The 57,671-nt window shown below is 41.8% G+C and carries 48 protein-coding genes, 1 pseudogene and 3 riboswitches (1 of these 52 running past the window's edge); of the genes and pseudogenes, 11 read left to right on the top strand and 38 right to left on the bottom strand.

The window, feature by feature from the left end; all coding sequences use genetic code 11:
* From D0469_RS10670 to D0469_RS10660, 3 genes are all read right to left on the bottom strand, one after another.
* Nucleotides 1-361 carry the 5' portion of an amino acid ABC transporter permease gene (locus D0469_RS10670; protein ID WP_117326822.1) on the bottom strand. Its footprint begins 299 nt before the window's first position, so only the first 361 of its 660 coding nucleotides appear in the window; its start codon is at nt 359-361; its stop codon lies beyond the left edge, outside the window.
* A gap of 834 nt (nt 362-1,195) precedes the next feature.
* Entirely contained in the window at nt 1,196-1,972 is a 777-nt protein-coding gene (locus tag D0469_RS10665; protein ID WP_117326732.1) for an amino acid ABC transporter substrate-binding protein, read from the bottom strand.
* A gap of 346 nt (nt 1,973-2,318) precedes the next feature.
* Entirely contained in the window at nt 2,319-2,474 is a 156-nt protein-coding gene (locus D0469_RS10660) for a DUF1540 domain-containing protein (RefSeq protein WP_117326731.1), read from the bottom strand.
* Nucleotides 2,475-2,738: 264 nt separating this feature from the next.
* Between D0469_RS10660 and D0469_RS10655 the strand changes: the two genes are divergently transcribed.
* From D0469_RS10655 to D0469_RS10635, 5 genes are all read left to right on the top strand, one after another.
* Nucleotides 2,739-4,181 carry an MFS transporter gene (locus tag D0469_RS10655; protein WP_117326821.1) on the top strand — a complete coding sequence of 481 codons (1,443 nt, stop codon included), beginning with the start codon at nt 2,739-2,741 and terminating at the stop codon, nt 4,179-4,181.
* A gap of 526 nt (nt 4,182-4,707) precedes the next feature.
* Entirely contained in the window at nt 4,708-5,424 is a 717-nt protein-coding gene (locus D0469_RS10650) for an SDR family oxidoreductase (protein ID WP_117326730.1), read from the top strand.
* Between the two features lie 245 nt (nt 5,425-5,669).
* Nucleotides 5,670-6,560 carry an aldo/keto reductase gene (locus tag D0469_RS10645; RefSeq protein ID WP_199478477.1) on the top strand — a complete coding sequence of 297 codons (891 nt, stop codon included), beginning with the start codon at nt 5,670-5,672 and terminating at the stop codon, nt 6,558-6,560.
* 255 nt (nt 6,561-6,815) lie between these two features.
* Complete coding sequence (locus D0469_RS10640) at nt 6,816-7,730, top strand: LysR family transcriptional regulator (protein ID WP_117326728.1); 915 nt, start codon at nt 6,816-6,818, stop codon at nt 7,728-7,730.
* A gap of 104 nt (nt 7,731-7,834) precedes the next feature.
* On the top strand, nt 7,835-9,238 hold the full coding sequence (locus D0469_RS10635) for an MFS transporter (protein WP_117326727.1): 1,404 nt from the start codon (nt 7,835-7,837) through the stop codon (nt 9,236-9,238).
* A 496-nt stretch (nt 9,239-9,734) separates the two neighbouring features.
* Here the strand turns inward: D0469_RS10635 and D0469_RS10630 are convergent, their stop codons facing one another.
* The 6 genes from D0469_RS10630 to rlmD form a co-directional block, all read right to left on the bottom strand.
* A complete protein-coding gene (locus D0469_RS10630) occupies nt 9,735-10,082 on the bottom strand; it encodes a helix-turn-helix domain-containing protein (RefSeq protein ID WP_117326726.1) in 348 nt (115 codons plus the stop codon).
* Between the two features lie 617 nt (nt 10,083-10,699).
* On the bottom strand, nt 10,700-12,046 hold the full coding sequence (locus D0469_RS10625; protein WP_117326725.1) for an amino acid permease: 1,347 nt from the start codon (nt 12,044-12,046) through the stop codon (nt 10,700-10,702).
* Between the two features lie 145 nt (nt 12,047-12,191).
* Nucleotides 12,192-12,271: riboswitch (glycine riboswitch) on the bottom strand.
* Nucleotides 12,272-12,689: 418 nt separating this feature from the next.
* Nucleotides 12,690-14,666 (bottom strand): methyl-accepting chemotaxis protein, encoded by a 1,977-nt coding sequence (locus tag D0469_RS10620; RefSeq protein WP_117326724.1) that lies wholly within the window; start codon nt 14,664-14,666, stop codon nt 12,690-12,692.
* Nucleotides 14,667-14,778: 112 nt separating this feature from the next.
* A riboswitch (cyclic di-GMP riboswitch) is annotated at nt 14,779-14,863 on the bottom strand.
* A 497-nt stretch (nt 14,864-15,360) separates the two neighbouring features.
* Nucleotides 15,361-16,188 carry a methyl-accepting chemotaxis protein gene (locus tag D0469_RS10615; protein WP_117326723.1) on the bottom strand — a complete coding sequence of 276 codons (828 nt, stop codon included), beginning with the start codon at nt 16,186-16,188 and terminating at the stop codon, nt 15,361-15,363.
* Between the two features lie 948 nt (nt 16,189-17,136).
* On the bottom strand, nt 17,137-18,111 hold the full coding sequence (locus tag D0469_RS10605) for a tRNA dihydrouridine synthase (RefSeq protein WP_117326722.1): 975 nt from the start codon (nt 18,109-18,111) through the stop codon (nt 17,137-17,139).
* 381 nt (nt 18,112-18,492) lie between these two features.
* Nucleotides 18,493-19,872, bottom strand: a complete 1,380-nt coding sequence (gene rlmD / locus D0469_RS10600) for a 23S rRNA (uracil(1939)-C(5))-methyltransferase RlmD (protein WP_117326721.1) — start codon at nt 19,870-19,872, stop codon at nt 18,493-18,495.
* 199 nt (nt 19,873-20,071) lie between these two features.
* Here rlmD and D0469_RS10595 point away from each other — a divergent pair, with 199 nt between their 5' ends.
* Nucleotides 20,072-20,287, top strand: a complete 216-nt coding sequence (locus D0469_RS10595; protein ID WP_117326720.1) for a methionine aminopeptidase — start codon at nt 20,072-20,074, stop codon at nt 20,285-20,287.
* A 298-nt stretch (nt 20,288-20,585) separates the two neighbouring features.
* Here the strand turns inward: D0469_RS10595 and D0469_RS10590 are convergent, their stop codons facing one another.
* The 4 genes from D0469_RS10590 to D0469_RS10575 all read right to left on the bottom strand — a co-directional run bounded on the left by D0469_RS10590 (nt 20,586) and on the right by D0469_RS10575 (nt 22,879).
* Nucleotides 20,586-20,846 (bottom strand): alpha/beta fold hydrolase, encoded by a 261-nt coding sequence (locus D0469_RS10590; RefSeq protein ID WP_117326719.1) that lies wholly within the window; start codon nt 20,844-20,846, stop codon nt 20,586-20,588.
* Nucleotides 20,843-21,301 carry an alpha/beta fold hydrolase gene (locus D0469_RS10585; RefSeq protein ID WP_158553419.1) on the bottom strand — a complete coding sequence of 153 codons (459 nt, stop codon included), beginning with the start codon at nt 21,299-21,301 and terminating at the stop codon, nt 20,843-20,845. The genes D0469_RS10590 and D0469_RS10585 overlap by 4 nt, the downstream gene beginning before the upstream one ends.
* Nucleotides 21,302-21,316: 15 nt before the next feature.
* Nucleotides 21,317-21,871: a GNAT family N-acetyltransferase gene (locus tag D0469_RS10580; RefSeq protein ID WP_158553417.1), complete on the bottom strand. Its 555-nt coding sequence runs from the start codon at nt 21,869-21,871 to the stop codon at nt 21,317-21,319.
* Nucleotides 21,872-21,952: 81 nt separating this feature from the next.
* The gene (locus tag D0469_RS10575) at nt 21,953-22,879 is read right to left on the bottom strand and encodes a diacylglycerol kinase (protein ID WP_117326716.1); all 927 of its coding nucleotides are present in this window, start codon (nt 22,877-22,879) and stop codon (nt 21,953-21,955) included.
* 401 nt (nt 22,880-23,280) lie between these two features.
* Between D0469_RS10575 and D0469_RS10570 the strand changes: the two genes are divergently transcribed.
* The 3 genes from D0469_RS10570 to D0469_RS10560 all read left to right on the top strand — a co-directional run bounded on the left by D0469_RS10570 (nt 23,281) and on the right by D0469_RS10560 (nt 26,717).
* Nucleotides 23,281-24,579 (top strand): ABC transporter substrate-binding protein, encoded by a 1,299-nt coding sequence (locus D0469_RS10570; protein ID WP_117326715.1) that lies wholly within the window; start codon nt 23,281-23,283, stop codon nt 24,577-24,579.
* Between the two features lie 255 nt (nt 24,580-24,834).
* On the top strand, nt 24,835-25,848 hold the full coding sequence (locus D0469_RS10565) for a carbohydrate ABC transporter permease (RefSeq protein WP_407675738.1): 1,014 nt from the start codon (nt 24,835-24,837) through the stop codon (nt 25,846-25,848).
* Nucleotides 25,845-26,717 carry a carbohydrate ABC transporter permease gene (locus D0469_RS10560; RefSeq protein ID WP_117326714.1) on the top strand — a complete coding sequence of 291 codons (873 nt, stop codon included), beginning with the start codon at nt 25,845-25,847 and terminating at the stop codon, nt 26,715-26,717. The genes D0469_RS10565 and D0469_RS10560 overlap by 4 nt, the downstream gene beginning before the upstream one ends.
* 117 nt (nt 26,718-26,834) lie before the next feature.
* Here the strand turns inward: D0469_RS10560 and gatB are convergent, their stop codons facing one another.
* The 11 genes from gatB to D0469_RS10500 form a co-directional block, all read right to left on the bottom strand.
* Nucleotides 26,835-28,265, bottom strand: coding sequence for an Asp-tRNA(Asn)/Glu-tRNA(Gln) amidotransferase subunit GatB (gene gatB, locus D0469_RS10555; protein ID WP_117326713.1), 1,431 nt, complete (start codon nt 28,263-28,265; stop codon nt 26,835-26,837).
* Between the two features lie 12 nt (nt 28,266-28,277).
* Complete coding sequence (gatA, locus tag D0469_RS10550; protein WP_117326712.1) at nt 28,278-29,729, bottom strand: Asp-tRNA(Asn)/Glu-tRNA(Gln) amidotransferase subunit GatA; 1,452 nt, start codon at nt 29,727-29,729, stop codon at nt 28,278-28,280.
* A 12-nt stretch (nt 29,730-29,741) separates the two neighbouring features.
* A complete protein-coding gene (gene gatC, locus D0469_RS10545) occupies nt 29,742-30,032 on the bottom strand; it encodes an Asp-tRNA(Asn)/Glu-tRNA(Gln) amidotransferase subunit GatC (RefSeq protein ID WP_117326711.1) in 291 nt (96 codons plus the stop codon).
* Nucleotides 30,033-30,872: 840 nt separating this feature from the next.
* Nucleotides 30,873-32,420, bottom strand: a complete 1,548-nt coding sequence (gene pruA / locus D0469_RS10535; protein ID WP_117326709.1) for an L-glutamate gamma-semialdehyde dehydrogenase — start codon at nt 32,418-32,420, stop codon at nt 30,873-30,875.
* Nucleotides 32,421-32,616: 196 nt separating this feature from the next.
* A complete protein-coding gene (locus D0469_RS10530) occupies nt 32,617-33,786 on the bottom strand; it encodes a CamS family sex pheromone protein (RefSeq protein WP_117326708.1) in 1,170 nt (389 codons plus the stop codon).
* A gap of 12 nt (nt 33,787-33,798) precedes the next feature.
* Nucleotides 33,799-35,805, bottom strand: a complete 2,007-nt coding sequence (gene ligA, locus D0469_RS10525; protein WP_117326707.1) for an NAD-dependent DNA ligase LigA — start codon at nt 35,803-35,805, stop codon at nt 33,799-33,801.
* Between the two features lie 25 nt (nt 35,806-35,830).
* Nucleotides 35,831-38,065 carry a DNA helicase PcrA gene (gene pcrA, locus D0469_RS10520; RefSeq protein WP_117326706.1) on the bottom strand — a complete coding sequence of 745 codons (2,235 nt, stop codon included), beginning with the start codon at nt 38,063-38,065 and terminating at the stop codon, nt 35,831-35,833.
* Between the two features lie 64 nt (nt 38,066-38,129).
* Nucleotides 38,130-38,813 (bottom strand): heptaprenylglyceryl phosphate synthase, encoded by a 684-nt coding sequence (pcrB, locus tag D0469_RS10515; protein ID WP_117326705.1) that lies wholly within the window; start codon nt 38,811-38,813, stop codon nt 38,130-38,132.
* Nucleotides 38,814-39,081: 268 nt separating this feature from the next.
* A complete protein-coding gene (locus tag D0469_RS10510) occupies nt 39,082-39,369 on the bottom strand; it encodes a YerC/YecD family TrpR-related protein (protein ID WP_117326704.1) in 288 nt (95 codons plus the stop codon).
* Nucleotides 39,370-39,398: 29 nt separating this feature from the next.
* Nucleotides 39,399-40,442: a DUF3048 domain-containing protein gene (locus tag D0469_RS10505; RefSeq protein WP_117326703.1), complete on the bottom strand. Its 1,044-nt coding sequence runs from the start codon at nt 40,440-40,442 to the stop codon at nt 39,399-39,401.
* A gap of 86 nt (nt 40,443-40,528) precedes the next feature.
* Nucleotides 40,529-42,271 carry an adenine deaminase C-terminal domain-containing protein gene (locus D0469_RS10500; protein ID WP_117326702.1) on the bottom strand — a complete coding sequence of 581 codons (1,743 nt, stop codon included), beginning with the start codon at nt 42,269-42,271 and terminating at the stop codon, nt 40,529-40,531.
* Nucleotides 42,272-42,433: 162 nt separating this feature from the next.
* Between D0469_RS10500 and D0469_RS10495 the strand changes: the two genes are divergently transcribed.
* Together D0469_RS10495 and D0469_RS21990 are read left to right on the top strand one after the other, a co-directional pair.
* The gene (locus tag D0469_RS10495; RefSeq protein ID WP_117326701.1) at nt 42,434-42,691 is read left to right on the top strand and encodes a YgaP family membrane protein; all 258 of its coding nucleotides are present in this window, start codon (nt 42,434-42,436) and stop codon (nt 42,689-42,691) included.
* A gap of 265 nt (nt 42,692-42,956) precedes the next feature.
* The gene (locus D0469_RS21990) at nt 42,957-43,070 is read left to right on the top strand and encodes an EYxxD motif small membrane protein (protein ID WP_325048946.1); all 114 of its coding nucleotides are present in this window, start codon (nt 42,957-42,959) and stop codon (nt 43,068-43,070) included.
* Here the strand turns inward: D0469_RS21990 and purD are convergent.
* The 14 genes and pseudogenes from purD to D0469_RS10425 form a co-directional block, all read right to left on the bottom strand.
* Entirely contained in the window at nt 43,039-44,319 is a 1,281-nt protein-coding gene (gene purD, locus D0469_RS10490; RefSeq protein WP_117326700.1) for a phosphoribosylamine--glycine ligase, read from the bottom strand. The genes D0469_RS21990 and purD overlap by 32 nt on opposite strands.
* A 178-nt stretch (nt 44,320-44,497) precedes the next feature.
* Nucleotides 44,498-46,033 carry a bifunctional phosphoribosylaminoimidazolecarboxamide formyltransferase/IMP cyclohydrolase gene (purH, locus tag D0469_RS10485; RefSeq protein ID WP_117326699.1) on the bottom strand — a complete coding sequence of 512 codons (1,536 nt, stop codon included), beginning with the start codon at nt 46,031-46,033 and terminating at the stop codon, nt 44,498-44,500.
* A 27-nt stretch (nt 46,034-46,060) separates the two neighbouring features.
* Nucleotides 46,061-46,630 (bottom strand): phosphoribosylglycinamide formyltransferase, encoded by a 570-nt coding sequence (gene purN, locus D0469_RS10480; protein ID WP_117326698.1) that lies wholly within the window; start codon nt 46,628-46,630, stop codon nt 46,061-46,063.
* A gap of 249 nt (nt 46,631-46,879) precedes the next feature.
* Nucleotides 46,880-47,908 (bottom strand): phosphoribosylformylglycinamidine cyclo-ligase, encoded by a 1,029-nt coding sequence (gene purM / locus D0469_RS10475; protein ID WP_117326697.1) that lies wholly within the window; start codon nt 47,906-47,908, stop codon nt 46,880-46,882.
* Nucleotides 47,909-48,057: 149 nt separating this feature from the next.
* A complete protein-coding gene (gene purF / locus D0469_RS10470; protein ID WP_117326696.1) occupies nt 48,058-49,470 on the bottom strand; it encodes an amidophosphoribosyltransferase in 1,413 nt (470 codons plus the stop codon).
* Entirely contained in the window at nt 49,455-51,674 is a 2,220-nt protein-coding gene (gene purL / locus D0469_RS10465) for a phosphoribosylformylglycinamidine synthase subunit PurL (protein WP_117326695.1), read from the bottom strand. The genes purF and purL overlap by 16 nt, the downstream gene beginning before the upstream one ends.
* Nucleotides 51,658-52,344 carry a phosphoribosylformylglycinamidine synthase subunit PurQ gene (gene purQ, locus D0469_RS10460; protein ID WP_117326694.1) on the bottom strand — a complete coding sequence of 229 codons (687 nt, stop codon included), beginning with the start codon at nt 52,342-52,344 and terminating at the stop codon, nt 51,658-51,660. Before purQ ends, purL begins: the two co-directional genes overlap by 17 nt.
* Nucleotides 52,341-52,595 carry a phosphoribosylformylglycinamidine synthase subunit PurS gene (purS, locus tag D0469_RS10455; RefSeq protein WP_117326693.1) on the bottom strand — a complete coding sequence of 85 codons (255 nt, stop codon included), beginning with the start codon at nt 52,593-52,595 and terminating at the stop codon, nt 52,341-52,343. The genes purQ and purS overlap by 4 nt, the downstream gene beginning before the upstream one ends.
* Nucleotides 52,588-53,307 carry a phosphoribosylaminoimidazolesuccinocarboxamide synthase gene (gene purC / locus D0469_RS10450; RefSeq protein ID WP_117326692.1) on the bottom strand — a complete coding sequence of 240 codons (720 nt, stop codon included), beginning with the start codon at nt 53,305-53,307 and terminating at the stop codon, nt 52,588-52,590. Before purC ends, purS begins: the two co-directional genes overlap by 8 nt.
* Nucleotides 53,308-53,389: 82 nt before the next feature.
* A complete protein-coding gene (gene purB, locus D0469_RS10445; RefSeq protein WP_117326691.1) occupies nt 53,390-54,682 on the bottom strand; it encodes an adenylosuccinate lyase in 1,293 nt (430 codons plus the stop codon).
* Entirely contained in the window at nt 54,679-55,836 is a 1,158-nt protein-coding gene (purK, locus tag D0469_RS10440) for a 5-(carboxyamino)imidazole ribonucleotide synthase (protein ID WP_117326690.1), read from the bottom strand. The genes purB and purK overlap by 4 nt, the downstream gene beginning before the upstream one ends.
* Nucleotides 55,820-56,308, bottom strand: coding sequence for a 5-(carboxyamino)imidazole ribonucleotide mutase (gene purE / locus D0469_RS10435; RefSeq protein WP_117326689.1), 489 nt, complete (start codon nt 56,306-56,308; stop codon nt 55,820-55,822). The genes purK and purE overlap by 17 nt, the downstream gene beginning before the upstream one ends.
* Before the next feature lie 125 nt (nt 56,309-56,433).
* A riboswitch (purine riboswitch) is annotated at nt 56,434-56,535 on the bottom strand.
* Nucleotides 56,536-56,614: 79 nt separating this feature from the next.
* Nucleotides 56,615-56,815 (bottom strand): NETI motif-containing protein, encoded by a 201-nt coding sequence (locus tag D0469_RS10430; RefSeq protein ID WP_117326688.1) that lies wholly within the window; start codon nt 56,813-56,815, stop codon nt 56,615-56,617.
* Between the two features lie 68 nt (nt 56,816-56,883).
* A pseudogene (locus D0469_RS10425) lies at nt 56,884-57,108 on the bottom strand (response regulator transcription factor); the annotation flags it as partial.
* Between the last annotated feature and the right edge of the window lie 563 nt (nt 57,109-57,671).

Raw genomic sequence — 57,671 nt, 5'->3', positions numbered from 1 at the left:
GTCCCTTATCAATGGCCAAAAGCCCCCCGCGGAAAATTTCTGCAAAGTATGCGGCATAGTTTAGCACAAAGCCCAAACAAGCTGCGACAAATCTATCTAATACTAAATATTCACCAACAACAGGAAGCATTGGCAGGCCGAAGCATATAAAAAGCAATTGCAGTAAAAGAGGAGTTCCCCTCATTACATAAATATAGCCCTGCGCAAGGAAGGATAATGGCTTAAAGCTGCTTTTAACAGCCAGCGTTAGAAGGAAACCCAGCGGTATCGCCGTAATAATAGCAATTAAAAACAAAAGGACTGTCATCTGAGCCCCTTCAAGCATCGGCCCAAGTATTGATGTAATATAATCCAAAGACAAAAAAACACCTCCAAAAACGAAAAGCGCAAGCACCCCGCCACGAGGAAGAACGGCTAAGGTCGCCACGTCCTGTGGCAACGCCGTTCTGACCCACCTCCTGTGGGCCTCCGACAAGCATAAGACAAGCGCTGACAGAAGGCGCTTTTTGCCTTCCGAAGCGATTGGTTTATGACCTCGAGGGGCCGGGTGCTGGAGCTAGACATCTGTACTTGTGAAAAAAGTTATTCTATTTTTTCTAGCTTAGCGTAAGCGCCTTGAACAGCCCATGAAGGAAATAGGAAAAGACCCGGAAGGCGCTTTTTGCCTTTCGAGGGCTTTTATCTTTTCCACAGTGGGCTAGGCGCTGGAGCTGGACATCAGTATACGTTTAAATAGTTATACTTTCTTAATCTTTTAAGAAAAACGCAAGCACCCCGCCACGAGGAAGAACGGCTAAGGTCGCCACGTCCTGTGGCAACGCCGTTCTGACCCACCTCCTGTGGGCCTCCGGCAAGCATAAGACAAGCGCTGACAGAAGGCGCTTTTTGCCTTCCGAAGCGATTGGCTTATGACCTCGAGGGGCCGGGTGCTGGAGCTAGACATCTGTACTTGTGAAAAAAGTTATTCTATTTTTTCTAGCTTAACGTAAGCGCCTTGAACAGCCCATGAAGGAAATAGGAAAAGACCCGGAAGGCGCTTGTTGCCTTTCGAGGGCTTTTATCTTTTCCACAGTGGGCTAGGCGCTGGAGCTTCACATAGCCCTGCTTAGTTATTCAGCTCGATAATTTAATAATTCCCTTCAGAAAAACAAAACAGGGTTCCCTTCGGAAAACCTGTTCTGCCTTAAATTCCATATTACTTTAATACTTTATCTTCACCAAACCACTTTTTAGAGATTTCAGCGGCTGTTCCGTCCTCATTCAATTCATCAAGTGCTTTTTGGAGCTTTTCAAGCAATTCATCGTTGCCTTTTTTCACACCGATACCATATTCTTCAGGAGCAAGAGATTCATCAAGCACCTTAAATGATTCTCCCTGTTTAGTCATGTAATAGTTAATAACAATCTCATCAATTACTACTGCATCGACACGGCCGCTCTTTAAGTCAGATAAGGCCTGAACATTGTCGGCAAACTCTGTAACCGTCTTAATTTTTGATTTAATCGGGGCAGCGTTCAAGGCATCTGAAGCAGATGATAGAGATTGCAAACCAACGATTTTACCTTCTAAGTCAGCCACTTTAGTAAGCTTTGAGTCCGCCTTTGTCACAACTACCTGTGCATTTTCTAAATAGGGTTTTGTGAAAAGAACTTTTTCTTTCCGTTCTTCCGTAATAGTGTAACCATTCCAGATAAGATCAATTCGTCCGGAGCTAAGCTCCGCTTCTTTTGTTTTCCAGTCTATTGGCTGAAACTTAACTTTTGTTCCCATTTTTTCTGCTGCAGCGTTAGCATAGTCAATATCAAAACCGACAATTTTATTATCCTCATCGCGGAATCCCATTGGAGCAAATTTATCATCAATACCAATGACAAGTGTATTGTCCTCTGCTTTTCCAGCAGATTTAGAGCATCCTGCAGCAATCACAAATACCGATGCCACAATAAGCAGCAGAGTTGCTAAACGTTTCATATCTATGTTGACCACCTTCTATTGAAATTAAACTCACTTTAACACACTACCATGTTAGTAGACTAATATATTATAACTCTATAATATTATAAAAATCAATATCCAGGGTAAGTAAATATTATGGTACTTTTGGGGCAGGATAATCAGTTCAGCGGAAAACTCGTGCGCGTGCGGTTATTCACAGATGAAAATAGGAAAAAGTGAAAAGGACTGTCTCAAAAGTCGGTATTAGACTTTTAGAGTACAGCCCTTTTTACAGATGTAAGAGTTAAAGAATTAATATCTCTTTTCATACCTTTCTACGCGTTTTTTTCTATCCAGTTTTTTTTATAAGGAATCCTCAAATTCATTTGCGGTGCTCAAAGGTTTTACAAGCTGTTTCCTCAACATCAGCAGCATCTCTGCCGTGCTCGCCAATCACATAAATAGAGTCGGCAATACACTTATCACCTTTTGCCCAGTATTTACAATTCTCCACATTGCATAATACCTCAGTTGTCATGCAGGGCCACCTCCTTTATAAGGTTTCTTCTTCAATACCCTTTTTTGAGATGAGCCAATCATTTTTTCTCCATTTAAACTAAAGTCTTTTTCACTAACCTTTAAGGAGCTTTTAATTGAAATAGAGTTTTTACACCATTGCAATTGAAAATTCTTATGATGATTTCCGTTTTTTTACATGTTTTAGCCGGTTACATAAGGGAAAAAACGTTTATGCACTAATTTTAAATACTAGAAAAAATAAGATAGGAGGAACAATGTGAATATGTCACTGGATAAATTAAAAGACAATATTTTAGTCGTGGATTCCAGCGTAGCGAAAAAGTCCATGATTGGGACATCTATCGGAAATGCCATGGAGTGGTTTGATTTTGGTATATATTCATTTTTAGCAGTAACAATGGGAAAGGTATTTTTCCCTGAAATAGATCCTTCATTTCAATTAATCTATGCTTTCGCGACTTTTGCGGTTGCATTTATTGCAAGGCCAATTGGAGGTATGTTTTTTGGAATGATAGGAGACCGCATGGGCCGAAAGAAGGTCCTCGCTTCTACAATGATTCTAATGGCTGCCGCCACATTAAGTATTGGACTTATTCCGAGTTTTGCCACTATAGGGATTGCCGCACAGATACTATTGCTCACAGCGAGGCTGGTACAGGGGTTTTCTACCGGCGGAGAATATGCTGGTGCCATGACATATATAGCAGAAACAACTCCCGATAAAAAACGCACTTTCATGGCGAGCGGTTTGGAGGTTGGAACTCTTGTAGGTTTTATTGCCGGAGCCGGTTTAGTAACATTACTGACCTACATACTTGGAACAGAAACAATGGTAGAATGGGGCTGGAGAATTCCATTCTTTATTGCAGCTCCCCTAGGCTTAATTGGTTTTTATTTCCGCAACCACTTGGGGGAAACCCCGGCATTTGAAGCGATGAGTGAAGCAATAGATGAAGGAAATCAACGCACGTCTTTCAAAGAGATCTTTGCCGAGCATTGGAGAGCGCTGTTAATATGCACAGCTGTTGTCATCTTTTATAACGTAATGAGCTATACAGTGCTGACGTATATGCCGTCATACTTGTCTGAAGAACTTGGTTATGGTGAACAAAAAGGACTGCTTTTGCTTGTAATTGTTATGATCGCTATGATTCCTTTAGTAATGGCCATGGGTTATTGGAGTGACTGTATTGGCAGAAACCGCATTTTAAAAGGAGCTTTAATCGGTGCTATAGTACTCAGCATTCCTGCATTTATGCTTGTTCGTTCAGGTAATGTCTATGGCGCATTTTTTGGCCTGCTGATACTTGGCGCTCTGCTCTCTGCTTTACAAGGATCCCTCCCAGCAACTCTGCCTTCATTATTTTTCACCCGAATTCGTTATGGTGCCCTTGCAATTACGTACAATACTGCAACCTCACTTTTTGGGGGTACCACACCTCTTATCGTAGCGTGGTTAGTCAGCATAACAGGAAACAAAATGCTGCCGGCCTATTATTTAATGGGAATGTGCCTCTTTGGGCTTGTTATTGTTACATTGTTCGTCAAAGAAACAGCCGGAAAATCACTGCGCGGATCAGCACCTGTTGTAGAAAATCAAAGTGAAATAAAAGAAGTGCTAAAACATCCGGATAAAGCCCTCTGGTGGTATGAAGAGGTACGACAGGGGAAACAAAAGAACATTGATAAAGTTATGACTGGATAATGGGAACCCATTCTAGAGACATTGCACATTTATAAATACTTTTTAAAAAAACAGCTGGCTCATAGGCTAATGTTAGCCATTTGAGTCAGCTTTCTGTTTTAAATGATTTTATACAGTAAAAGCAGGCTTTTTTATGTCGTTGTTTTTTCCGCTTAATCTGATACCTTATCCCAAATAGTGGTATAAAAAGAATCCAACAAATTTATAATCCCGTACATTTTTTCGGACTATAATTTTGTGAAAGAAAGATTGGAAACTTTCAAATGAGGATAAAATAACTTGTGGATCAAATATTAGCCACAACCAGTAAAGACCCGGTAGCAAATAGTATAATGATTGGAGCTTACTTTACGATTCTGCTCAAAGGTATTTGTTGAGCATTTTATGTGAGAAATGTAATCATATACAGTAAAATATTGAATACACAAAAAGCGCATGTAAAACATAAGTTTCTTTAGCTTGCATATTCTTTAATAAGAATCCGCAGGTTGGTTAAGCAATCATTTGAATAAAGGTGGTTATTACTTTGGTATTAAAAGGAAAAAGAGTAGTTGTTTTAGGCGGTACATCTGGAATTGGTTTAGCCGCTGCTAAGGCGTTTCTCGATGAAGCCGCTCAAGTCATTATCGCTAGCCGTTCTGCTTCAAATTTATCTGAAGCAAAAACAAAGCTTGGTGGTAACGTAGAAGGTTATGAAATTGACTTTCGCAGCGAGGAAAAGGTTGCTGACTTTTTCAAGAAGGTTGGTAATTTTGATCACCTCGTGGTTACTGCAGGGGAAGGTGCAATGGGTCACTTTAGCGAACTACCTGTTTCAACAGTAAGAGAAGCTTTTGACAGCAAATTCTGGGGGCAATACATTTCCGTTCATGCTGCTCTTCCATACTTAAATAATGAAAGTTCCATTACATTAACTTCAGGTGTATATGGTGTACGCCCTCCTAAAGGTGCATCGACTCTAGCTTCCATCAATTCAGCAATTGGCGGATTAGTACGGGGACTTTCAGTAGACCTGGCACCGATCAGAGTAAACGTGGTATCACCTGGAATCGTTGACACTCCTATTTACGGCGGAATGCCAGAAGAACAAAGGAAAGATATGTTTAATGGGATTGCAAAGCAATTACCTGTTGGACGTGTTGCTCAACCTGAAGATATAGCTGAAACCTATGTTTACCTGGCGAAAAACGGATTTACAACTGGTACATCCGTACTTATCGATGGTGGAGCTCATTTAATCTAATCCATTCATCTCAAAGTCAATTCATAATTTGTATACAAAAGAAGTGATGAGGATGACTCAAGTTGCCATAAACTTAGGGTCATCCTCATCTTTTTTATTACAGTGGAAACTTACATGGCCAGATATCATACAACAAAGAATATTTTTGCGGGCCGCGTAAATCCTAAATATGCGTACTTAATACGATCTGACGTTACATTCTGCTTCTATTATGCACAGATAGATAAAAGAAAGGGCTGAACCTAATGGATGATAAGAAAATAGAAGAAATTAAAAATACATTAGCCAAACGTGTTGTACCCCTGCCTGACGGCACTACTTTACCTTGTTTAGGACAAGGAACATGGTACATGGGGGAAAATCCTCAAGAGAGAAACAAGGAAATTAAAGCCTTACAGCTCGGCTTAAGTTTAGGAATGACACTTATTGACACTGCTGAAATGTACGGAAATGGCGATTCTGAACGTTTAGTAGGCGAAGCAATTAAAGGACGCAGAGATGAAGTCTTTATAGTCTCAAAAGTGTATCCCCATCATGCAGGTTTAGATATGATTTCAAACGCATGTGAAAACAGCTTAAAACGACTCGGAACAGACCGTTTAGACTTATATCTTCTTCACTGGAGAGGAAGTGTTCCTTTAGCGGAAACAATTGAAGGTATGGAGAAATTACGCGAAGCAGGGAAAATTTTGAGATGGGGCGTCTCCAATTTTGATACAGTTGATATGGAAGAGCTATGGAACACTACAAATGGAAAAAATAGTATGACAAATGAAGTACTATACCATTTAGGTTCAAGAGGAATCGACTTCGATCTTTTACCATGGCATCGTGAACATAACATGCCAATCATGGCCTACAGTCCTCTTGCTCAAGGAGGCTCTTTAAGAAGACAACTCTTAAGCGATCCAACTATTCAGGATATTGCTGACAAATACAATGCCCAGCCACTACAAATTGCTCTCGCCTGGACCATACGTTCAAATAGCGTCATTGCCATACCAAAAGCGGTTCAAGAAGAACATGTTTTTGCAAATGCTGAAGCAGCAATGATTGAATTGGTTGAAGAAGATCTCAAAAGACTTGATCAAGTATTTCCTAAACCTACTAGGAAAATGCCATTGGATATTATTTAATTAATTATTTTAAGGGTTTATTTTTAAAATCACCTTGGCAACCACAACATGGGTTGGATAGTGAACGTACATAAAAGATGCGAGGTGTTTACCTTCAGTTGCCCGGAAAATCAATTACAGATAATATGATAAATTCAATTTCCCCAATGATTAATACTTAATTTTAATGCAAACACGTAATGTTACCTCCATTTCCTTTTCTGTTTCCCTTTTGTTGTTTTCCATCTATACTAAAGAAAAAAAGGGGAAAGTAAAATGACATTGCAGCAGCTGAAATATGTTATTGAAATTGTACTTTGCGGCTCCATTAATGAAGCTGCACGGCGCCTTTATATATCGCAGCCAAGTTTATCAAAGGCGGTGAAAGAACTGGAAAAAGAACTTGGCTTTGACATTTTTCTCCGTACATCCAAGGGCATTACGCTTTCAACCGACGGGGCCGAATTTCTTGGATATGCCCGGCAGGTGGTGGAGCAAACGGAACTGATGGAGCGCCGTTATTTTAACGCAGCACCTTCCCGGCAGATGTTTTCTGTTTCCACCCAGCATTACGCGTTCGCAGTCAATGCGTTTGTCGAAATGATTAAGAAGCATGGTGCTCCTGAATATCAATTCACCTTAAGAGAAACAAGAACCTATGAAATTATCGAAGACGTGAAAAATCTGCGCAGTGAAATCGGCATTTTATATATTAGCTCGTTTAACGAAAAAGTCATGATGCAAATGATGAAGGACGAGGGATTGGACTTCCATCCACTATTTGAAGCGAAACCGCACATTTTTGTCAGTGCCCAAAACCCGCTTGCCTCTAAATCATCGGTCACGCTCGAAGATATAGAAAATTACCCGCGTCTTTCCTTTGAACAGGGTGAGTTTAATTCTTTTTATTACTCAGAAGAAATATTCAGCACCATCCCACGCAAAAAAAGCATTCATGTCAGCGACCGGGCAACCCTGTTTAATCTATTGATTGGGCTGAATGGCTATACGATTTCCACCGGTATTTTAAGTTCCGATTTAAACGGTTCTGACATTGTTTCCGTGCCGCTTGATGAAGACGAGACCATTTCAGTCGGCTGGATCGTCCACAAAAAAACAAGGATAAGCAAAATGGCCAATATTTATTTGGAGGAATTAAAGCAAATTATCGACTATTATGCCGCACTTTGATATAGCTTTTGGCTATATCTGATTATCCATATTAACAGTTACGCTATATCTTATTTCCCGTGCTATGATACATACACAATCTACATAGCAAGGGAGAGTAAACAATGACAACCAATGCAAAACCATCTGCATTTAAAGTGCGTAAAATTAATGCTTCTGAAGTAATGGCTGCCAGTAAGTTTGGCCGTTTTCATTTGTTGGTTTTTTTATGGTGTGTATACGCGATTGGATTCGACGGTTTTGATATTGCAATGTATGGGGTAGGATTGCCATTGATGATGGAGGAGTTCAGTTTAACTCTTGTTGAAGCAGGGGCCGTCGGCAGCTATACACTGGTAGGAATGATGGTCGGTGCGTTTGTATTTGGCCCGCTAGCCGATATGATAGGTCGCAAAAAAGTTTTGGCTATTTGCATGTTTTTGTTCAGTGTGTTTTCTTTGTTAGCCGGACTGGCATCAACAATAACGATTTTTACTGTTATGCGCTTTATAGCTGCCCTTGGGATGGGTGGCCTTATGCCAAACGTCATTTCTTTAATGACGGAATATTCCCCCAAAAAAAACCGGGCTCTCATTGTAGCGACCATGTACTGCGGCTATTCAGTGGGAACCATCCTAGCTTCACTGATTGGGATGTACATCATGGAAGACTTCGGATGGAGAGTTTTGTACTGGCTGGGAATTATTCCACTGTTTACATTGCCGGTCTTTCTTAAAAAATTTCCTGAATCTCTTTCCTATTACATTCTTCATAAACAGGGAGACAAACTGGCAAAAATATTAAATCAAGTAGACCCTAGTGGAAATTACAAAGAAACAGATGATTATGAATATACAAATGCCAAAGAAAGTGCGAAAGGCTTTCCAGTAAAGAAGTTGTTTGCGAATAACCGCGCCGTCAGTACATTCGCATTTTGGATCATGGTATTCAGCTGTCTGCTGATGATATATGGGTTAAATACATGGCTGCCAAAAATCATGCAGGAGTCCGGCTACGGATTAACTTCCAGTCTCTCATTCAGTCTCGTTTTGGCGATTGGACAGATAGTAGGATCCTTGCTCGGTGGTTATTTGGTTGACCGAATCGGCCATCGAAAAGTACTTGTTTCGATGTATTTGCTTGGTGCGATTTGCTTCATTGCACTCAGCATTACGACCAATTCACTGCTGCTGTATGTATTGATCGCCGTTGGCGGCGCCTGCACAGGTGGAACGCAAAATCTCGCGAATCCGTATATCTCTGAGTTTTATCCGAAAGAGACACGTGCAACAGGAGTTGGGGTAGCTGTTGGTGTTGGACGGATTGGGGCGATCCTTGCTCCAATTATCATCGGTTTGCTTCTCGCAGCCAACTTTGCGCCACAAAGCGCATTTATGGCCTTTGCCATTCCAAGCATCCTTGGGTGTATTGCACTTTTATTTGTTCAAGAAAAATACGGCAGTTTTGATCGACTGGATGTTTCTCAAAATGGAAAAATGGTGTTAATAAATGTGATGGAAAAACGCTGAAAGCATTAATTGACGCTAGATAGAGCTTTTCTCGTCTTGCACGCAACGGACGATCAACAATTTCCTCCGAAAGACCTTCATTTTACTGAAGGTCTCTTCACCGTTACGATTTCTCATAACCTCATATATTTATGCAAGTGACTTCTGTGATTCTACGTGACAAGCCGGTTCTGTTTTTTATATAGCTTGAAAGAAAGTGCTTATTTCTGCTTTTCAGCTAATACCTCTGTTAAATAATCGGCTACATTATTTATCTGTTCTTCCGGATTAGGACCACTGTGACCATCAGCACCTTCTCTTCCATGACATGCTAAACTATTTCCTTTACTAAACAGGTTTTCATGATCACCCAAGAAAGAATATAAAAAAGACTATAGATTTTTTTAATCTATGATCCATTCGCCTTTGGGATTTTGTTTGATTTACAATGTATTTAAATAAATAAACCAACACTTTTAAAAGGGCTTATTATCAAATTTTTTCTAAAATCAACGCATCAATCAACTTCTGTTTCTATCAATTCAGATAGGGTTTTAATTAATTTTTGATGCTTTTTACTTAATTTGTTATATCTTAGTTCTAATTTTTTAAATTTCCTATTTATATCAGATATTAATGTAGCTTGTTCCTCATCCTCTACACCATCGAAAAAAGTAGTTACAGGTACTTTGAAAACCGTGGACAGCTCTCGTAAACTTTCTAAGCTAGTATTCTGTCTCCCATTCTCGATATTAACCACAGAAGAACGGGAGAGATTAAGAAGTCTTGCCAATTCTTCTTGAGACATATTATGGTATTCCCTTAGTTTCTTCACATTTTGACCTACAATTAGTTTTATATCCATTGCCGCCACTCCTCTGAGCTGATATCCCTAATACTATTTTACTGTTTCCGGCATTTTTTTTAAAATATCTTGACTTATATCGGAATGTCAGTTGTTACTTTGAACTGTTTACGACTTCAATAGTAAATTTAATTAAATGTTGTTTTCCCTTTTCTTCGCTAAAAAATTTTTATAATATTTAGTACAAAATATTGCCTCAACAGTACATAAAACCTTTCCGGTCAATACTTCTTGATTATGATCCAGGAAAAGGTCACCTTCCCACAATTAAGTGAAGCGCAAGCGCTCTGGGCAGCCCCGATAACATAAGACAAACGCTGACAGAAGGCGCTTTTGCCTTCCGAAGCGATTGGATTATGAACTCGAGGGGCTGGGCGCTGGAGCTAGACATCTGGACTTGTTAAAAAGCTATACTTTCTCATCTTATAAAAAAGAAGCAGGTAACCCCTTAATATCGGGTTCCTGCTTCTTTGTTTGTATAAACTTCGCGACTGACTCTTCTAGTGCAGATGGATACTTTGATAAACCTAAAAAAATTTTGAATATTGAACCTGGCTCCATGCCCCTTTACTGTATTCCATACTGCCGTCTATATATAAGATTGCTTTAGGGAAATATTAATTACTATTTTTCCTCCTAAATAAATACAATACGAATAAAAGCGCAAACCATAAAGGTGTCATTAATACAGATAAACGAGTTGCTTCAGCGTATAACATAATAATTAAAATGAATACAAATAACGCTAATACTACATAATTCATAAAGGGCGTCAATGGCGCTTTAAAAGTTGATTTTTTTCGTAAATCCGGGCGTAATTTGGTATATCGGATATGAGAAATTAAGATTATACCCCAAACCCAAATAAAACAAATCGCGCTTATGGTCGTCACAATGCCAAAAGCTTGTTCAGGTATAAGTTTGCTTAAAAAAGCTCCAATTGAAACGACAACCGTTGATGTAAGCAAAGCGTTACTCGGCACATGATTTTTATTTAATTTAGCAAGTTTAGCCGGTCCCTGCTTATGACTGCCTAAATTAAATAAAATTCTGCTCGTTGAAAACAATCCACTATTACAGGCTGACGCAGCTGATGTTAAGACAACAAAATTGATAATCCCTGCTGCTACTGGAATACCCACTAAGCCAAACACCTGAACGAACGGACTGCTAGATGCATTTAATTGATTCCACGGATTAATACATAGAATGACGAAAAGGGCCCCCACATAGAAAAATAGAATTCTCATAGGAATTTTATTAATAGCAGATGGTATGTTTTTTTGTGGGTTGGCTGTTTCCGCTGCAGATACTCCTACTAATTCTACGCCGACATAGGCAAATACAACCATTTGAAATGAAAGTAAAAAGCCAGATGCCCCATTCGGAAATAGACCGCCATATTCCCATAGGTTTTGTACAGAAACAGCTCCCGTATCTGTTTGGAACCCAATGACTAGCAAAATCGTACCCAAAATGATTAAAGCAAGAATCGTAATTACCTTAATTAAGGCAAACCAAAACTCTAACTCTCCAAAAAGCTTAACTGTAAGTAAATTCAGCCCCAATAAAATGACTAAACAGATTAAAGCGGGTATCCATTGGGGGATATCAAACCAATATTGCACATAAACACCAACCGCTATTATATCGGCCATTGCCACCATTATCCAGCAAAACCAATAAGTCCAGCCTGTAACAAATCCTGCCCAAGGCCCAATATAATCTACAGCAAAGTCCGTAAACGATTGATAACCTGAATTGGATAGAAGGAGCTCTCCTAATGCCCTCATAACAAAAAACACTGCCATCCCTATTATTAAATAAGCCAGTATAATAGATGGACCTGCTAATTGTATAGCCTTACCTGAACCTAAAAACAAACCTGTGCCAATCGTTCCGCCAATGGCTATTAATTGTACGTGTCTATTTTTCAAATCCCGTCTTAACTCTTGCTGCGCCACGTAACATTCCCCCATGTTGAATTATTAAACTTTGCATATAATGCTTTTTTAAACACAAAAAAAGAGATTGGAGTGCTCCAATCTCTTAAAAGTCAAGAATAAAAAATAACGCTTTATTATCCTCATAGAATAACAAATCGCATTGTTGTTTACTCCTGTCCTTTTGCCTGAGATTGTGAACCCTTCGGCGTCGCAAAGATTTGCGATCTCTCCAGAAACTGCTCCTGCTAGAGTTTTACCCCTAACATTCATCGCGTGTTAGTTATTCAATTGTAATAGTATGAGCGAATATATTCACGTTGGTACCTTATTCTTTTTCACATTTTATTATATCATAATATTAATAAAAAGGATAAAGAAATATAAGTGGGTGCGTATTAAGTAGTGGATAAATGGCAGAAGACCATTTTAAACCAGTTGAAGGAACTTCAATAGAGAAGGAAGTTCGATAAGGTGGTTTATGCATGAAATTATTCAGCAAAGACACCGGAGCAGAAAGGAAATCTGTTCTACTCCTTGTCTTTTTGCCTACCGATTAACAAGCATTTTGTTCATGTTTGATTATCGCAGTATTAAATGATTCAGTCCGTTTCAGGTACTATTCACCACATTGTGCAATTCAATAGTGATTATCTTTTTTTACTTATATCTTGAATCGTTTCAATAAATCACTCAATTCTTCAGCGAATTGTGCAGTTTTTTCAATGGAAGATGTAATATCCTGTATAGAAAATAACTGCTCTTCTGCAGAAGATGCGACCTCACGAATATATGTAGTTGATTCTATAGATTTCTGTGAATTTTCATTGATTACTCGTTCCACATCTTCTACCTTAGAAAGCAGGTTCTCAATTTCTATAAATATCTTATCTACTTCATTCGAAGATTCTTTAGATGAATGATACACACCTTGTAAACTTCCGGTTACATCCTTTAATTTTGACATACCATTGCCAAATCGGCCTGTTCCAGATTCCATCTCCACAACCGCATTAGAAGTTTCCGCTTGTATCTCATCAATAAGCTCGGAAATTTGTTTAGCCGATTGAGCAGATTCCTCCGCTAACTTTTTCACTTCGTTCGCGACAACAGCAAATCCTTTTCCATGCTCGCCAGCTCTAGCTGCCTCAATAGAAGCATTTAATGAAAGTAAATTGGTTTGTTCTGAGATTTTAGTAATCATTTCAACGATATTGCCAATTTCAGATGAACGATTTCCTAATTTCCTTACAATCTCGGATGAATTTCGGACAGAGTCCTGTATTTGAGACATTTGAGTTAACAATGAAATAACTTCCTCGTTCGCTTTCTTAACTTCTTTGTAAGAATTCTTTGTTTTCTCGGAGACTAATAATGAATGATCTTTAATCTCTGCTACACTTTCCATAATCAGATTAATGGATTCTAAATTCTTTTTATTTCCATTTTCTTGTTCCGTAGATATTCCAGCTGCAACTTGAACATTCTTTGTAACCACACCAGATAATTGAACCATTTCCTCAGCATGTTCTGATAGGACTGAAGTGTTTTCTGTAACAACTTCTCCTTTATGAAGAATATCACCAATTAAATTCTGCAAACTATCCAGTAATGAATTAAAGCTTGCTGCTAATTTCCCAACTTCATCTTGTCTCTTAATATTTAATCTTTGAGTTAAATCGCCCTCGTTATTTGCTAATTCTTCTATTTTATCAGTAACTTCTTTTATTGGTTTTAACGATCTGAAATTAATAATATAACTGATAATTGCACTTACCAGAATAACCACAACTGTAATGATAACAAAGTAATTTAATAGGGAGTTTGCATCTGCAAAAGCTTCACTGGTTGGAACGGAAATCATAATGCCCCAATCCATTTCTTTTGCTTTACTAAAAAATATTAAACTGTCTTCGCCATTAAAATTTGTTTCGATTACGCCTGTTTTACCACTGATACTTTTTACAACCAATTGATCTAAATCACTATTTTTATAATCTGAAATTTTCTTATTAAGAGTATCCTCTTTATTTTGACCTGCAACAATCGTGCCATCGTTCGTAAAGACGGTGACATAGCCACTATCTCCTAATTTTATGTTAGTGATGATATTTATTAGACTTTCGATTGGGCTGCCACTTGATGCCACTCCGACAACTTTTCCGCTATCGCCATATACGGGCGATGAAGATAGTACGATTGGTGTTCCATTTAACCCCGGGGATGCCGAAGGAACGGGATTATATGTTTTAGTAAGTTTTTCCATACCGCCTTTATAGTGTTCATAATGACTAGCCGGAATTGTATTTCCGCCCAAATATAGAAATCCATCAGCACTCATAAAGCCGAAAGCATCCGGATTATCCATTCTTTTTGCTATTCTGGCATTTAAAGCGTCTGCTTTATTAAAATTGCTCATTTTTAATTCATCCGCTTCAGCTATGTATTCCATTGTTTCTTGTTTACCTTTTATCCATATATCTATATTCGCTTTTACTGATTCAAGTTCACTATATGCTTGATCTTGAAATCTTTCATATAGAAAGTCTTTTGCTTTCATATATCCAAATGCAGAAATACTTATCATGGATATTGTAATTAGTAAACTGATAACGATCGTGTTTTTAACAACTAACTTCATTACGCCACTCTCCAAATATGCTTGTATAGCTTCTTATTCAACCGTAAATAATTAAAAAAAGTTAAAAAAACCACCCCAAAAAGGTGGATTTATAAAAAATAAAGCCATCTTATTAGGTAACCCAGCTGCCATAACATTTCTGCCTTAGGCCTGTGGCTTTGCGTCCCCACCTTTCAATAGGTTTGCCATTTTCTTAAGAATAAATAAATTCAAATATATAAATTTATTAATTAAGCGTATATTCAAATGAGTAAAATATGTTCTTTAGAAATAAGGCCCCTCACCTTCAATTATTTTAATACTACCGCTACCCAGAGTATTCTTTGTAAAGTACATCTGGACAGTGTTTGCTCAACTTGGTCACATCGCCTTTTTACCTGTTACTTTATTACCATTAAATTTACATATTCAAAATTAATCGGGGCATAGTTACTTTGCAAAATTGAAAAAGAGTTCCTTCATTTTCTTATAGACTTTATTTTCGGATAAAAATATAACAGTTTTCCGTTGAAATACTTCCAATCTGATGCTTATATAGAACGTCCATACACTTATGTTAAATGCGTCAACCCCTAACATCTAAAATTTGCTGCTGCATTTGATCTTCAAGCCCAATAGTCTTCCGATTTCCTCTAGTACTATTTCAAATTTGTTAAAAAGGACAGCAAGGCTTATGCTGACCTTGTTGAAAACTTTACTTTTCGTTTAACAGACCACTCATGAAACTATCAAGTGATTCACTTAGTTGGTTTAACTCCTCTGTCAGTTTAGTGAAGGTTTCGGCATTTGAACTTAATTCAGCTGAAGATTTTTCAATATCCCCGATACTGTGCGTTACTGCCGTTATTTGCTCTTTCATATCAGCCAAGAAGGTCCCGATTTGTTTAGAAGCTTCCCCTGTATTGCTTGATAATTTTCTTATTTCTGATGCAACAACGGAAAAGGTCTTCCCGTGTTCGCCTGCTCTTGCTGCCTCTATGGAAGCGTTTAGCCCGAGCAAATTGGACTGCTGGGCAACATTATCTATAAAAGAAATAACCTTATTCACTTCTTCAGTGTGCTTCATTGTAATTTCCGAAGAGGCTGAAATTTCTTCAATCGTAGCGGAGAGTTCCTCTGCGTGGGCTGTGATGGTATTGGTCTGTTCCCCAATTGTACCTGAAATATGATTTAGGTTAGCAATAATATCTTTTAGAATATATTCTTTCTCCAAACTAATTCCAAAACCTAAAGACCCAATCCAATTATTCTTTGCGTCAAACAAAGGATAACCAACCCCTTTAAATGGTGTGCCATACTCGGGAGGCGTTAAAATTTCCACTCGGTTCAACGTCTTTTTAATTTGGCCGAATAGATCATAATCCAAAAAGGGTTGTCCATATTCTATCCCTGGATCTAAGTTCTTACCCGGTGATGCATAGATGTATTTCTCTGTATCAGTAATCGCTACGATAAAATCCTCATCTTTTAATATCTTTGTAAGTATTGGCGCAATGGCCAGAGCTTGATCTAAGCTATTCATTTCCCGACACTCCTTGATGCAGTATAAAAGTACTATATGTAATATCGTCAAACATGCTTAATAATTAATAATGTAATAAAACTTTATATTTTAGACTAATTAATGTAAAACAAATTAAATGAACAATTCGAACTTCAAAAAGCATCTATATAGGTGGTTTGAGAAAATGTCATAAAAAAGCACTTTTCAACCTACATCTAGGGCTGGCTAAAAAGTCCATTTAAGAGAAAAATGAACCCAAATTAAAAACTCAAGAATGTTGATTTAACAGCATTCTTGGGTTTTGCTTTTATAAAGATTTCGGCTGAAATACCACTTTCCGGTTAAGCTTTCAACTTATCCTATCCTGCACCGGTTGAATACATAAACTCAAATAGTGCTTTTTCAAAAGTAGTCTCACATGGTTCACGTAATAATTCAATTTCCTCTTCTGTTAAGAATGGGGAATCATACTTTCTTGCTTAGGCTCTATTTATGATAGATACTGGAATAGTTGTAACATAATTCTTATCTTAAGCCCATTTAAACAACGATTTTATAAAACGTATCGAGGGAAAATAGTAGTTAAAAATAAGTCAAATGTATTGTTTTACATTAGCAATATAAAAGCTCACGCATCATAGCATGAGCTCATTAGGTTATGGTAATTATTTGGGTTTGAGTCAGGGGTTAGGCGCTCCCAGTTATTTGCATCAACAGGATATGTTGACACTAGACACTCCACGTGTCTGGACCGAATTTGACAAAACAAGAGATGTTGGTGATTTTACAAAAAAATAACGGAACCAGAATCACCTGATTCCGTTACCTAGCGTACAAAGTAAAAATTGGAGGGAATGTTCAATACCGCCTTTACACCAGCCAATTAACTGCTTAGTATAAACTCTAACTTCTGGGGGGCACACCAGTTTAACTTCTAATTCACTTTTACCTTGAATTGGGATAGTTCTACTGTTCCTCCATTCCATCAAGATGCTTTGACTCAAAGTTATCAAGCAAAGCACGCACTTCATCTGTTGACTCTGTGTTCATTAATTGATTTCTTAATTCACTCGCCCCTCGAAATCCTTTGACATATATCTTAAAAAAGCGATGAAGAGCCTTGAACGAACGCAGCGAATATTTATCATGAAGATCCAGATGCAGCCTTAAGAGATCAAGCAATTCCTTACTGCTATGATCTTTCGGCTCCTTTTCAAAGGCAAATGGATTACTGAAAATACCACGCCCAATCATAACCCCATCGACACCATATTGATCAACGAGCTTCAAGCCAGTTTGGCGGTCAAGAATATCCCCATTAATCGTCAAAAGTGTATCTGGTGCCACCTGGTCACGAAGTTTCTTAATCTCCGGGATCAGCTCCCAATGAGCATCTACTTTGCTCATTTCCTCTCTGGTACGCAGATGAATGGATAGATTAGCAATGTCTTGTTTCAATATGTGTGTCAGCCAGTCACGCCATTCGTCTATCTCAGTATAACCAAGCCTTGTCTTTACACTTACGGGCAATCCTCCTGCTTTTGCTGCTTGTATTAATTCTGCTGCAACTTCTGGACGACGGATAAGGCCGCTTCCCTTCCCATGCTGTGCTACATTCGGTACAGGACAGCCCATATTGATATCCACACCCCGAAACCCAAGTTCGGCCATACCAATACTCATTTGCCGAAAGTTTTCAGGCTTATCCCCCCATATATGGGCTACAATTGGCTGCTCATCCTCTGTAAAAGTCAAACGCCCGCGCACACTCTGGATTCCCTGTGGATGACAATAACTCTCACTGTTTGTAAACTCTGTAAAAAACACATCAGGTCTGGCTGCTTCACTCACTACATGGCGAAAAACAACATCCGTCACATCTTCCATTGGTGCCAGTATAAAAAAAGGTCGTGGTAAATCACGCCAAAAATTATCTTCCATATTTAAATCCTCTCATTTATGAGATAAACCAGGTCAAACCCTTATCCCAAAATTAAAAAGCAAATGTCCCTGCTTCTTTTACACTTATACCATGCTAAAGCACTTTTTATCAAACTGATTGGAATATTTATTTTTATTAGTTATTGTTTATTTTACCTTCAAGATCTCTGTACTACCAAAATAAATTCCTGCTAAATTCTTCCTCACCAACCAGCATTCCACTTTTCGTGTTAAAAATAAAGTTTTGCTAAAAAAGACTGAAAAGAAATTTGTAAAAACACTGGATTGAAAAGGTTTAACAGGAAAAAGACCCCTAAATCGCCAATTAACGAAAGCAGGGCCGGACTGGCAAATGTTTATTTTAACGAGCAAGTGTATTTTTTAGTTAGACTTCTTCAATTCCAAAACCGTCACGACTTCCACATGTGTCGTCATCGGAAACATATCTACCGGCTGTACTTCGATCGTTCGATATCCGCCATCTTCTAATATTCGCAGGTCTCGTGCCAGTGTCGCAGGGTTACACGATACGTATACAACCTTCTTGGGTTTCATTTCAATTATGGTATTGAGCAGAGCTTCATCGCACCCTTTACGCGGCGGATCAACGACCAATACGTCTGCGTTGTTTCCGGCCTTGTACCACTCTGGTATAACCGTTTCCGCTGCTCCTGCTGCAAATTCTGCATTGCGGATATCATTGAGTTCTGCGTTCCGTTTTGCATCCTCTATTGCTTCCGGAACAATCTCCACTCCGAACACTTTTTTCGCTTTTTGAGCCAGGAACAAAGATATCGTTCCAATCCCGCAATACGCATCAATCACAGACTCTTCTCCCGTCAGCCCTGCGTATTCAAGCGCTTTGTCATACAGCACCTTTGTTTGTACCGGATTGACTTGGTAGAAAGATAACGCTGAGATAGCGAATTTAACGTCGCCGATATAATCATAGATGACTTCACTGCCCCAAAGCACTTTTGTTTTTTCTCCCATTATAACGTTGGTGCGCTTGGAGTTTATGTTATGGATAATGGATTTAACCTTGGGCAGACGGACAGTTATTTCCTCAACCAGCTGATGCTTTTGTGGCAGGTCGGCTGTGCGGGTGACCAGTACCACCATCAGCTCTCCTGTTTGCTGCCCATAACGGGCCATGATATGGCGGAGCACTCCTTTATGGGATTCTTCATGATAAGCCGGTATCTCAAGTTCAGTGCAGATTTCCTTCACCGTTTGGATAGCCTCATTAACCTCCGGAAGCTGAATGACACTTTCATTTGTATCAACGATTTCGTGGCTTCGTGGTTTGAAGAAGCCGGCGATCAGTTTACCGTCTTTTTCACCTACAGGTACCTGAGCCTTGTTACGGTATTTCCATGGGTTGTCCATACCCAAAATTGGATGTACCTTTACATCTTCCAGCTTTCCGATGCGGGCTAGCACTTCCCGCACCTGTTTTTCTTTATAAGCCAGCTGCCCTTCGTAGCTGATGTGTTGCAGCTGGCAGCCGCCGAATTTATGTGCTTCCTCCGTTGGTACATCGATCCGGTAATCACTTTTTTCATATAGTTCCATTAAACGGCCGAAGCCATAGCCTTTATTGACCTTGGTAATCTTAACTTGACCCTTTTCTCCCGGCAGTGCATTGGGCACGAAAACAGGGTAGCCGTCAATTTTGGCCACACCTGCGCCATCATGAGTCAGGTCTTCAAACATTACATCTATATAATCATTTTTTGCTATCGGAGCGGTCTTTTTCATTGTCATTCATCCTTTTCTGTACATAACCTATAGTAAGAGGTTTGCTTGGCAAAGACTGTAAGTATTCTATCATAAAATACAGCAGAGGGACAAAGCACTAAGACAAGCCATCTTGATTCAATTAAAAATTTCCATTTTATGCATAAAAAATAATGAACTATCGCATGTTAAGAACAAAACACACTTTGAGGTGAGTAACATGGGGTTGTTTGACGCCATTAAACAATGGAAAGCGGCAAGCGCCGAGAAAAGGATGCTGAGGATGGAGGAGCAAGGTCTGTGTCCGGATTGCAGCGGAAAAGGCTTCTATACATTTGCACCCAATGAATTCAACTATAATAATATTTACGAATGTAGTGGCTGTGAAGGCAGCGGCATGTATGCTGACTGGGTCAGTACAAATCAGCAGATATAGAAAAGCACAAGCGTTCCTGACTAAGGAACGTCGACGCCAGCACGACCTGACAGAGGAAGAACGGCTAAGGTCGCCATGTCCTCACAAAGGTAGCGACAAAAGGAACACGTTCTATGGCCCGGCACGTCGTGTAATAAATTTTTTCACGGATTGAGTCTCTGTTTTCCCGGAAAAACCCGTTGACAGAATTATGCTGGTTTAACAAGGCCAATACATCCTTTTAGTACTCCTTGTCACGAAAGCAGAACAAATACGGTTAGATGCCGTATTTTTTATTGTAATTTTATCTCCTGCCTGTCTATCTGCCGAAAAAACTCCTGAAAAGCTTGGACCATCTGCTCTGAATTAAGATTAATCTGTTATGGTCTGCTTTCTCAAAGACTCGGACTCTCGCATTTGGTACTACATCCATATATTCCATTACACCTTCTTCTGTTAGAGCGGCTCCGTCAAGGCCTCCGCGAATAACTAAAAATGGACAATTTAGTTTTTTCAAATCCTCTTTAAAGTAGATTTCCTCAGACTCAGCTTCAATTTTTTGAAGCGTTTCTTTACTCATACGTTCCAGGACAGGATTACCTCCCGGGAGAGGTAATCCTGCAAAAAAATCAGCCCAGCCTGGCCGAAGATTAGCATGGATCGCTGGATAATCTCCAATAATGACCCTCTTATCCGTTCCCTGTTTCTAATGGCATACCCAAGTGCATAGGATACACCACGCGAATAGCCAAATAATATAAAACTATCAATCACAATATTGTTGATTACCGATTCAACGTCCGATACATGGTCAGCAAGCGTGTGGCCTTCTGACGGTGCTTCGCTTTGGCCGCGACCCCTCAGCGTAATGACAACCGTCCTTCGCGGCAGCAGTTCCCGGATCATTTCTTCGTAGTCATCATCGGCTTCGGTTAATCCCGGAATGATGACAAGTGGCGTGTCTTTTTCAGACGTGCCAGTATTATCGAGATAATGGATGCGTATATCCCCGTTTTTAACCCAGCCTTGAAGCACTTCAATCCTCTCCTTTTATAAATGCTTTACCATATAATCGTAGGAATGGTGGTTGATTGTGATTACTTTACTGGATTTGTATCCCAGCCTGCTGTATAGTCTCCGCGCCCGCTCATTGTCTTTCTCTACGTTCAAGGCAATTGTAGGATAACCCTGCAGTCTGCCTTTTTCCTCTGCAGCAGCAATGAGCATCCTACCCATTCTTTTCCCCCGGTATGCTTGGGCTACACATAAAGTATCGACATAATAATCCGCTTCTTCGGCTTCTTTTCCAATACTTGCATTCTTATTCCTTAACCTTAACCTGGCAAGAATAGAGGCGTCCAGCTGATTAGCTTCACTGCCATGGTAGGCAATAACAATCCCTGCAATTTCCCCGTTTGCTTCCAGGATCATTGAGTTTCGGTAACTTAGGCGGTTCTTTTCCTGTGTAAAATACTCCCTTAGCACTTTCAGGATTTCTCGTTCCTCTTTCTCCCCTGTCAATGCTTCTGCAATATCCTTAATAGCCATTAAAATAAGTACTGCAGCAGTGTCAGCATCCTCGGGTGTTGCTTTCCGTATAATCAAACATTTTGCCCCCTTACTCATCATTGTTAATTCCCCTAAACAAGAACAAAAACCTTGTCCAGAGAACAAGGTTTTTTAAGCTTAATTTTCTTCCTTTTGATTTTCCGGGTCATCCGGCAGCTCGCCTTTTGGCACAAATACATTGAAATGACGGTATTGGTTCACGAACTCTGCCGGAGCAAGTCCGCCAAATTCACCGTCAAGGTTTAGCTGCATTTTGTCCTTAGGCATAACTTTAATTCGGTTTGCCTTGGCATAAATCACACTTGGATCATTAACATGCTCGCCTCTAACTGCCAGAGTGGCTACGCGAATGAAGTCAGCCAGGTTCGTCTTTTTCAGAATAAGCAATGTGAACATCCCATCATTTAAGGATGCATCAGGTGCCAGTTTTTCAAAGCCCCCTACTGAGTTAGTGTTCGCTACAAGAAAAAGCATGATCTCGCCTTCAAATATTTTTCCATCATATTCAACTGATACTTCCGTTGCCTTAATAGAAGGAAGCATTTCCATACCCTTTAAATAGTAAGCCAGCTGGCCCAGCATTGTTTTCAGTTTGCTCGGCACCTCATAAGTCAGCTCAGTAAGCCGCCCGCCGCCAGCTATATTAATAAAGTATTTATCGTTCATTTTCCCAATGTCAATTGGCATCGTGTGGCCAGCCGCAATGATATCAACGGCCGCTTCAATCGAACGGGGCACATGTATTGCACGCGCAAAGTCATTTGTCGTTCCAACCGGTATAATCCCAAGATTCGGCCGTTTTTCAGCCTGTGCCAGCCCATTTACCACTTCATAAATGGTCCCATCCCCGCCTGCTGCAATTACAGTCTCATACCCTCGTTCTATAGCGATCCGAGCTGCTCTAGTTGCATCACCCTCACCGGTGGTTGCGTGGCATGAAGCTTCATAGCCCGCCAATTCAAGTTTTTCCAGCACATCGGGTAAATGCCTTTTTATTGCTTCACGTCCTGAAGTCGGGTTATAAATTAATCTTGCTCGTTTCATTTCATATCATCCTACTTTTCATTTAAACCGTATTCCATAATTTACATAATATCGCATTCGGCCATTATAAAGCAAACATCCTTATATGGATGATCTATTTGCCATTTCAATTTTATTCCTATTTTTCACCGGAAGCAAATATAGAGTAGCAAATCAGAAGAAATAGTTTTAAGCCAGCCAGTTCAGGGTATTGAACACTTTTGCGGCTCTCTTTTTTATTGGTGAAAAAGCAAAGTAAGTGTTGACAAAATATTGGCTTTTTTTGTTTAAATTTTGTAAATGGTTCCATTTTATGAAGAAACTAGTATTTATTTACTAGTTTATTTGTCGAAACACTGGGTAAAAGTTAGACAGCTAGCAAAGTCGATCATTATTAATTTTTTTAGGGGGAAATTGAAAAAATGAAGAGAAATGTCAAGCTGTCATTTATTTTATTGCTTGCATTCAGTTTATTGCTTTCTGCCTGTTCTGGAGGCGGGAAAAAGGAAGCAAATGCAACTACTAAAGACGGTAAAGTGATTATCGATTTCTGGAGCTTCTGGGGTTCGGAAACCAGAAGGCCTGTTATTGAAAAGATAGTAGATGACTTCAATAAATCACAGGATGAAATTGAAGTAAAGCATACTTTCGTTCCTTGGGGCGATATTTGGACTAAGAACCTTGCAGCCGTTGCAGCCGGCAATCCAGCTGATGTTATCGTAAATGACTTGGCCAGTGTTGCTCACCGAGCTGATAATCAGCAGGCTGAGGATTTATCCAAGCTTATCAGCAAGGATTTACAGAGTAATCTTTATCCTCATTTATGGGAGCCTGTATTGTATAAGGACAAGCCTTATGCAGTGCCGTTTACTTCCGATACACGCGTTCTTTTTTACAACAAAGAGGCTTTTAAGGAAGCAGGACTTGATCCTGAAAAGCCGCCAACCACTTGGGCGGAACTTGAAGAGTACGCTAAAAAGCTTGATGTAAAAAAAGGGAAGAAGTATGACCGGATTGGTTTCTATCCTTTATGGGGCAGCTTTGGTGCAGGCAGCTGGATGTCAAATGCAGATGGCGGCAAAGGCTTTATTGAAGACGGCAAACTTGCAGTCAATACACCGAAAAAAGCAGAAGCACTAGAATGGGTTCAAGGATGGAATAAACGCATTGGCGACAAAAACGTACAGGCTTTTGAAGCGGAATTTAGCAGTGGCCAAACGAATCCTTTTGTTACTGAAAAGGTAGCTATGTGGATCGATATTGCTGGCTTCTACACACAAATCCGTGACTCAGGAAAAGAAATGGAAATTGGCGTTGCTCCAATTCCTGAACAAGAAACGGGTAGCGGTCACTGGAATGAAGGCGGAGGCTTTGCACTGGAAATTCCAAAAGGATCTAAGCACCCGAAAGAAGCAGCAAAGTTCATTGAATATATGGCCAGTGAACAAGCTCAAAAATACTGGGCTCTTAAGAATTACGATAATGTCGCAAACGTTAAAGCAGCAGAATCTGCAGCAACTGAAATGAAAGATATCGAAAAAACCGTTTACGACCAAGCGCTTGCTAACCTGAAGGATACCAAGCTCCATACAGTGCCGCTTGAGTATCCTGATTATAAAACTCGTCTAGATCCTCAGCTTGAAGCAGCCATTATAGGCAAAATGTCTGCTAAAGAAGCTCTGGAGAAGGCAGAAAAAGATATTGAGGAATTAAAGAAATGATAAGTTAAGCAGGTACGCAAATAAGGATGCCTCTGTTGATGAAAAGCCTTGTCATTCAATATCGGATGGCAAGGTTTTTTAAAAAGGTACGAAAGTATACTTTTTAACAAGAACAGATTCTTTGCTACACAGCGCCCAGCTCCGGAGGAAAGTAAAGCCCCGACGCACAGGACGTGCCTGACCTTAGTCGACGTTCCTTAGTCAGAGCGCTTGTGCTTTTCGTGTATTAATTGACTCAGAAAGGAGTAATGTATCATGCAGCAATCCATTATGGAAGAAAAGACAGGTACTGCGCCGAAGACAACCGAGAAAAAAAAGCCAGCCAAGTCCGCTGTCAGCTCCCGGCGATTCTGGCAAATCACTTCAAAAAGCAAAGCAGGCAAAATGGACAATCTTAGCGGCTACCTTTTCATTTCTCCCTGGCTGATCGGTTTATTATTTCTAACTGCAGGCCCTCTTTTATTCTCGTTATACGTCAGTTTCACCGATTACAATATTACCTCCCAAATGAACTTTGTAGGACTGGATAACTATAAACGAATGTTCACAATGGATGATTTATTTTGGACTTCTCTCTGGAATACTTTGTACTTCGTATTATTCTCCATTCCATTAACAACTGCAGGAGCCGTGTTCATTGCTGTCCTTCTTAACCAGAAAATAAAGGGGATGAAGTTTTTCCGGACCATATATTATTTGCCGGCCGTCCTTTCCGGGGTAGCTGTATACTTTCTCTGGATGCAAATGCTCAGTCCATCTACCGGATTGGTGAATACAGTCCTTGGCTGGGTTGGAATTGAAGGTCCTTCTTGGCTGTTTGATCCAGCCTGGACTAAACCCGCTCTTATTTTTATGAAACTTTGGAGTGTCGGTGGCGGAATGCTGCTCTATCTAGCGCGTCTTCAGAGTATATCAACTGCGCTGTATGAGGCGGCCGACCTCGATGGGGCCAACTCTATCCATAAATTCTTTTATATTACACTCCCGATGATTACGCCAATCATTTTCTTTGATGTCATTACAAGTACTATTTATGCCTTCCAAATTTTCCAGGAAGCTTATGTAATGACTGAGAATGGAGACGGAGGACCGGGTAACTCGCTGTTATTCTATAACCTTCATATGTGGAAAAACGCATTCGAAATGTTCGATATGGGTTATGCATCATCTATGGCCTGGTTCTTGTTCGTGTTTATCATGATCCTGACTGTATTCAACTTAAAAATCGGCAAAAAATGGGTTTACTACGAAGGCGGTGACAACAAATGATAAAAGCTGAATCAGATTTAAAATTCCATCAGACAAAGTCTTTTCAGGAACGGACAAAGAAGACAATTACTTTGGCATTTCTGCTGCTTGGCAGCATATTGCTGCTTATGCCCCTGTGGTGGATGATTTCAACTTCCTTGAAATCCCCTGAGGAAATCATGCAGCACCCGCCTACCTTTATCCCGGAAAGCTTCCGTTTTTCAAACTATATTGAAGCCTGGCAGACCGGTCCGTTTGCCCGCTGGGGTTTAAATACCCTTTTCATTGCCATAGTCACGACAATCGGCAGCGTCTTAGTCAACTCATATGTGGCTTACGGATTTGCAAAGATTCATTTTAAAGGAAGGAATACATTGTTCGTTATTGTATTAGCAACGATGCTCATTCCGAGCTTTGTCACACTCGTTCCGCAATACATGCTCTTCTCCAAATTAGGGTGGGTCAACACATATCTGCCATTGATTATACCAGCCTTTGCCGGAAGTGCATTTTATATCTTCCTGCTGCGCCAATTTATGATGACAATTCCCGATGAATACATTGAAGCAGCACGGATGGACGGCGCGAGTCATTTAAGGATTTGGTGGCATATCATGCTGCCGTTAACCAAGCCAGCTCTCATAACAGTAGCTTTGTTCTCCTTTAACGCTGCCTGGAATGACCTGCTGTCACCCTTGCTTTATCTCAATGATGAAAATCTCTACACCCTGCAGCTAGGATTACAAACCTTCAAAGGAAGCGTCCAGGTACAATGGCATTACTTAATGTCCATGTCAGTCATGATCCTTCTGCCGACTGTTATCCTATTCTTCTTTTTCCAGCGTTACTTTATGGAAGGAACAAATGTATCTTCCGGGACAAAAGGGTAATGACAGACAACTTATAGCAGCATGGACCCGCAATAGGGAATCATGCTGCTTTTTTGAAAAAATCTTATTGATAGCAAAACCCCTGTATTTCACTAATGAAATACAGGGGTTTTTATGTTACCGCTTCTGAAGTTCTTCAAGCAGTAATTTATTCACAAGTGGCGGATTGGCCTGTCCTTTTGTTGCCTTCATGATCTGGCCGACCAGGAAGCCTGTTGCCTTTGCTTTTCCGTTTTTGAAATCTTCAACTGATTGCGGGTTGTTGTCGATTGCTTCTTCAATGATTTTTCTTAGCGTTCCCTCATCAGAAATCTGGACAAGCCCTTTTTCTTTTACAATCGTTTCTGGGTCTCCCCCATTTTCAATCAGCTCTTTGAAAACTGTCTTCGCAATTTTCGAAGAAATGGTGCCATTCTCAATCAGCTTGATCATGCCGGCTAGCCCTTCAGCGGTTAGAGCTACATCATGCAGTTCCTTACCTTCCGCATTCAGATAAGCCGAAAGCTCACCCATGATCCAGTTGGAGGCCTGCTTTGCGTCTGTTCCTTTGTCAACTACTGCCTCAAAGAAATCTGCTGTTTCCTTAGTAACTGTTAAAACAGCTGCGTCATATTCCGGCAATCCAAGCTCCTCAACATAGCGCTTTTTCCTTGCATCAGGAAGCTCAGGGATTTCCGCAGTGATACGAGCCTTCCATTCTTCATCGATATGGATTACAAGAAGGTCAGGTTCCGGAAAATAGCGGTAATCATCAGAGCCTTCTTTTACACGCATAAGAAGCGTTTTGCCCGTGGATTCGTCAAATCGGCGTGTTTCCTGCTCGATTGTGCCGCCTGCACGAAGAACCTCTTCCTGGCGCTTTTCCTCATATTCCAAACCTTTACGGACAAAGTTAAAGGAGTTCAAGTTCTTCAGCTCAGTCTTAGTGCCGAATTCCTTTTGTCCAACAGGACGGATAGAGATATTCGCGTCACAGCGCAATGAGCCTTCTTCCATTTTACAATCGGAAACTCCAGTGTACTGGATGATTGATTTCAGTTTTTCAAGATACGCGTACGCTTCTTCAGGAGATGTGATATCGGGTTCCGATACAATCTCTACAAGTGGAGTTCCCTGGCGATTAAAGTCTACAAGAGAATAACCATCACCTGTATGAGTCAGCTTGCCCGCATCCTCTTCCATATGGATACGAGTAATGCCAATCTTCTTTTTCTTGCCGCCTACTTCAATTTCAATCCATCCGTTTTCACCAATAGGTTTATCAAATTGGGAAATTTGATAGGCTTTTGGATTATCCGGATAAAAGTAGTTTTTACGGTCAAACTTTGTTTCCTCGGCAATTTCACAATTAAGTGCAATCGCTGCTTTCATTGCATAATCTACCGCTTTTTTATTCATCACCGGCAAGACACCCGGGTAGCCGAGATCGATAACCGTTGTATTTGTGTTCGGTGCAGATCCAAATTGGTTTGGGCTCGAAGAGAATATTTTTGATTCTGTTTTAAGCTCAACATGGACTTCTAAACCGATTACCGTTTCATAGTTCATTTTTTTCACCCCTTACAGCTGTGGCTTTCGTTTATGGTAGTCAGTTGCCTGCTCGTATGCATGGGCAACCCGGTAAACAGTACTTTCATCAAAATGCTTTCCGATAATCTGCAGACCTAGAGGCAGACCATTTGCGAATCCGCATGGCACTGAGATACCGGGAACTCCTGCCAGGTTAACCGGGATAGTCAAGATATCATTCGCATACATTGTTAATGGATCGCTTGTCTTTTCACCAATTTTAAAAGCAGGAGTCGGAGTTGTCGGTCCGACTATGACATCATATTTTTCAAACACATCTTCAAAGTCCTTTTTAATCAATGTACGGACCTTTTGGGCTTTTTTGTAGTAAGCATCATAGTAGCCGGAGCTCAATGAGAATGTTCCAAGCATAATCCGGCGTTTTACCTCATCTCCAAAGCCTTGTGCCCGAGTTTGCTTGTACATTTCGATTAAACTCTCCACATTCTCTGCCCGGTAACCGTAACGCACTCCGTCAAAGCGTGACAGGTTAGCTGAAGCCTCAGAAGAAGACAGCAGGTAATAGGTTGCCAACGCATATTTAGAATGCGGCAATGAAACCTCTTCCCAAGTTGCTCCAAGCTTTTCTAATACCTTTAATGCTTCAAGTACAGAATTGCGCGCTTCTTCACCGACACCTTCACCGAGGTATTCCTTTGGCACAGCGATTCTAAGCCCTTTAATATCTCCTGTCAGAGAATCAACAAAGCGTGGAACGTCGACGTTGGCAGAAGTAGAATCCATTTCGTCAAGGCCTGAAATAGCTTCCAGCAAATAAGCATTGTCTTCAACTGTGCGAGTGATGGGGCCGATTTGGTCAAGGGATGATGCAAACGCGATAAGGCCAAAACGGGAAACTCTTCCGTATGTAGGCTTTAACCCAACAACACCGCAGTATGCTGCTGGCTGGCGAATGGATCCGCCTGTGTCTGAACCAAGGGAGAATAACACCTCTCCAGCTGCAACCGAGGCTGCTGATGCACCAGATGAACCACCTGGAACATAATCCAGATTCCATGGATTCCGCGTTGCTTGATAGGCTGAATTTTCGTTTGAGGAACCCATTGCAAATTCATCCATATTCAATTTTCCAACTGTAACTGTTTGTGCTGCCCGCAGCTTTTGAACTACTGTTGCATCATAAATAGGGTTAAAGTTTTCAAGGATTTTGCTTCCGCTGGTTGTCCGTAAACCTTTTGTAACAATGTTGTCTTTCAGGCCAATTGGCAGTCCAAACAGAATCCCGTTTTGATTATCACGGGTTTCATCTAATGCCTTTGCCTGTGCACGGGCATTTTCTTCGTCCAAAGTTAAAAATGATTTTACTTTATCGTCTATACGGCTTATTGCCTTGTATGATTCGTCGACAAGTTCTGATACCGCAAGCTCTTTTTTAAATAAAAATTCATGAAGCTCTGAAGCTTTATGATCAAATAAAGACATAGTGTCCCCTCCCTACTCCAAAATCGATGGTACGCGAACATATCCATCCTTGCTGTCCGGTGCGTTCTTAATAACCTCTTCAATCGGCAGCCCTTTTTTAGCTTTGTCTTCACGCAGTACATTTTTCATATTTAAAACGTGAGAAGTCGGCTCAACGTTTTCGGTATCCAGCTCATTTAACTGCTCTGCAAAAGATATTATGGCATCAAGCTGCTTTGTGAATTTCTCTGCTTCCTCTTCCGAAACAGCCAGCCTTGCCAAATGCGCCACATGCTTTACCTGTTCAATTGAAATTCGTGACATTCATTCCACCTCCAAGTTCAAATCTTTAAATTTAAACATAATATACTGATAATATCAAAGTTTGACGGTTTAACGCAATAAAAGTTCCCGAGGAATAGTCACTGCTTTAATTTTCTTTCAGCCATGCCCTGATTGAATCTGCTGCGGTGATGACTTGCTTAAGGTTCTTCTCATCACTCATTGTTTCCCGGCTATGCTTCAACACCGGCCGGACCCTCTCTATTGACCGGCCCAGCTCATACATCCATTGATACCGGGAAATCATCCAAAGGTGAAAATGATGGATATCATCTTCATTGTAAAAGTAATAGACATGTTCATTTCCCGTACTTCCCTTTCAGCCTTTTGCAGCATGCGGATTAAAAAAATATTCCTCCGCTTCTTCTTCAGTAAGCTCGTCCACCGGATAAAAATTGTCTTTTTAATGCTACTATCAATAAGGGCAGGGATAGGATAATCAATATCCTGGCGGTTATGAAATGGGGCATTTCATAAATTGTTCCACCCGTTGCCCTATGGCACTGTTGGTGACCGTACAGCTTAAACAGGAGGTCTCCACCTCTCTTCCATCGGCAAATGTATTCTCCGCTTCCTATTATTTCTCCTTTCATGAATACATTCCTCAGCTATAATTCTGGCTTTTCTCCTCTTAATCTGTCGATTTTTTGCCGGAAGTGCGGAGTTTTTTAGCAATCTCAGGTGCTTATTCTCGAATGAATAAGAAGAACCGCAAATATTGTCCGGGAAATATCTATGATTCTACAAAATAATCCAGAAATCTCGTATGCTCGTTTAAAAGCCCTTTCCGCAATACGCGTAAAGGGCCTTATAGTTGATATATTAATACAATTCTGAAGTTGTTTTACCCTGCATATGCAGTGTCAGGTAATCCGGTCCGCCAGCTTTGCTGTCAGTTCCGGACATATTAAAGCCACCGAATGGCTGGTACCCAACTATCGCTCCTGTGCAGCCACGGTTGAAGTACAGGTTCCCTACATGGAAGTCTTCACGTGCTTTTTCCTGATTCTCACGGTTAGTGGTGATTACCGCTCCCGTTAAACCATACTCTGTATTGTTGGCAATTTCAAGTGCATGGTCGAAGTCCTTGGCCTTCGCAAATGCAACAACCGGACCGAAGATCTCTTCCTGCATTAAACGTGCATTCGGATCAAGATCCGCAAATATAGTCGGCTGGATGAAAAATCCTTTTGAGCAGTCACCTTTTCCGCCTGCCATTAACTTGCCTTCACCCTTACCAATCTCAACATACTCCATAATTTTGTTGTATGCATTCTGGTCGATAACAGGTCCCATGAAGTTAGTTATATCTTCAGGATTCCCTACTGTCAATTGCTTCGTCAATTCAACAGCGCGATTCAATACTTGATCGTAGACGTCTTCTACAATAACAGCTCTTGAACAAGCTGAGCATTTTTGGCCGGAGAATCCGAATGCTGATTTGACGATAGATTGGGCTGCAAGCTCAAGATCTGCTTCCTTATCCACAACAATTGTATCCTTGCCGCCCATCTCAGCGATTACACGCTTAAGCCAAATCTGGCCTTCGTTTACTTTTGAAGCACGCTCATAAATTCGTATTCCAACATCACGTGAACCTGTGAAGGAAATAAAGCGAGTACGCGGGTGATCTACAAGGTAATCTCCCACTTCTGCACCGCTTCCTGGTACAAAGTTTAAGACGCCTTTTGGCAGGCCCGCTTCTTCCATGACCTCAACAAATTTTGCTGCTACAACCGGAGTTGTAGAAGCTGGCTTTAATAGAACAGTATTACCTGTGACAATTGCAGCAACTGTTGTTCCAGCCATAATAGCGAATGGGAAATTCCATGGAGAAATAATGATTCCCACTCCCAAAGAGATATAATCATAACGATTATATTCGTTTGCACGGCTCTGTACAGGAATGCCATCTTTAAGTTTCAGCATTTGGCGTGCATAGAATTCCAGGAAGTCAATTGCTTCAGCTGTATCTGCATCCGCCTCATTCCATGGCTTACCAGCTTCTTTCGTTAATAAGGCAGAGAATTCATGCTTGCGTCGGCGAATGATAGCTGCCGCCTTGAAAAGTACGTCTGCTCTTACTTCAGGGTTCACTTTGCTCCACTTTTTAAAAGTTTCATCGGCAATCTTCATTGCCTTTTCTGCTAATTCACGGTCTGCCTTGGAAACACGGCCGATAACTTCTTCCTTATTAGAAGGGTTTACAGATACGATTTTATCATCAGTAGAGACTCTCTCCCCGCCAATCACCAAATCGTAATCTGTCCCTAAATATGATGCTACTGTTTTTAACCCAAGTAGATATTCTTCTTTGTTTTCTTTCACAGAAAAATCCGTAAATGGTTCGTGCTTATAAGGTTGTACCAAACCAATCGCCTCCATAATAGAAACTATTCACACCTATTTCATTTTAACTGAAAATTCAGAACTCTTCAATTATACAATAACTTCAAAAAGTAAGCACTTTTTCCGTATTCAGTTGTTAGACTGTATCCCCCTATTTTTTATTCCTCATATAAAAAACCCCGCCAGCAGATTTTCTCCACGGCAAGGTTCGCTTATATTACTTATAAATATGGACAAAGGGTTCTTTTGTTTCGGCTTTTCGGACAATTAGAGCTTCAGGTCCATTTACAGAACTGACCTCGACTTGGACAGAAATATATTCCGGAAAATGTTCCATTACAATCCCTGTTACATACTGGGTAAATCCTACGGCCTCAGATTTCCCATAGAATTGAATCGGAATATCTATGCTTAAATCCTGCAACTGGTCTTCGACATAAAAGGCTTTTCCAACTACTCCGTTAAAGTTTGGAAAATATGTCTCTACATCCTGCTTAAAGTTCTTAAACGCTGTTAAATCGTCCCGATGATTTTCTTCTGCTTCCCCTGAAGGAAATAAGACATACTTTTCCTTTACCGGTTCCCAGCTGCCAATATTTGAACTTCCATTATCCACATGAGTATAGGCAAAAAAGTTCCCTGGAACTACGGATTTATTTTCTTTCTGCTCAAAAAGGGCAATTGTAATCGGAACGTTTTTTAATTCATCCATTCCACGAAGGCGCTGGAGCAGCTTTTCAGCAATTTTTTTGCCTTCCTGCTCCATTGTTTTTTGAGCAATTTCGGTTTCGAAGGTAGCTCCGAACTCCTCTTTTTGATAATAATGGACAGAATTTAATGCAAGTCCGATTACGACACCTCCTAAGCTTACATTGTTCTTATCGTCTTTAAGCAGATAATCATGTTCCAGGATATGGGCAAGATAAATCGGATTCTTTGTATTCCTATCAGCTATGCTTCCTTTTCCAGGATCCAAAGGATTAAGTCCGATGTTGTCCTTATCTTTCATTTCATTCTCTTTTAGCTGTGCCTTTGTAAATTGACGATTCAGCAAAAGCCGGACTGTATCCTTCTCCAATACTTGGCCCTCTTGAAATAGATACTTTTCGGTATCGAAATTCTCTTGGGCAATTCGCGTCAAACCTGTTTCAAATTCGTTAATATCGTATCGAGTATTCAAGTTTGCAACCACGAGTCCTCTTGCCTTGGCGGGCTTAAAAGGAGTAATGATCCGATAGTACTCATCTGAAATCTTGTATTTGGGAATGATCGCTTTCTCCTTTTCTTCATTTGAATCTTGGACAACCTCATTCCTCTTCTCAAACTGGGGTGCACACCCAGCCAGCAGCAAGAAAAGAGCCAATCCCAGAAAGGAGATTTTTCTCATAACTTACACCTCTTATTTGTTTAATTCTTCGACCAGTCTCGCCTCATCCCACACTTCAATTCCTAATTGTTCTGCCTTCGTTAGCTTTGAGCCGGCTTCTTCCCCAGCAACTACGAGGTCGGTTTTTTTGCTGACGCTTCCTGCTACATTTGCACCTAAAGCTTCAATTTTTTCTTTGGCTTCATTTCGGGTAAGCTGCTCTAGCTTGCCTGTCAGTACAACTGTTTTTCCGGCAAAGAATGAGTCAGACTGTTCTATGTTTACAGGCTTTGGCCCTTTATAAGTGAGATTTACTCCTCTTGCCTCAAGTTCCCTAATTAGCTCATTTACTTCTTCCATTTCAAAGAAAGTAACTACTGAGTCAGCCATTTTTTCCCCAATCTCATTAATCGCTGTCAGTTGCTCGCGGCTTGCTTCTTGTAAAGAATGAATCGTTTGAAAATCCTGGGAAAGTATCCTGGCCGCCTTTTCGCCAACATGGCGAATCCCCAATCCAAATAACAGCCGCTCAAGCGAGTTATTCTTAGATGCTTCAATTGCACGCAACAGGTTATTGACGGACTTTTCCCCCATTCGCTCCAATGCAATAAGCTGCTCGAAAGACAATTTATAAATGTCCGCTACATCCACAATCAGGTTTTCACGGAACAGCTGGCTGATGACTTTTTCGCCAAGCCCCTCAATATTCATCGCATTTCGTGATACAAAATGAATCAGTCCTTCCCGGATTTGTGCCGGGCACTTCGGGTTAATGCAGCGAAGGGCCACTTCATCCTCCAGACGGACAAGCTCACTTTCGCATTCAGGGCAATGGGTTGGCATGTGGAAGTCAACTTCCTCACCGGTCCGGAGCTCAGCTAGGACATTTACCACCTCAGGGATAATATCCCCCGCTTTTTTAACAACGACTTGGTCACCAATTTTAATATCCTTTTCACGAATCAAGTCTTCATTATGAAGTGATGCACGCTGAACGGTTGTTCCCGCAACTTTTACGGGTTCAAGGATGGCCGTGGGGGTAACTACCCCAGTGCGTCCCACACTCAGCTCGATGTTTTTTAACTTTGTAACAACCTCTTCTGCCGGAAACTTGAAGGCAATTGCCCAGCGCGGGCTTTTTGCAGTCCGGCCCAGCTGCTCCTGCTGTTCATAGGAGTCAACTTTAATGACAATTCCATCTATATCATAAGGAAGGTTTGGCCTTTTTTCTACCCATCCCTCAACATATTCAAGAACTTCCTCGATGTTGGCACATTTTTTCCGTTCTTTGTTTGTTTTAAAACCAAGCCTGTCCAGCAAGTCAAGTCCCTCACTATGGGATGCAGCATTGGTATTTCCTGCATCACCGATCCCATATAAAAAGATATCAAGATTTCTGGAAGCTGCAATCCTGGTGTCAAGCTGGCGCAGTGAACCTGCCGCTGCATTGCGGGGATTTGCAAAAGGCTCTTCATCTCTTTCAAGCTTTGCGTTATTCAATGCTTCAAAGGATTTTTTCGGCATAAATGCTTCACCGCGGACTTCGAGAGTCATTGGTTCTCTCAGTCGGATAGGAATGGATTTTATCGTCCTTAAATTAGCAGTAATATCCTCACCAACCGTCCCATCGCCGCGTGTGGCACCTCTGACAAATATTCCGTCTTCATACCTTAATGACACGGCAAGTCCATCAATCTTCAACTCACAAACATAGGAAAAATTATCGCCGACTGCCTGGCGTACCTTTCGATCGAAGTCACGCAGGTCAGCCTCATTGAAAGCATTGCCTAGGCTAAGCATTGGCGATGTATGTTCTACCTTCTCGAACATTTCCAAAATAGTTCCGCCCACACGCTGAGTGGGAGAATCCGGCGTCACCATCTCAGGAAACTTTTCTTCTAATTCGATAAGTTCGCGAAGCAGGGTGTCATACTCTGCGTCAGGAATAGATGGCTTGTCCAGCACATGATATTCATAGCTGTATTGGTTCAGCAAGTTTTGTAAATCACGGACATGCGCTTCTGCAGTTTTCAAGTCCATAAGTCCAGCTCCTTAGGCAAAATAGTTACTCTTTCGTAATTGGCGCAAATTTGGCAAGCAATCGTTTGATGCCAGTCGGGCTAGGAAAAGCAATATCCAGTTCCTTGCCCTCTCCTTCTCCCTTAACGCTGACAACAGTTCCTACGCCCCATTTCTTATGGGAAGCTTTATCGCCGACTTTCCACCCAATTTCGTCTCCGCCGGTAGAGGACGGGGCATTCACTGGACGGGCGAACGCCCCGGCCCTCCTCGGGTTAGCCTGCTGCGAGGAAGAACGGGAAGATGACATAAAACTTGGGACACTTTTCTTCGGCATCAAGTCCTCCACAAGCTCCTCCGGAATTTCGGCAATAAACCGGGAGACAGGGTTCATATTAGTCCTGCCGAATAAGGTCCTCATCTGCGCATTCGTAATATAAAGCTCTTTTTCAGCACGGGTAATGCCTACATATGCAAGACGGCGCTCTTCTTCCATCTCTCCCTCATCAATTAATGAGCGGCTATGCGGGAAGACTCCTTCTTCCATTCCCATTAAGAATACAACTGGGAATTCCAGCCCCTTTGCAGAGTGAAGAGTCATTAAGGTAATCGTATCCTGAGAGGCCGTATCATTGCTGTCCAACTGATCAATGTCAGCTACTAATGCCAAATCAGTTAGAAAAGCAACCAGCGATTTATCATCATTTTTTTCTTCAAAGTTCTTGGTTACGGACAAAAATTCGTCCAGGTTTTCCAGACGGCTTTGCGATTCCAAAGACTTCTCCGCTTCCAGCATTTCTCGGTATCCTGCCTTTTGAAGCACTTCTTCCACAAGCTCAGTAACCGAAAGGTATTCTTGCATTTGTGTATATCCGCCAATTAAGTCACGGAACTCTCTTGCGGCCTTTGTAATTTTCGGACTGACACCAATCTGTTCAATTTCCTGGAGCGCCTGATAGATTGACAGATCATTCATCATTGCAAAATCAGCTATTTTGTCGAGTGACGTTGCACCAATTCCCCGTTTTGGCACATTGATCACACGGCGAAGCGAGATATCATCATCCGGATTTGCAATCAGCCGCAGATAAGCAAGAATATCTTTAATTTCTTTTCTGTCATAGAATTTAATGCCTCCGACAATACTGTACTGGATGTTGGACTTAAGCAAGACTTCCTCCATTACACGCGATTGGGCATTCGTTCTATATAAGATGGCAATATCAGAGAACGTCTTGTCGCCTTGTTTAACAAGTTCGAGAATCTTTCCGGCTACAAATTGCGCTTCTCCCTGTTCACTCTCAGCGCGCAAATAAAAAATCTTACTTCCCTCGGCATTTTCTGTCCACAGATTCTTTGGTTTACGGTTACTGTTGTTTTCAATAACTTTGTTTGCTGCCTGCAGTATCCTTTTTGTTGAACGGTAGTTTTGTTCAAGAAAAATCATATTGGCGCTAGAATAATCTTTTTCAAATGAAAGGATATTCGCGATATCAGCGCCCCTCCAGCCATAGATAGACTGGTCCGAGTCCCCTACAACACATAGATTCTTGAACCGGGAGGCCATCTGTTTTACAAGCATATATTGAGCGCGGTTCGTATCCTGATACTCGTCCACATGTATGTACTGGAACTTTCGCTGGTAATATTCCAGTACCTCAGGCACCCGCTGAAATAGATGGATCGTCATCATAATCAGATCATCAAAATCAAGGGCTTGGTTTTTGCGGAGTCGTTTTTGATACTCTGTATAGACCTCTGAAGCTACTTGGTCATAATAACCGCCAGCATTTTTGCTATATTCTTCAGGGGTAATCAGTTCATTCTTTGCCGAGCTGATAGATCCCAGAATCGCCCGGTGATCAAATTTCTTCGGATCAATATTTTTATCCTTCAAGATTTGCTTAATAACCGATTGCTGATCTGTTGTATCCAGGATTGAAAAGTTCCTGTTGTAGCCGATCCGGTCAATATCTCTTCTTAAAATCCTGACACACATCGAGTGGAAAGTAGAAACCCAGATTTCTTCTGCAGCTCCTCCAAGAATACTGCTAATCCGCTCTTTCATCTCCCGTGCTGCTTTATTTGTAAAAGTAATCGCAAGGATATTCCAGGGGGCTACTTGTTTTTCAACCATCAAGTAGGCAATCCGATGTGTAAGCACACGCGTTTTTCCGCTTCCCGCCCCGGCCATGATCAATAAAGGGCCATCCGTGCATTTAACCGCTTGCTGCTGCTGCTCGTTTAACCCTGCCAGTAATTTATCACTTAAATATTGCATATAAGCACCACCATATCAGAACATTTGTTCCATTCATTATACTAAAATTTTTCTTTACATACATCTATTTTACTGCGGAAACTGTTTGTAACGCTTCGTCCAAATTTTCATATATAATGTTGCCCACAACAATGACATCAGCCAGTTTCCCCATTTCCGCCGCTTGTATAGCGGTTTTAATGCCTCCGCCATAAAAAAGTACGGTGCTATCCAAGATGTGTTTTACCCTTTCTACCAGCTTGGGATCCCCGTATGTGCCGCTATATTCCATATAAAAGATTGGCAGACGGAACATTCTTTCAGCCATCATTGCATACGCCAGCACATCTTCATCATCCATTTCAGCAGCTGCATTCGTTAACGCTGCCGCTTTGCAATCGGGATTTAAAATACAGTAGCCCTCGACATAAATTTCGTCCCAATTCATTATTTCTCCGTACTCTTTGACCGCTTGATGATGAAGTTTCATCATCCAATTTGGATCAGAACTGTTCAGTACTGTTGGAATAAAATATAAGTCAAAACCGGGTGAAACCGATTCAACAGACGAAACTTCCAAAACACACGGCACAGTATAACGGCGAATCCTTGCCATCAAATCGAGTACATTCTCAATGGTCACGCCGTCCGTGCCGCCGACAATAATCGCGTCGGTACCTGATTCACACACCCGTTCCAATGCTTCATCACTTATTTGTTTATTAGGATCGAGTTTGAAAACATGCTTCCACTCGCGATAATCGTACATTGTAAAGCCTCCCATTCTAATTCCCATTACACCATTATATCATTTCTGTTTTTCAAGAAAAAAGACTATTCACTGTAAATTATCCCCTTTGCTTCATTAGGCCAGAAAAAAGCAAAGCAGACTCTAAATTTCCCTATTTTAAAAATAAGGAAGATCTGTTCATGGACAATGCAGCAAAAAGTGAACGAATTTTTGAAAAAATTATCCGGTTTTCTCAGGATTACATAAAAAAGCAGGCAGAGATTAAGTAATCCCTGCCTGCTTTATTTTACTTTAAACGATCCAATGCCATTGTATAGGCATCGTTTCCATAGTTCAAGCACCGTTTTACGCGTGAAATCGTTGCTGTGCTTGCACCTGTCTCGGTTTCGATTTTATGATACGTTTTCCCTTCCTGCAGCATACGTGCCACTTCAAGCCGCTGGGCCAGGGACTGGATTTCATTTACCGTACACAAATCATCAAAGAAACGGTAACACTCTTCAAGATCCTTTAATGATAGAATAGCTAAAAATAACTGATCGAGTTCTTTGCCTCTTAGTTTATCAATTTGCATAGAGTGACTCCTTTTATCGTATTAGCTCATTAATTGCTGTTTAAAGTAATATCGTTGGCTATTCCTGCTTCCGAAACAACAGCGATCCAGGTTTTTCCTGGCATTAGCCCTGCCTCTTTGCCCTCCTGGAATGGTACGATTCTCCCATCGATATTCCGCCATTCGGCTTCATTCATCTTCCCTTTTTGCAGCAGAATGGCTTTGCCGCCAGCCTTAAAATCAATATCTCGCCGTCCGGCTTTGTCAATTACTTGGTGAGGTGCCTCAATGACCAATACATTGTCAATGGCTACGGGCTCCTTAGTCTCAGAGTCTACCGTCTGTTCCCCATCAGAATACCGGATAAACTTCCCTGCACCCTCATCATATTCAAAGGTTGAATCGAAAACAGGGGAACCATATGCAACCTTAATAGATACAGCCTCTTCTCCCATCAGGCTCTCTATCTGTTCTTCTGTTAAAAATGTAAAAGCTTTAGGTGCGGATTTGCCATCAAATGAATTATCACTTATCCCTTTTTCTATCTTTTCAAAGGTTATGTAGGAATTATGTGGTGCCTGGCGAAAGCTTGCCCTTTTAAAAAGGGTTCCATCATACTCCATACCATTTAAATGATCGATATAACCGCTATCTAACAGTTTTTTCGCATCCGGACTGTAGCCATGGGCAATAAAAATACCATTGAGCCCTTTTGCAATCCGGATATAATAATCACGGGCACTCCGGACAGGTCCTATCTTTTCTGGTCTTTCACTCTGAAATACAGCCAGGAACCTGGTGACATCCCCTTCAGCAAGCATTTCATATACGATATCCGCTTTTGACAGGCCTGTCTGGGGGCGGGCTTTCGGATGGTTATTTACCATTACTGCTATTGCCCTGCTTTCAATACTTTCATCTGTGCCAATCCCTGTCAACGGATATTGGTTCACAAACTCCTCCTCAGCACTTACCTCTTTTTCAAACTTAACGTCCTCTTTATCTATTTTTGGCGTTTCTTTCCCCACATCTTTGTTACAACCCGCAGCCATAAGCGACATCGCAAGCAAACATGCAACGGTTTTTAGCTTCATATAGGACACTCCCCGCTCTTTAAAAAGAGCTATATTTCCCCTAGGTCATCTTATATATTATCTCTATCTATTATCACTCTTATATATTAACGCATTATTGCAGGGAAGAGTACTTTTTTATTCATAACATCATACAAGCCACTTGGCGTAATCCGAATATAAGGCAAGTGGGTCGATGAAAAGAATAGCAGTGTATAAACAGGATCAGAGAAGGAATATCCTCTTTCCTGAAGAAGACTTTTCAGTTCTTTTTCCTCTTTTATCAGCAGCTCTACAGGTTTATCTGACATTATTCCCTGAAGCGACAACGGCATTTCATAGATTGGGCTTTCATTTTCTGTTAGAACAATCCCTCCACCGATCTCCTTCAGCCGCTTAAAGGCCGCCATCATATCACTTTTTTTCTTGCCGATTAACACTATATCGCCTGTGCTGGAATAGGAGCTGGCAAAACCGTGCAGCTTTGTAGCAAAGCCCTTTAATACGGTATTGATTCTCCATTTGCCATTTCGGTCTATCATCATGAAGAAACACTCGTCATGATCAAAAGAAAGCTCTTCATAGGACATATCTGTAGAAACAGAATAGGGCTTGGTAATAACATCATTAACCATCTGTATCCCGAAAGGCATGGAAAACTGAAGATCGTCCTGGTCTATTTCCCAATCAAGGACAAGCGGCTCAAAACCAAAGGACTTCCAATCCACCTTCTGTGTGTCCTCACAAGCAATTCCGTTTCGTTTTACCCACATGCCTTTTGCAAGGACGGACACAGGTGTAGGATTATCGGGGCTTTCAAGGAAATTGATGTTAGCAACCCGTCCGGTTGCAATGTTGCCGTGCAAATATTCTATATTGTAGTACCTGGCAATATTGATCGTTGCCATATTATAGGCATCAATGACAGGAACACCCGCCTCAATGGCAATCTTGATTAAAACATCGATAAAACCTTCTTCATAAAAAGCCGGAGGAGAACCGTCCGTTGTATAAAAGAATTTATCGAACTGATCAATTCCCAATTCCTGAATCTCCCGCAAAAGCTTAGGCAAATCAGGACGAATCGATGAGTTTCGCAACGAAACCGCATATCCCTGCATAAGCCGAGACATAACTTCTTCTCCGGTCATCGCTTCATGGTCACAATCCGCCCCTAAAAGCATCATTTTTGAAAGCGTTTTCTCGGATGCCCCCGGAAAATGGCCCTCAATCTGCTTTCTCATCCTCTTTGCTTCCTGAATCCAGTGAAGCATCATATCATCGCCATCCAGAAGCTTGGGCCAGCCAGTCAATTCCCCTCCCTGAAGGACGGCATCATGCTCAAGCCAGGTCTTAACATTCGTATGGGAAAAGACATTTTCCTCACGCTGAATTTCCGTTTGTGCATCAAAACGGCACCACCAATACATAGACACAGGCAAATTCCGAAATTCCCTCAATAAAGAAAACGCTTTCTTTTTGTCGGGTTGTAAAAAAAGCACCATGTTATCATTTATAAGTGTTGTCGTTCCAAAATGGGACGCATAACGAGAAAGTGTGTGGGGATTATATAATTGAAATGGATGGCTATGGGGTTCTATGTAACCTGGGACTAAAAATCGTTTCTCACAGTCGATAATTTCGGTACCTTCAATATTTTCAGGCAAGTTACTCCCAACATATATGATACGGTCGTCATAAATCCAAATGTTTGCGGTTATCCATTTTCTTAACACCTGATTTAAGTAAGTTGCATTTTTAAGCAGAATATGTGGTGCATGTAAACCGTCCAGCACGGCAATATGCTCACGCAGATGCTTGTTTTTCCACCTGTAGCGCTGTTCCAGCATGAACATCCCTCCATTAGGCACGGATCAGTGCATATATAAAATGTTTTTAAATATACAGATAGTGCAATTAATTGTTTTTCCTATATACTAACATATTTTACCGTTTAACACATTAAAGTTTTACAAAATTAATGTGATTAATTTGTGAAGGAGAAGGTGGAAATGGACGTCAAACAAAATATTGGCACAATGAATGCCTTAATCCGAATAACATGCGGCTTCACCTTACTTTCATGGTCCACGGCTAAAATGATAAAAAGGCGGCGGCGCGGCTCAGCTTTGTTAGTTGCCTTAATAGCAGGTATGAAGGTAGGAGAAGGTATCCTTCGCTACTGTCCTGTAACGGAAATGCTTACTGAAAGCAAGGGAATGACGGGTAGTGAAAATAAGGACGATAGAATAGAAAATCAATCTTATTAAATAAAAGAGGCTGTTGGCGCATTTCATCTGAAATACGAACAGCCTCTTTTTGAAACAGAAAGCGATTTTTATGGTTGTGGTATTCCGATTACCAGAACAAATAGGCTAGGCGTCCCTTACATCAATCACAGCTTCACTTAATTATTTTCTTCGTTAAAATACGCTGTTCAATCGTTTGATTAATAGATTTTTTGCTTAATTCGGCTTGTCTCTTTCTACTCGTTTTTTACATATCTTCTCAAGTTACTCAAAAGGAGTTGAGCATATGGTTGCTGAATATCTGTCAGACATGACGTTTGTACTAACCCTATTAATCGGGTCACTCGTGGCTCTTTTATTCGTTTACGTTAAGAAAGCAAAGAAGAAGCGGCCTGAATAGCTCTGTGCCCAATATCGCTTCTCCAGAACAATCCGTCACACTGAATATGGCCAAGCTGTTCATATACTTTTTGTTTTGCAGCATTTATATCTTTTGCCTGAGCAGCAACCAGTAACACACGGCCTCCGTTTGTGACAAATTCGCCTGCATCGTTCAAAGCTGTTCCGGCATGGTAAATATATGCGCCTTTTTCGAATTGATCCAATCCCTTAATTTTGCTGCCTTTTTCATATGAGTCCGGGTAGCCCTTTGCTGCCAATACAACACCAAGAACCGCATCTTCATGCCACTGGATTTCCAGCGGCTTTTCTGCCATTACGGCTTCAATTACATCTACAAGGTCCGTCTTGAGTCTTGGAAGAACAACCTGTGTTTCCGGGTCGCCAAAACGGGCGTTGAATTCGATCACCTTTGTGCCTTTGCTTGTTAACATTAATCCGGCGTAAAGAATTCCTGTGAATGTCCGGCCCTCGGCTTTTAAAGCGCGGGCTGCGGGAAGCAATACCGTCTCAACCGCCTCTTCGACAATTCTGTCTTCAATTTGCGGAACGGGTGAATAAGCACCCATTCCCCCTGTATTTGGTCCGGTATCACCGTCAAAAGCCCGTTTATGGTCCTGAGCGATCACCATAGGATATACCTTTTCTCCACTAACAAAGGCCATTAACGAGAATTCCTCTCCCTCGAGATAATCCTCGATTACCAGCTGGGAAGCCGCTCCATTAAACTTATCCATGACCATCATTTCATGAATCGCATCCAGAGCCTCCGCCTTCGTCATCGCAATAACGACACCCTTGCCCGCCGCCAATCCATCTGCTTTTAAGACGAACGGTGCTTCATTGGTATCAATATGCGCCTTTGCATTTTCATAGGAAGTGAACACTTCATAACCTGCTGTAGGTATTGAATATTTCTTCATAAGATCTTTAGCAAACGACTTGCTGCCTTCAATGATTGCTGCATTCTTTCTAGGACCGAAGGCCTTCAGCCCAGCAGCTTCAAATTCATCAACAATCCCATTTTGAAGAGGAATTTCAGGGCCCACAATTGTAAGCCCGATGCTTTGTTCTTTTGCAAAAGAAATTAATGATGAGTGGTCAGTTTCTCCAATAGAGATAAGCTCTGCTACATCCGCCATCCCAGGATTTCCGGGAGCCACATATACTTTATCCACACGCGTACTTTCAGAAAGCTTCCTTGCAATCGCATGCTCCCTGCCGCCGCGGCCAATTACCAGCACATTCACACTTAACGCCTCCTCGAAATCTATAAGCTTATCCTGCTTTTAATAGATAGGTAAGTTTAACTTTTTAAACATGTCTAGATGTATAGCGCCGATTGCCGACGTCTCGACAGGACGAAGGCTGCACACGGTCTAAGTTAAACGACCTTAGCCATTCTTCCTTGCCAGGATACTTGCGCTTTTAATGTTTAAAATGGCGCACTCCTGTAAACACCATCGCAATCCCATATTCATCTGCTTTTTTAATCGAATCTTCGTCCCGAATAGAGCCTCCAGGCTGTATGATGGAAGTAATTCCTGCCTTTGCTGCAGCCTCAACGGTGTCATCCATTGGGAAGAAGGCATCAGATGCCATTGCGCTTCCTTTCGCTTTTTCCCCTGCCTGTTCCAGGGCAATCCTGGCAGATCCTACCCGGTTCATCTGGCCAGCACCAATTCCAAGCGTCATTTGTACATCACTCACCACAATGGCATTTGACTTAACATGTTTAACAACCTTCCAGCCAAGCTTCAGAGCATTCCATTCATCCTCGGTTGGTTTTCTCTTAGTTGGTACTGTAATATCCGCTTGTTCAAACCCGAATTCGTCACTGTCCTGAATTAACAAACCGCCTTCGATAGACGAGAGTTTTTTCTCAGCCTTTTCTTTCTTTCCAAACGAAACAGTTAAGAGCCGGATATTCTTCTTGCTAGTTAAAATCTCTAATGCTTCCTTTGTGAATGATGGAGCGATAACAATTTCAAGGAAAATTTCATGCAGCTGTTCAGCTGTTTCTCTATTTACTTCACGGTTCAAGGCAACGATGCCGCCAAAGATGGAAACAGGATCAGCCTGATAAGCCTGAGAAAACGCTGCTTCAATTGTCTCGCCTGTTCCGACTCCGCATGGGTTGCTGTGTTTAACGGCTACTGCTGCAGGCTGGTTGAACTCACGGACAATCTGAAGCGCTGCATCAGCATCATTAATATTATTGTATGATAACTCTTTTCCGTGAAGCTGCTCGGCATGTGCAATGGAAAAGGATGAGCCAAGAGGCTTTTTATAAAACGCTGCTTTCTGATGCGGGTTTTCTCCGTATCGAAGAGGCTGCTTTAATTCAAATGTCATAGTCACCGTTTCCGGCTGCTCCTCCTGCACAAGCTCGGTCATATACTCGGCAATCATTGCATCGTACGCCGCAGTATGCCTGAATACCTTGGCAGCTAGCCATCTCTTTGTTTCTTTATTTACATCTCCGGTTTCCTTTAATTCCGTTAAAACTGTATTATAATCGGCAGGGTCCACGACCGCTGCAACATATTCATGGTTTTTAGCGGATGAACGCAGCATAGAAGGTCCGCCAATATCGATATTTTCAATGGCTTCTTCTACAGAAACATCAGGTTTGCTGATAGTTTCTTTAAAAGGGTAAAGATTGACACAAACAACACTTATTGGTTGAATGCCATGCTCTTGAATTTGTGAAAGATGATCCGCTTCGCCAACTCTTGCCAAAAGCGCCCCATGGACATTCGGATGCAAGGTTTTCACACGGCCATCCAATATTTCAGGGAAACCCGTCACGTCACTAATGCCAGTTACTGCAACACCGCTGTCCTGCAGCGCCTGTTTTGTACCACCTGTTGAAATAATTTCAAAGCCCAGTTCCTGAAGGCCTTTTGCAAAATCGATAATGCCTGTTTTGTCAGATACGCTGATCAGTGCCTTTTTTCTCATGACTATCCCCCACAAATGATTAATTTTCTATTCTTGATCCAGCAGCTTTTTCAAAACGGATGGATAAAATTGATGCTCGCTATACTGAATCCGCTCCTGCAGCGATTCTCTCGTGTCATTCTCTAAAATAGGAACCGCAATCTGCTCTATGACAGTTCCGGTATCCATCCCTTCATCGACGAAATGAACGGTGACGCCGGTTTCCTTTACTCCTGCCGAAATGGCCTGTCCTATTGCATCCTTACCCGGAAAGGCAGGTAACAGAGATGGATGAATATTAATAATATGGCGTGGATATGCATTTAGGAGCGTGTTTCCTATTAACCTCATATAACCTGCAAGGACAATTAATTCGATCTGTTCCAATCTTAGCTGTTCAAGTATTTCCTTCTCAAACTCATCTTTGGAGGCATATTGTTTCGGCTGAAATATAAAGGTATTAATATCTTCCTGCCTCGCCCTATCCACAGCAAATGCTTCAGGGTTGTCGCTCACTAGCAGACAAACTGTCGCATCTAATAATTTGTTACGTATGGCCTCCACAATCGCCTGGAAATTGCTCCCGTTCCCAGAGGCAAAAACTGCAATCCTACTCATAGGCTCCTCCTAATTTCCATAAAAGATAGTCCAAAAAAAGAGAACCTTAACGTGTAAATCTAAGGTCCCCAGTATGGCAGTTTCAAAGAAAATTTTAAACTTCCCTGCCCTTCTGAATTGAGAAGGGCAAACCTATTTGTACCAGTTTACTTTTTAACAACCCTACGTCATTATGCCCCGTACTATAAGTTGGGTATGGACTTTAAAATTACTGGTGACGCCATTCGGATAAGTTCTTTTTTAAGCCTATTATTTCAGAAAGGAAACTCCGTCTTTGTCAGTGACTTTGCCAATTACAGCTGCTTTCTCTCCGAGTTCGTTCAAAAAGGAGACTAACTCTGACGCTTCCTCTTCTTTTACGACCACAACAAAGCCGATTCCCATATTAAAAATATTGTACATTTCTTCTTCATTAAGGTTGCCCTTGCTTTGCAGAAGTTTAAATACCGGTGGAATCTCCCATGTACCTGGCTCGATCTCAACACCAAAGCCTTCTGGAAGCATACGCGGGATATTTTCAATAAATCCTCCGCCAGTAATGTGAGCCATACCTTTTAAAGTAAAATTCTCTTTGGCTTTCAATATAGGACGAACGTAAATACGTGTTGGTTTAAGCAGCTCGTCACCAAGTGTGCTGTCTAGCTCTGTGATATACTCATCCATATTCATCGCATTATCGGCAAATAATATTTTTCGAACAAGAGAGTATCCGTTACTGTGAATACCGTTTGAAGCAAGCCCGATGACCGCATCACCGCAACCAATCGTTTCACCAGTAATAAGCTCTTTTTTCTCACAGGCTCCAACTGCAAACCCTGCAAGATCATAATCTTCCTCAGCGTACATCCCTGGCATTTCAGCTGTTTCACCGCCAATTAGAGCACAGCCGGCATCCTCACAGCCCGCTGCCACACCCTTTACAATCTCTTCTATCCGTGCAGGTTCAGCCTTTCCGCAAGCAATATAGTCAAGGAAATAAAGCGGCTCTGCACCCTGGACCACAATATCATTTACGCACATCGCTACACAGTCAATGCCAATTGTGTCATGGCGGTCAGCCATTAAAGCAACCATCAGCTTTGTGCCGACTCCATCGGTCCCTGAAACCAAGACAGGCTCCTTTAAGCCTAACGCCGAAAGATCAAACGTTCCACCGAAACCACCTATCCCGCTTAAAACTTCAGGTCTCATTGTCCTTTGAACATGCTTTTTCATGCGTGAAACAGCTTCATAGCCTGCTTCAATATCCACGCCAGCCTGTCTGTACGCATTAGCCATTTATATTCCTCCTATTACGAAAAGCGCAAGTGCCCTGACGCTTGAGGGCTTTTTCCCTTCAAAGAAGCTGCTGGAGCTGCTTGCGCTAAACACTTGTCTAACATTCTCATTTAATTGTTCTTATCTTTTTATCCAAATCCGGCTGAACATTAGCATTTCTGCGAATTTTCAATCGTTTCTCCGTAAATTTCTGTTGGATATTTCCCATTGAAGCATGCCAGGCATTGTCCGCGGGTTTCCCCTTCAAATGGTCTGCCAATACCTTCAACCATTCCTTCAATGCTTAAAAATGTCAGTGAATCCGCTCCAATCATCTCACGAAGTTCTTCAACTGAATGAGAGGCAGCAATCAGTTCTTCTCTCGAAGAAGTATCAATACCGTAAAAACATGGATTCTTAATCGGAGGTGAGCTGATACAAACATGGACCTCTAATGCACCGGCCTCTTTTAACATCGAAACGATGCGCTTACTGGTCGTTCCTCTTACGATCGAATCATCCACCATCACAACCCGTTTCCCTTCCACTACGCCTCTAACAGGGGACAGCTTCATTTTTACCCCTTGCTCTCGCAGTGATTGGGACGGCTGAATGAATGTGCGGCCGACATACCGATTTTTGATGAGTCCCATTTCATAAGGGATACCGGATGCTTCTGCATAGCCGATTGCGACTGAGATACTGGAATCAGGTACACCTGTTACAACATCCGCTTCTATCAATGCCTCCATCGCAAGCCTCTTGCCCAGATTTTTTCTCGCTGTATGGACATTGATTCCGTCTATATTGCTGTCAGGCCTTGAAAAATAAACATATTCCATCGTGCACATAGAGCGGCTGCTTGAATGAGCGAAACGTTCTGATGTAATACCCTCATCATTGATAATCATCAGTTCACCGGGTTCAATGTCACGAATAAACTCAGCACCTGTTATATCCAAAGCACATGTTTCGGACGCGACCACATATGCGTCCCCAATCTTGCCAAGAGAAAGCGGCCTTAAGCCAAGCGGGTCAAGGGCCACAATCATTTCCGATTCAGTCATGATCAAGAACGCATATGCCCCTTTAATCATGCCTAACGCGTTTTTCACTCGTTCCTTCAGATCGGCGAAACCGCCGCGCTTAATCAAATGCGCCAGGACTTCGGTATCTGAAGATGTTTGAAAAATACTTCCCTGTGCTTCAAGCTGGCCTCTAAGCTGAACGGCATTTACCAAATTCCCATTATGGGCAAGAGCAAGGCTTCCGCTTTGGGCGCGGAATAAAAGCGGCTGAACATTTTCGTACCCGCCGCCGCCTGCCGTTGCATAGCGGACATGGCCAATAGATGCTTTACCATATATATCTTTCATTTTATCTGCGGTAAAAACCTCTGTTACAAGCCCCTCACCTTTTATCCCGGTAAGAGTTTCACCATTTGTTAAGACCATCCCTGCGCCTTCCTGGCCGCGGTGCTGAAGGCTGTGCAATCCATAATAGGTAATCTGGGCAGCATCAGGATGCCCCCAGATTCCAAAAACGCCGCATTCCTCATTCAAGCCTTTTAATTCAGCAAGCATGGGATCGCTCCTTTCCAGGCTGTTAACAATTCACTTACTTCTGCTTCTACTAGGCTTGAGCCTGTTTCACTTGAAATACGAAGAACAGGAGCATTTGTAACCTCACCAATTAGCTTCGCATCTTCGACTAACTCTTCAAAAGCACCCTTTTGTTCCGGCTTCACCGTAACTAAGAATCTTGATTGTGTTTCAGCAAACAGCCCTGCAATCGGGTTACCGGATACTGTAACGGCAGCTCCTAAATCAGTTCCAAATAAGGACTCGGCTACCGCTGTTGCCAATCCGCCTTCTGACACATCATGGGCAGATGCTACTACTCCGCTGCGAATCGCAGCCAGTATTTGCTGCTGGCGCTTTTGTTCTGTTTCAAGATCAATAGCTGGAGCCTGACCAAAGATACGGCCGTAAAGCAGTTTCTGCAGCTCGCTTCCGCCAAAATCAGAACCCGTTTCACCAACAAGATAAACTAGGTCTCCTGCTTGTTTAAATTGCTGAGTAGTAATATGTTTAAGATCTTTTATTAAACCGACCATTCCAATAACAGGTGTCGGATAAATAGCTTCGCCATTCGTTTCGTTATAGAGCGAAACATTTCCGCCGATTACAGGTGCTTCCAATGTTCTGCATGCTTCACTGATTCCATCGGCGGCTTTTTCAAGCTGCCAGAAGATTTCTGGCTTTTCCGGGCTTCCAAAATTGAGACAGTCCGTGATAGCCAGCGGTTCGGCCCCAGAGCAGATAATGTTTCGCGCTGCCTCAGCAACGGCAATTTTTCCGCCTGTTTCCGGATCTAAATATATATAGCGGGAGTTACAGTCCGTTGTCATGGCCAGCGCCTTGTTTGTGCCGCGGATACGAAGCACAGCAGCATCTGATCCAGGTGTAACCGCCGTATTCGTGCCGACTTGATAATCGTATTGCTCGTATACCCATTCCTTGCTTGCGATAGTCGGCTGGGATAGTAGTGAAACCAAGGTATCTTTATAATCATCCACACTTGTAATGTCAGTGTCCATTTCCTGAAATTCAATAAAGTATTCTGGCATGCGGGATGGCTTGTTATACACAGGTGCTTCTTCTGCAAGTGCATCAACAGGAACGTCAGCAACTACTTCCCCTTGATGTATAAGACGAAGTTTTTGATCGTCTGTTACAACACCGATGGCAGCAGCATCAAGGCCGTGTTTAGCAAATAGATCTATAATTTCCTGTTCCCTTCCCTTTTTCACAACAATCAGCATGCGTTCCTGGGATTCCGAAAGCATCATCTCATATGCTGTCATTCCAGGCTCACGCTGTGGAACCAGATCAAGGTTCATTTCTATGCCAGACCCAGCCTTGCTTGCCATTTCAGCTGAGGAACTTGTAAGTCCAGCAGCACCCATGTCCTGAATGCCGACTAATGCGTCCGAATGAATCAGTTCAAGACAGGCTTCAAGCAGCAACTTTTCCATAAACGGATCTCCAACCTGGACAGCAGCTCGTTTTGAATCTGAACCGGTTGAAAGTTCTTCGGAAGCAAAGGTAGCTCCGTGAATTCCATCGCGGCCTGTTTTAGCCCCAACATACATAACGGTATTTCCGACACCATGCGCCTGGCCTTTCTTGATATCTTCATGATTGATTAAACCGACACACATTGCATTCATAAGCGGATTGCCTGCATATGCCGGGTCGAATTGGATTTCCCCTCCGACAGTCGGAATGCCAATACAGTTGCCATAGCCTGCAATGCCCGCCACTGCTTCTTTAAAAATATATTTCGTACGCGGATTATCCAACTCGCCAAAACGAAGTGAGTTTAATAGGGCAATCGGGCGTGCACCCATTGAGAATACGTCACGGATGATTCCGCCAACGCCTGTGGCAGCACCCTGGTAAGGTTCGATCGCAGTCGGATGATTGTGGCTCTCAATTTTAAAAACAACTGCTTGCTTATCCCCGATATCGACGATCCCTGCACCTTCACCCGGTCCCTGAAGCACTTTCTCTCCTGTTACAGGGAACCTCTTTAATACTGGCTTGGAGTTTTTATATGAACAATGCTCAGACCACATAACCGAAAACAAGCCGGTTTCGGTGAAGTTCGGAGTTCGGCCAATAATAGATTCGATCATTGCAAACTCTTCATCTGACAATCCCATCTCTGCGTAGATTCTATCCGCCTTGATTTTTTCCGGTGTTGGTTCAAGCGTTGACAGCATTTGATTCCCTCCAGCTCTTTACAATTGATTGAAATAACTTCAAACCATCCTTACTTCCCAGCAGCGAATCAGCTGCACGCTCAGGATGGGGCATCATGCCAAGAACATTTCCCTGCTCATTTATAATTCCTGCGATATCAGATACACTTCCATTCGGGTTTTCACCATCGTAGGTAAACACGATTCGGTTATTATCTTTTAGTTCAGAGAGGGTTCTCTCGTCACAATAATAATTGCCTTCTCCGTGTGCGACCGGTATCTGGATCGTTTCCCCTTCAGTGTAAGCGTTCGTAAATTGTGTATTTGCATTCTCTACTTTTAGAATGGTAGGTTTGCAAATGAATTTCAAGGAGTCGTTCCTTCTCATTGCACCTGGAAGCAATCCGGCTTCCAGAAGAATTTGAAAGCCATTGCAAACACCAAGAACCGGTTTTCCAGCTTCAGCAGCACGGATTACCTCGGGCATAACATTCGAGAAGCGTGCAATAGCGCCAGAGCGCAAATAATCTCCGTATGAGAAGCCGCCAGGAAGCAGAACTCCATCAAAGCCTTCTAGTGAACTTGCAGTATGGGGAACGTATTCAACATCCTCGCCCAGACTATCTTTAATGGCGTGATACATATCAGCATCACAATTGGATCCCGGAAATACGATTACCGCAAATTTCACTGTGCGACGACCTCCTCAACTTCATAACGGTAGTCCTCAATTACTGTATTAGCCAGAAGCTTTTCACACAATTCCTTTACCGTTTCGTCGATATCACGGCTAGTCTTTTCAATCGTAAGTTCCATATATTTTCCAATGCGGACTTCCTGAACCTCTTTATAATTCATGCTGTGCAGAGAATGAACCACCGCAGAACCTTGTGGATCCAATACGCTTTCACGAAGTGTTACATATACTTTGACTTTATACATGCTGTTGTCCTCCCAGCCTAGAAAGTAGTTTTTTGTAAGTATCCGTCAAACTGCCTAAATCGCGACGGAATACATCCTTATCAAGCTTTTCATAAGTTGTTGCATCCCATAATCTGCATGTGTCCGGTGAAATTTCATCCGCCAGCAAAATTTCTCCTTCGGCTGTTGTTCCAAATTCCAGCTTAAAATCAATCAGGCGGATATTCATGTCTGCAAAAAAGCTTGATAAAACTGCATTTACCTTTAGCGCCTTCTGTTCTAGCAATCTAACATCATCCAGGCCTGCAATCTGCAATTCTTCTATATGCGCATCTGTGATTAGCGGGTCGCCCAGCTCATCATCCTTGTAATAAAATTCAACAAGCGGCTTCTTTAATGCCTTTCCTTCTGGATATCCAATCCGGCTGGCAAGTGTACCTGCCGCAACATTGCGGACCACTACTTCAAGCGGAATGATGGATACCTTTTTCACGAGCTGCTCACGGTCAGAAATCTGTTCGATGAAATGAGACGAGATGCCCTCTTCCTTCAGTCTGGCAAAAAGCAAGCTTGTAATGGCATTATTCAAGACTCCCTTGCCGCTGATTTCAGCTTTCTTCTGCCCATTAAAGGCAGTTGCCTCATCTTTATATTCAATCCAAACCACTGAATCGTCGTTTGTTGCATATACCCTTTTGGCTTTTCCTTCATATAAAAGAGCCCGCTTCTCCATATCGCACCATCCGTTTCAATAGTATTCTTACTCTAAATTTTTTTCAGAAGTCCCGGCCAAATGGAACGGCCGGGAACAGTTCTTAAAGGCCTAATCGTTCAAAAATAAAATCTACTTTTTGCAAATGATGGTTGTAATCAAAACAATCATCCAATTCTTCTTTAGACAGCAGGTTTGTGATTTTCTCATCCTCTTCAAGCAGCTGGCGGAAAGGAACCTGGCGCTCCCAAGCCTCCATTGCTTTAGGCTGAACCGTGTCATACGCTTCCTCACGTACCAGTCCTTTATCAATCAGCGCAAGAAGGACACGCTGAGAATAAATAAGACCTAACGTTCTGTCCATGTTCCGTTTCATATTTTCAGGATAAACTGTAAGGTTTTTTATGATATTTCCAAAGCGATTCAGCATGTAATTTAATGCAATTGTTGCATCAGGGAGTATGATCCGCTCAGCAGAAGAATGGGAGATATCTCTCTCATGCCATAATGGGACATTTTCATAAGCAGTCATCATATAACCACGGATAACCCTTGCGATTCCTGTCATATTTTCAGAACCAATTGGATTCCTTTTATGCGGCATCGCTGACGAACCCTTTTGACCTTTTGCGAAAAACTCTTCCACTTCACGCGTCTCACTCTTTTGCAAGCCGCGGACTTCCACTGCGAATTTTTCAATAGACGTAGCGATTAAAGCCAGTACGCTCATATATTGCGCATGGCGGTCACGCTGCAGTGTCTGTGTTGAAATCGGTGCTGCTTTTAAGCCAAGGTTTTCACACACATAGCTCTCCACGAAAGGGTCAATGTTTGCATATGTTCCGACCGCACCTGAAATCTTGCCTACCTCAATATTCCTTCTTGCTTCAACAAAGCGTTCAAGATTCCGTTTCATTTCTTCATACCAGAGGCCAAGCTTCAAGCCGAATGTTGTAGGCTCAGCATGCACTCCATGCGTACGGCCCATCATAACGGTGTATTTATGTTCTTTAGCCTTATCGCCAAGGATTTCGATAAAGTTTTCAATATCCCTTTGCAAAATCCCATTGGCCTGTCTAAGCATATAGGAAAGTGCAGTATCAACCACATCAGTTGAAGTCAATCCATAATGCACCCATTTGCGTTCTTCTCCAAGAGTTTCGGAAACAGCCCTTGTAAAAGCAACTACATCATGGCGAGTCTCTTGTTCAATTTCATTAATGCGGTCAATATTGAATGTAGCATTCTCACGTAAAAGCTTAACGTCGTCCTTTGGAATTGCACCAAGCTCAGCCCATGCTTCACATGCTAATATCTCAACTTCCAGCCATGCTTTGAACTTGTTTTCTTCTTTCCAAACAGCACCCATTTCCGGTCTTGTATATCTTTCAATCATCTATCGCTGCCTCCATTTCCTTCTTCCCAAATTCCGCTGGCCTTCGCATCAGACAGTGCCTCTTCGGAGGTTCCCTTAAGAATATTTACATGTCCCATTTTCCGGTTATTTTTCGCATCTTTTTTACCGTAGAGATGGACTTTCCAATCCTGCAGGGAAGGGATTGTTTCCATTAATTTGCCCATATGTTGTCCAAGAATGTTCACCATTACAGCTGGCTGATACAAATCAGTATTTCCGAGCGGCCAATTGCAAATCGCACGGATATGCTGTTCAAATTGTGAAGTTTTACACGCCTCAATGGAAAAATGACCAGTATTATGCGGTCTCGGCGCCAATTCATTAATTATGACTTCTCCGTCCTCTTTAACAAACATCTCTACAGCCATGATGCCGACAAGGTCCACAGCATCAGCAATCAGCATCGCTTTTTCAATGGCTGCCTTTGCAACGGTTTCCGGTATCCTTGCTGGTACAATCGTTTGATGCAGGATATTATTCACATGAACATTTTCTGCAACTGGAAAACAGCTTGTCTCCCCGTTCACCTTGCGTACAACTATGACGGAAATTTCCATTGTAAAAGGCACCCACGCTTCGAGTACACAAGTTCCTTGCTTGATGAGAGCATCTGCTTTTGCGATATCATCCCTGTTCCGGATAACCAATTGGCCCTTCCCATCGTATCCTCCCCGTGCTGTCTTCAAAACACACGGAAGTCCCAGCGCTTCTATCCTATCATAAAGTTCGCTTAGTTCACTTATCGGGAAATAAGGAGCCGTCTTAGCTCCGGAGGCGTTAATTCTCTCTTTTTCCTGTATGCGATCCTGAGAAATCCTCAAAAGCTCTGTTCCTTGTGGCACATAAGCGTGCTGCTGCAGCCAATCAAGCGCCTCTGAGTTAATATTTTCAAATTCAAAAGTAATCACATCACTGACATCAGCCAGTTGCTTCAATGCATATTTATCATCATAATTGCCTACAATTTCGATTTCAGCGACTTCACTGCAGGGTCCCCCTTCAACTGGGTCAAGAACCGCAATCCGAAAGCCCGATGCCTTAGCAGAAAGGGCCATCATTCTTCCTAACTGGCCGCCTCCTATAATCCCAATTGTAGAGCCCGGAAGAATAACTTTATTATTTAAGCTGTTCATTGCTGCTAATCACCTTTTCTTTTGTTTCGTCCCTCATCGTCTGCAGTCGCTCCGCCAGTTCGGCGTCCGTACAGGAAAGGATTTGTGCAGCCAGGAGCCCGGCGTTAGTTGCACCTGCCTTACCCACTGCCACTGTTGCAACCGGGATTCCCCCAGGCATTTGAACGATAGAAAGCAGTGAGTCCATCCCGTTTAAGGCTTTTGATTGCACCGGAACCCCAATTACAGGAAGAGTGGTTTTGGCAGCTGTCATGCCCGGCAGATGTGCTGCCCCTCCAGCTCCGGCAATTATAACTTTCAGGCCTCTGTTCCTTGCGCTTTCTGCATATTCAAACATTAAGTCAGGTGTCCGGTGGGCAGAGATCACTCTTTTTTCATATTGAACTTCCAGCTGGTCAAGCGCCTCACAAGCATATTTCATTGTTTCCCAATCAGAAATGCTCCCCATTATTACTCCGATCTGCGGTTTCAAATCACATGCTCCCCTCAGCTTTATTTTATCTTTAAAAAGAAAAAATCCGGACAAACTACTTCACGGAGAAAGTAGTCTGTCCGGATTGAAAAGTCCTTGTTCAACAATTAAATAGACCTAGCATCCAGTAAGACACTTTCTCTCATAGTCCAGCTATTTACGGTCGCTGGGTAGAAACTTTCGGGCCATATCCCCGGTATTATATGAGAGAACTTATTTATCACTTTTTTATCTTAACAAGGGTAAAAGGCATAGTCAACCATAAATTCGAACATTTTTTATGGTAATTAGCTTAACGTTCGGATTTTACTCAATTAACTTCGCTTCAAAAATAATTTTTCTGTCTATTGGCTCATATTCCTTTTGTCCATTTATTATTTTTTCCTCAAAAATTGGCTTTTCCGTTCTTTTTACAGGATAATATCCGGCTTCTCTGATTCTATTAAGGCACTCTACGAGGGTTTCACCCTCTTCAACCTCAAATATCTGTTTCGTTTTTTTGTTCACGAAAAGTATTGCCCTCCCTTTAAAACAACTTTACTCGTTATTCTGCTCTCAGATGAATGATGTATGTATTAAGCAATCGGGCTAATTCCTTGTTTAACGGCATACAGGGCCGCCTGAGTCCGATCCTGGAGGCCTAGTTTGGATACAATACTCGATACATGGGTTTTCACTGTTTTTTCAGTAATAAACAAAGCGGCGGCAATTTCTTTATTACTTTTTCCCGTTGCAATTTCCCTCAAAACCTCTGTTTCCCTCTTTGTTAAGCGCAAATATGAGGTCTCTTCTTCTTTCTTTTTTTCAAGTACCTATAAGGCTTCTGGGACCGCTTATAGCAAAGTATATACTCTCTTTACATCAGCAAAATTAATTGCCAAAACCGCCTAATTGTTGCATAACATTGCACCATTCTTATTAAAGATTAGCATAAGAAGAGCCTGAGAAGATGCCCTTACTTTCCCTTTGAATAAATATGCCTCCCCCATCTCCTTTTTAAGAGGTATTTATCCCTAATTTTAAAAACAAGGCATAAAAAAATGACCAGCATCAGCTGATCGTTTTTTTATGCCTGGCAACGTCCTACTCTTGCAGGACTTGCACACGATGTGCTGACTTCTGCGTTGGCCACAGGACGTGGCCGCCTTTAGCAGAAGTTCCTTACTTACCCCAACTACCATCGGCGCGCGAGCTTAACTTCCGTGTTCTACTCCTGAACGGCGATGAACTTCGAATCTCTTTGTCAGCTTCAGTCGTTGTGGTCCTCATGTACAGAATACACTCCGGTCCTCTTTCCTTCGCTAGGCCTGCAGCACGCAGGTCATGAAGGCGTTGCCACAGGACGGGGCGGTCTTAGCCTTCG

This window comes from Peribacillus saganii (assembly GCF_003429095.1).
GTDB classification, from domain to species: domain Bacteria; phylum Bacillota; class Bacilli; order Bacillales; family DSM-1321; genus Peribacillus; species Peribacillus saganii.
The sequence above is the reverse complement of the archived record's forward strand: the minus strand, read 5'-3'. Positions and strand labels throughout refer to the sequence as shown.

Bases quoted from the DNA above. Each gene is read 5' to 3' on its own strand.
- D0469_RS10665 (WP_117326732.1), bottom strand. From the start codon at position 1,972: ATGAAACGTTTAGCAACTCTGCTGCTTATTGTGGCATCGGTATTTGTG.
- D0469_RS10660 (WP_117326731.1), bottom strand. From the start codon at position 2,474: ATGACAACTGAGGTATTATGCAATGTGGAGAATTGTAAATACTGGGCA.
- D0469_RS10655 (WP_117326821.1), top strand. From the start codon at position 2,739: ATGTCACTGGATAAATTAAAAGACAATATTTTAGTCGTGGATTCCAGC.
- D0469_RS10645 (WP_199478477.1), top strand. From the start codon at position 5,670: ATGGATGATAAGAAAATAGAAGAAATTAAAAATACATTAGCCAAACGT.
- D0469_RS10640 (WP_117326728.1), top strand. From the start codon at position 6,816: ATGACATTGCAGCAGCTGAAATATGTTATTGAAATTGTACTTTGCGGC.
- D0469_RS10635 (WP_117326727.1), top strand. From the start codon at position 7,835: ATGACAACCAATGCAAAACCATCTGCATTTAAAGTGCGTAAAATTAAT.
- D0469_RS10630 (WP_117326726.1), bottom strand. From the start codon at position 10,082: ATGGATATAAAACTAATTGTAGGTCAAAATGTGAAGAAACTAAGGGAA.
- D0469_RS10620 (WP_117326724.1), bottom strand. From the start codon at position 14,666: ATGAAGTTAGTTGTTAAAAACACGATCGTTATCAGTTTACTAATTACA.
- D0469_RS10615 (WP_117326723.1), bottom strand. From the start codon at position 16,188: ATGAATAGCTTAGATCAAGCTCTGGCCATTGCGCCAATACTTACAAAG.
- D0469_RS10605 (WP_117326722.1), bottom strand. From the start codon at position 18,111: ATGGAAGATAATTTTTGGCGTGATTTACCACGACCTTTTTTTATACTG.
- rlmD (WP_117326721.1), bottom strand. From the start codon at position 19,872: ATGAAAAAGACCGCTCCGATAGCAAAAAATGATTATATAGATGTAATG.
- D0469_RS10595 (WP_117326720.1), top strand. From the start codon at position 20,072: ATGGGGTTGTTTGACGCCATTAAACAATGGAAAGCGGCAAGCGCCGAG.
- D0469_RS10590 (WP_117326719.1), bottom strand. From the start codon at position 20,846: ATGAGTAAAGAAACGCTTCAAAAAATTGAAGCTGAGTCTGAGGAAATC.
- D0469_RS10575 (WP_117326716.1), bottom strand. From the start codon at position 22,879: ATGAAACGAGCAAGATTAATTTATAACCCGACTTCAGGACGTGAAGCA.
- D0469_RS10570 (WP_117326715.1), top strand. From the start codon at position 23,281: ATGAAGAGAAATGTCAAGCTGTCATTTATTTTATTGCTTGCATTCAGT.
- D0469_RS10565 (WP_407675738.1), top strand. From the start codon at position 24,835: ATGCAGCAATCCATTATGGAAGAAAAGACAGGTACTGCGCCGAAGACA.
- D0469_RS10560 (WP_117326714.1), top strand. From the start codon at position 25,845: ATGATAAAAGCTGAATCAGATTTAAAATTCCATCAGACAAAGTCTTTT.
- gatB (WP_117326713.1), bottom strand. From the start codon at position 28,265: ATGAACTATGAAACGGTAATCGGTTTAGAAGTCCATGTTGAGCTTAAA.
- gatA (WP_117326712.1), bottom strand. From the start codon at position 29,729: ATGTCTTTATTTGATCATAAAGCTTCAGAGCTTCATGAATTTTTATTT.
- gatC (WP_117326711.1), bottom strand. From the start codon at position 30,032: ATGTCACGAATTTCAATTGAACAGGTAAAGCATGTGGCGCATTTGGCA.
- D0469_RS10530 (WP_117326708.1), bottom strand. From the start codon at position 33,786: ATGAGAAAAATCTCCTTTCTGGGATTGGCTCTTTTCTTGCTGCTGGCT.
- ligA (WP_117326707.1), bottom strand. From the start codon at position 35,805: ATGGACTTGAAAACTGCAGAAGCGCATGTCCGTGATTTACAAAACTTG.
- pcrA (WP_117326706.1), bottom strand. From the start codon at position 38,065: ATGCAATATTTAAGTGATAAATTACTGGCAGGGTTAAACGAGCAGCAG.
- pcrB (WP_117326705.1), bottom strand. From the start codon at position 38,813: ATGTACGATTATCGCGAGTGGAAGCATGTTTTCAAACTCGATCCTAAT.
- D0469_RS10510 (WP_117326704.1), bottom strand. From the start codon at position 39,369: ATGCAAATTGATAAACTAAGAGGCAAAGAACTCGATCAGTTATTTTTA.
- D0469_RS10505 (WP_117326703.1), bottom strand. From the start codon at position 40,442: ATGAAGCTAAAAACCGTTGCATGTTTGCTTGCGATGTCGCTTATGGCT.
- D0469_RS10500 (WP_117326702.1), bottom strand. From the start codon at position 42,271: ATGCTGGAACAGCGCTACAGGTGGAAAAACAAGCATCTGCGTGAGCAT.
- D0469_RS10495 (WP_117326701.1), top strand. From the start codon at position 42,434: ATGGACGTCAAACAAAATATTGGCACAATGAATGCCTTAATCCGAATA.
- D0469_RS21990 (WP_325048946.1), top strand. From the start codon at position 42,957: ATGGTTGCTGAATATCTGTCAGACATGACGTTTGTACTAACCCTATTA.
- purH (WP_117326699.1), bottom strand. From the start codon at position 46,033: ATGAGAAAAAAGGCACTGATCAGCGTATCTGACAAAACAGGCATTATC.
- purN (WP_117326698.1), bottom strand. From the start codon at position 46,630: ATGAGTAGGATTGCAGTTTTTGCCTCTGGGAACGGGAGCAATTTCCAG.
- purM (WP_117326697.1), bottom strand. From the start codon at position 47,908: ATGGCTAATGCGTACAGACAGGCTGGCGTGGATATTGAAGCAGGCTAT.
- purF (WP_117326696.1), bottom strand. From the start codon at position 49,470: ATGCTTGCTGAATTAAAAGGCTTGAATGAGGAATGCGGCGTTTTTGGA.
- purL (WP_117326695.1), bottom strand. From the start codon at position 51,674: ATGCTGTCAACGCTTGAACCAACACCGGAAAAAATCAAGGCGGATAGA.
- purS (WP_117326693.1), bottom strand. From the start codon at position 52,595: ATGTATAAAGTCAAAGTATATGTAACACTTCGTGAAAGCGTATTGGAT.
- purC (WP_117326692.1), bottom strand. From the start codon at position 53,307: ATGGAGAAGCGGGCTCTTTTATATGAAGGAAAAGCCAAAAGGGTATAT.
- purB (WP_117326691.1), bottom strand. From the start codon at position 54,682: ATGATTGAAAGATATACAAGACCGGAAATGGGTGCTGTTTGGAAAGAA.
- purK (WP_117326690.1), bottom strand. From the start codon at position 55,836: ATGAACAGCTTAAATAATAAAGTTATTCTTCCGGGCTCTACAATTGGG.